The sequence below is a fragment of the Tenacibaculum sp. M341 genome (assembly GCF_004337695.1).
Lineage (GTDB): Bacteria > Bacteroidota > Bacteroidia > Flavobacteriales > Flavobacteriaceae > Polaribacter.
This window is the reverse complement of sequence record NZ_SJXJ01000010.1, coordinates 57,672-115,342: the sequence shown is the minus strand read 5'-3', so window position 1 is coordinate 115,342 and position 57,671 is coordinate 57,672. Positions and strand designations below refer to the sequence as shown.

Annotated in this window: 58 protein-coding genes and 2 pseudogenes (1 of these 60 only partly in view); 40 read left to right on the top strand and 20 right to left on the bottom strand. The window is 29.9% G+C overall.

All coding sequences use genetic code 11. The annotated features are described in order from the left end of the window. Positions 1-3 precede the first annotated feature (3 nt). The 6 genes from EYW44_RS13090 to EYW44_RS13065 form a co-directional block, all read right to left on the bottom strand. The gene (locus tag EYW44_RS13090) at positions 4-2,103 is read right to left on the bottom strand and encodes a hypothetical protein (protein ID WP_132724115.1); all 2,100 of its coding nucleotides are present in this window, start codon (positions 2,101-2,103) and stop codon (positions 4-6) included. Between the two features lie 15 nt (positions 2,104-2,118). Next, the gene (locus tag EYW44_RS13085) at positions 2,119-3,585 is read right to left on the bottom strand and encodes a RagB/SusD family nutrient uptake outer membrane protein (protein ID WP_132724114.1); all 1,467 of its coding nucleotides are present in this window, start codon (positions 3,583-3,585) and stop codon (positions 2,119-2,121) included. An 11-nt stretch (positions 3,586-3,596) separates the two neighbouring features. After that, positions 3,597-6,788, bottom strand: a complete 3,192-nt coding sequence (locus EYW44_RS13080) for a SusC/RagA family TonB-linked outer membrane protein (RefSeq protein WP_132724113.1) — start codon at positions 6,786-6,788, stop codon at positions 3,597-3,599. A 116-nt stretch (positions 6,789-6,904) separates the two neighbouring features. Beyond that, entirely contained in the window at positions 6,905-7,993 is a 1,089-nt protein-coding gene (locus tag EYW44_RS13075; RefSeq protein WP_132724112.1) for an energy transducer TonB, read from the bottom strand. Positions 7,994-8,211: 218 nt separating this feature from the next. After that, on the bottom strand, positions 8,212-8,625 hold the full coding sequence (locus EYW44_RS13070) for a hypothetical protein (RefSeq protein WP_132724111.1): 414 nt from the start codon (positions 8,623-8,625) through the stop codon (positions 8,212-8,214). Then, complete coding sequence (locus EYW44_RS13065; protein WP_132724110.1) at positions 8,612-9,196, bottom strand: RNA polymerase sigma factor; 585 nt, start codon at positions 9,194-9,196, stop codon at positions 8,612-8,614. The genes EYW44_RS13070 and EYW44_RS13065 overlap by 14 nt, the downstream gene beginning before the upstream one ends. Before the next feature lie 139 nt (positions 9,197-9,335). Here EYW44_RS13065 and EYW44_RS13060 point away from each other — a divergent pair, with 139 nt between their 5' ends. The 3 genes from EYW44_RS13060 to EYW44_RS13050 all read left to right on the top strand — a co-directional run bounded on the left by EYW44_RS13060 (position 9,336) and on the right by EYW44_RS13050 (position 13,412). Beyond that, the gene (locus tag EYW44_RS13060; RefSeq protein WP_132724109.1) at positions 9,336-9,686 is read left to right on the top strand and encodes a DUF6249 domain-containing protein; all 351 of its coding nucleotides are present in this window, start codon (positions 9,336-9,338) and stop codon (positions 9,684-9,686) included. A 163-nt stretch (positions 9,687-9,849) separates the two neighbouring features. Further along, positions 9,850-12,456 (top strand): zinc-dependent metalloprotease, encoded by a 2,607-nt coding sequence (locus tag EYW44_RS13055; RefSeq protein WP_132724108.1) that lies wholly within the window; start codon positions 9,850-9,852, stop codon positions 12,454-12,456. Positions 12,457-12,524: 68 nt separating this feature from the next. After that, the gene (locus EYW44_RS13050; RefSeq protein ID WP_132724107.1) at positions 12,525-13,412 is read left to right on the top strand and encodes a TIGR01777 family oxidoreductase; all 888 of its coding nucleotides are present in this window, start codon (positions 12,525-12,527) and stop codon (positions 13,410-13,412) included. A gap of 34 nt (positions 13,413-13,446) precedes the next feature. Here EYW44_RS13050 and EYW44_RS13045 read toward each other — a convergent pair whose 3' ends face one another. Continuing rightward, a complete protein-coding gene (locus EYW44_RS13045) occupies positions 13,447-14,118 on the bottom strand; it encodes a TrmH family RNA methyltransferase (RefSeq protein WP_132724106.1) in 672 nt (223 codons plus the stop codon). A gap of 210 nt (positions 14,119-14,328) precedes the next feature. Between EYW44_RS13045 and EYW44_RS13040 the strand changes: the two genes are divergently transcribed. Together EYW44_RS13040 and rlmF are read left to right on the top strand one after the other, a co-directional pair. After that, positions 14,329-16,815: an IPT/TIG domain-containing protein gene (locus EYW44_RS13040; protein WP_132724105.1), complete on the top strand. Its 2,487-nt coding sequence runs from the start codon at positions 14,329-14,331 to the stop codon at positions 16,813-16,815. A gap of 134 nt (positions 16,816-16,949) precedes the next feature. Next, a complete protein-coding gene (rlmF, locus tag EYW44_RS13035; protein ID WP_132724104.1) occupies positions 16,950-17,810 on the top strand; it encodes a 23S rRNA (adenine(1618)-N(6))-methyltransferase RlmF in 861 nt (286 codons plus the stop codon). A 78-nt stretch (positions 17,811-17,888) separates the two neighbouring features. On the opposite strand, the gene EYW44_RS22235 is transcribed toward rlmF, so the two are convergent. The 9 genes from EYW44_RS22235 to EYW44_RS12995 form a co-directional block, all read right to left on the bottom strand. Next, entirely contained in the window at positions 17,889-18,050 is a 162-nt protein-coding gene (locus tag EYW44_RS22235; RefSeq protein WP_165872221.1) for a hypothetical protein, read from the bottom strand. Between the two features lie 78 nt (positions 18,051-18,128). Then, positions 18,129-19,799 carry an endonuclease/exonuclease/phosphatase family protein gene (locus EYW44_RS13030; RefSeq protein WP_132724103.1) on the bottom strand — a complete coding sequence of 557 codons (1,671 nt, stop codon included), beginning with the start codon at positions 19,797-19,799 and terminating at the stop codon, positions 18,129-18,131. Between the two features lie 136 nt (positions 19,800-19,935). Then, positions 19,936-21,210, bottom strand: coding sequence for a threonine ammonia-lyase IlvA (gene ilvA / locus EYW44_RS13025; protein WP_132724102.1), 1,275 nt, complete (start codon positions 21,208-21,210; stop codon positions 19,936-19,938). 3 nt (positions 21,211-21,213) lie between these two features. Continuing rightward, positions 21,214-22,719, bottom strand: a complete 1,506-nt coding sequence (gene ilvC / locus EYW44_RS13020) for a ketol-acid reductoisomerase (RefSeq protein ID WP_132724101.1) — start codon at positions 22,717-22,719, stop codon at positions 21,214-21,216. 27 nt (positions 22,720-22,746) lie between these two features. Beyond that, the gene (locus EYW44_RS13015) at positions 22,747-23,580 is read right to left on the bottom strand and encodes a class I SAM-dependent methyltransferase (protein WP_132724100.1); all 834 of its coding nucleotides are present in this window, start codon (positions 23,578-23,580) and stop codon (positions 22,747-22,749) included. 151 nt (positions 23,581-23,731) lie between these two features. Beyond that, on the bottom strand, positions 23,732-24,259 hold the full coding sequence (gene ilvN, locus EYW44_RS13010) for an acetolactate synthase small subunit (protein WP_132724099.1): 528 nt from the start codon (positions 24,257-24,259) through the stop codon (positions 23,732-23,734). 2 nt (positions 24,260-24,261) lie between these two features. Beyond that, positions 24,262-25,995, bottom strand: coding sequence for a biosynthetic-type acetolactate synthase large subunit (ilvB, locus tag EYW44_RS13005; RefSeq protein WP_132724098.1), 1,734 nt, complete (start codon positions 25,993-25,995; stop codon positions 24,262-24,264). A gap of 12 nt (positions 25,996-26,007) precedes the next feature. After that, complete coding sequence (ilvD, locus tag EYW44_RS13000) at positions 26,008-27,684, bottom strand: dihydroxy-acid dehydratase (protein WP_132724097.1); 1,677 nt, start codon at positions 27,682-27,684, stop codon at positions 26,008-26,010. Positions 27,685-27,687: 3 nt separating this feature from the next. Continuing rightward, positions 27,688-28,575 (bottom strand): branched-chain amino acid transaminase, encoded by an 888-nt coding sequence (locus EYW44_RS12995; RefSeq protein ID WP_132724096.1) that lies wholly within the window; start codon positions 28,573-28,575, stop codon positions 27,688-27,690. Positions 28,576-29,216: 641 nt separating this feature from the next. On the opposite strand from EYW44_RS12995, the gene EYW44_RS12990 reads away from it, so the two are divergent. The 4 genes from EYW44_RS12990 (at position 29,217) to EYW44_RS12975 (ending at position 32,039) form a co-directional block, all read left to right on the top strand. Next, complete coding sequence (locus tag EYW44_RS12990) at positions 29,217-29,672, top strand: hypothetical protein (protein WP_132724095.1); 456 nt, start codon at positions 29,217-29,219, stop codon at positions 29,670-29,672. A gap of 20 nt (positions 29,673-29,692) precedes the next feature. Continuing rightward, positions 29,693-30,148 (top strand): hypothetical protein, encoded by a 456-nt coding sequence (locus EYW44_RS12985; RefSeq protein ID WP_132724094.1) that lies wholly within the window; start codon positions 29,693-29,695, stop codon positions 30,146-30,148. Between the two features lie 121 nt (positions 30,149-30,269). Further along, positions 30,270-31,352, top strand: a complete 1,083-nt coding sequence (locus EYW44_RS12980) for a C1 family peptidase (protein ID WP_132724093.1) — start codon at positions 30,270-30,272, stop codon at positions 31,350-31,352. A gap of 81 nt (positions 31,353-31,433) precedes the next feature. Next, the gene (locus EYW44_RS12975; protein WP_132724092.1) at positions 31,434-32,039 is read left to right on the top strand and encodes a hypothetical protein; all 606 of its coding nucleotides are present in this window, start codon (positions 31,434-31,436) and stop codon (positions 32,037-32,039) included. A 572-nt stretch (positions 32,040-32,611) separates the two neighbouring features. On the opposite strand, the gene hmpA is transcribed toward EYW44_RS12975, so the two are convergent. Next, positions 32,612-33,808 (bottom strand): NO-inducible flavohemoprotein, encoded by a 1,197-nt coding sequence (hmpA, locus tag EYW44_RS12970; RefSeq protein WP_132724091.1) that lies wholly within the window; start codon positions 33,806-33,808, stop codon positions 32,612-32,614. 170 nt (positions 33,809-33,978) lie between these two features. Here hmpA and EYW44_RS12965 point away from each other — a divergent pair, with 170 nt between their 5' ends. From EYW44_RS12965 to EYW44_RS12915, 11 genes are all read left to right on the top strand, one after another. Further along, positions 33,979-34,575, top strand: coding sequence for a Crp/Fnr family transcriptional regulator (locus tag EYW44_RS12965; RefSeq protein ID WP_132724090.1), 597 nt, complete (start codon positions 33,979-33,981; stop codon positions 34,573-34,575). Positions 34,576-34,580: 5 nt separating this feature from the next. Continuing rightward, complete coding sequence (locus tag EYW44_RS12960; protein ID WP_132724089.1) at positions 34,581-35,102, top strand: hypothetical protein; 522 nt, start codon at positions 34,581-34,583, stop codon at positions 35,100-35,102. Next, complete coding sequence (locus EYW44_RS12955) at positions 35,089-35,544, top strand: hypothetical protein (protein WP_132724088.1); 456 nt, start codon at positions 35,089-35,091, stop codon at positions 35,542-35,544. Before EYW44_RS12960 ends, EYW44_RS12955 begins: the two co-directional genes overlap by 14 nt. A 109-nt stretch (positions 35,545-35,653) precedes the next feature. Continuing rightward, positions 35,654-36,115: a RidA family protein gene (locus tag EYW44_RS12950; protein ID WP_132724087.1), complete on the top strand. Its 462-nt coding sequence runs from the start codon at positions 35,654-35,656 to the stop codon at positions 36,113-36,115. A 24-nt stretch (positions 36,116-36,139) separates the two neighbouring features. Continuing rightward, positions 36,140-36,778 carry a hypothetical protein gene (locus EYW44_RS12945; RefSeq protein WP_132724086.1) on the top strand — a complete coding sequence of 213 codons (639 nt, stop codon included), beginning with the start codon at positions 36,140-36,142 and terminating at the stop codon, positions 36,776-36,778. Between the two features lie 23 nt (positions 36,779-36,801). Then, a complete protein-coding gene (locus tag EYW44_RS12940) occupies positions 36,802-37,557 on the top strand; it encodes a hypothetical protein (protein ID WP_132724085.1) in 756 nt (251 codons plus the stop codon). 20 nt (positions 37,558-37,577) lie between these two features. Next, positions 37,578-37,937 (top strand): Imm51 family immunity protein, encoded by a 360-nt coding sequence (locus EYW44_RS12935; RefSeq protein ID WP_132724084.1) that lies wholly within the window; start codon positions 37,578-37,580, stop codon positions 37,935-37,937. 12 nt (positions 37,938-37,949) lie between these two features. Then, on the top strand, positions 37,950-38,432 hold the full coding sequence (locus EYW44_RS12930; protein WP_132724083.1) for a hypothetical protein: 483 nt from the start codon (positions 37,950-37,952) through the stop codon (positions 38,430-38,432). Beyond that, positions 38,429-39,136 carry a hypothetical protein gene (locus EYW44_RS12925; RefSeq protein ID WP_132724082.1) on the top strand — a complete coding sequence of 236 codons (708 nt, stop codon included), beginning with the start codon at positions 38,429-38,431 and terminating at the stop codon, positions 39,134-39,136. Before EYW44_RS12930 ends, EYW44_RS12925 begins: the two co-directional genes overlap by 4 nt. After that, the gene (locus EYW44_RS12920) at positions 39,126-39,338 is read left to right on the top strand and encodes a hypothetical protein (protein ID WP_132724081.1); all 213 of its coding nucleotides are present in this window, start codon (positions 39,126-39,128) and stop codon (positions 39,336-39,338) included. The genes EYW44_RS12925 and EYW44_RS12920 overlap by 11 nt, the downstream gene beginning before the upstream one ends. 133 nt (positions 39,339-39,471) lie before the next feature. After that, positions 39,472-41,124 (top strand): S8 family serine peptidase, encoded by a 1,653-nt coding sequence (locus EYW44_RS12915; protein WP_132724080.1) that lies wholly within the window; start codon positions 39,472-39,474, stop codon positions 41,122-41,124. Between the two features lie 220 nt (positions 41,125-41,344). Here EYW44_RS12915 and EYW44_RS22895 read toward each other — a convergent pair whose 3' ends face one another. Continuing rightward, positions 41,345-41,470: a hypothetical protein gene (locus EYW44_RS22895; RefSeq protein WP_373681067.1), complete on the bottom strand. Its 126-nt coding sequence runs from the start codon at positions 41,468-41,470 to the stop codon at positions 41,345-41,347. Positions 41,471-41,491: 21 nt separating this feature from the next. On the opposite strand from EYW44_RS22895, the gene EYW44_RS22890 reads away from it, so the two are divergent. Beyond that, positions 41,492-41,602: a hypothetical protein gene (locus tag EYW44_RS22890; protein WP_373681066.1), complete on the top strand. Its 111-nt coding sequence runs from the start codon at positions 41,492-41,494 to the stop codon at positions 41,600-41,602. Between the two features lie 197 nt (positions 41,603-41,799). Continuing rightward, positions 41,800-42,198: a retropepsin-like aspartic protease gene (locus tag EYW44_RS12905; RefSeq protein WP_132724079.1), complete on the top strand. Its 399-nt coding sequence runs from the start codon at positions 41,800-41,802 to the stop codon at positions 42,196-42,198. 95 nt (positions 42,199-42,293) lie between these two features. On the opposite strand, the pseudogene EYW44_RS12900 reads toward EYW44_RS12905, so the two are convergent. Further along, positions 42,294-43,661, bottom strand: a pseudogene (locus EYW44_RS12900) (IS1182 family transposase); the annotation flags it as partial. A 43-nt stretch (positions 43,662-43,704) separates the two neighbouring features. Here EYW44_RS12900 and EYW44_RS12895 point away from each other — a divergent pair. Then, complete coding sequence (locus tag EYW44_RS12895) at positions 43,705-43,893, top strand: hypothetical protein (RefSeq protein ID WP_132724078.1); 189 nt, start codon at positions 43,705-43,707, stop codon at positions 43,891-43,893. Positions 43,894-44,149: 256 nt separating this feature from the next. Next, positions 44,150-44,773: an IS630 family transposase gene (locus EYW44_RS12890; protein ID WP_243643657.1), complete on the top strand. Its 624-nt coding sequence runs from the start codon at positions 44,150-44,152 to the stop codon at positions 44,771-44,773. 7 nt (positions 44,774-44,780) lie between these two features. Here EYW44_RS12890 and EYW44_RS22925 read toward each other — a convergent pair. Next, positions 44,781-44,984, bottom strand: a pseudogene (locus tag EYW44_RS22925) (IS1182 family transposase); the annotation flags it as partial. A gap of 216 nt (positions 44,985-45,200) precedes the next feature. Here EYW44_RS22925 and EYW44_RS12880 point away from each other — a divergent pair. From EYW44_RS12880 to EYW44_RS12805, 16 genes are all read left to right on the top strand, one after another. Then, positions 45,201-45,659 (top strand): hypothetical protein, encoded by a 459-nt coding sequence (locus tag EYW44_RS12880; protein WP_132724077.1) that lies wholly within the window; start codon positions 45,201-45,203, stop codon positions 45,657-45,659. Positions 45,660-45,820: 161 nt separating this feature from the next. Then, positions 45,821-46,168 (top strand): hypothetical protein, encoded by a 348-nt coding sequence (locus tag EYW44_RS12875; RefSeq protein WP_132724076.1) that lies wholly within the window; start codon positions 45,821-45,823, stop codon positions 46,166-46,168. Between the two features lie 93 nt (positions 46,169-46,261). Continuing rightward, complete coding sequence (locus EYW44_RS12870) at positions 46,262-46,723, top strand: hypothetical protein (RefSeq protein WP_132724075.1); 462 nt, start codon at positions 46,262-46,264, stop codon at positions 46,721-46,723. A gap of 158 nt (positions 46,724-46,881) precedes the next feature. Continuing rightward, positions 46,882-47,250, top strand: a complete 369-nt coding sequence (locus EYW44_RS12865) for a hypothetical protein (RefSeq protein WP_132724074.1) — start codon at positions 46,882-46,884, stop codon at positions 47,248-47,250. Positions 47,251-47,398: 148 nt separating this feature from the next. Continuing rightward, complete coding sequence (locus EYW44_RS12860) at positions 47,399-47,959, top strand: hypothetical protein (RefSeq protein WP_132724073.1); 561 nt, start codon at positions 47,399-47,401, stop codon at positions 47,957-47,959. Positions 47,960-48,119: 160 nt separating this feature from the next. Continuing rightward, positions 48,120-48,695, top strand: coding sequence for a hypothetical protein (locus tag EYW44_RS12855; RefSeq protein ID WP_132724072.1), 576 nt, complete (start codon positions 48,120-48,122; stop codon positions 48,693-48,695). A 208-nt stretch (positions 48,696-48,903) separates the two neighbouring features. Next, entirely contained in the window at positions 48,904-49,587 is a 684-nt protein-coding gene (locus tag EYW44_RS12850; RefSeq protein ID WP_132724071.1) for a hypothetical protein, read from the top strand. A 138-nt stretch (positions 49,588-49,725) separates the two neighbouring features. Further along, positions 49,726-50,310: a hypothetical protein gene (locus EYW44_RS12845; protein WP_132724070.1), complete on the top strand. Its 585-nt coding sequence runs from the start codon at positions 49,726-49,728 to the stop codon at positions 50,308-50,310. Positions 50,311-50,359: 49 nt separating this feature from the next. Further along, a complete protein-coding gene (locus tag EYW44_RS12840; RefSeq protein WP_132724069.1) occupies positions 50,360-50,887 on the top strand; it encodes a hypothetical protein in 528 nt (175 codons plus the stop codon). A gap of 173 nt (positions 50,888-51,060) precedes the next feature. After that, positions 51,061-51,675 (top strand): hypothetical protein, encoded by a 615-nt coding sequence (locus EYW44_RS12835; protein ID WP_132724068.1) that lies wholly within the window; start codon positions 51,061-51,063, stop codon positions 51,673-51,675. 162 nt (positions 51,676-51,837) lie between these two features. After that, positions 51,838-52,221 (top strand): hypothetical protein, encoded by a 384-nt coding sequence (locus tag EYW44_RS12830; protein ID WP_132724067.1) that lies wholly within the window; start codon positions 51,838-51,840, stop codon positions 52,219-52,221. Positions 52,222-52,606: 385 nt separating this feature from the next. Then, positions 52,607-53,173, top strand: a complete 567-nt coding sequence (locus tag EYW44_RS12825) for a hypothetical protein (protein WP_132724066.1) — start codon at positions 52,607-52,609, stop codon at positions 53,171-53,173. 133 nt (positions 53,174-53,306) lie between these two features. After that, the gene (locus tag EYW44_RS12820; RefSeq protein WP_132724065.1) at positions 53,307-53,942 is read left to right on the top strand and encodes a hypothetical protein; all 636 of its coding nucleotides are present in this window, start codon (positions 53,307-53,309) and stop codon (positions 53,940-53,942) included. A 337-nt stretch (positions 53,943-54,279) separates the two neighbouring features. Beyond that, positions 54,280-55,920 (top strand): DUF1800 domain-containing protein, encoded by a 1,641-nt coding sequence (locus tag EYW44_RS12815; protein ID WP_132724064.1) that lies wholly within the window; start codon positions 54,280-54,282, stop codon positions 55,918-55,920. Positions 55,921-55,922: 2 nt separating this feature from the next. Next, positions 55,923-57,554, top strand: coding sequence for a DUF1501 domain-containing protein (locus EYW44_RS12810; protein ID WP_132724063.1), 1,632 nt, complete (start codon positions 55,923-55,925; stop codon positions 57,552-57,554). 13 nt (positions 57,555-57,567) lie between these two features. Continuing rightward, positions 57,568-57,671 carry the 5' portion of a hypothetical protein gene (locus EYW44_RS12805; protein WP_132724062.1) on the top strand. 670 nt of this gene lie beyond the right edge of the window, so 104 of the gene's 774 nt are visible here — the first part of the coding sequence; it begins with the start codon at positions 57,568-57,570; its stop codon lies beyond the right edge, outside the window.

Genomic DNA, 57,671 nt, shown 5'->3' with positions numbered 1-57,671 from the left:
TAATTACTGTTTTACCATTTTGTACTGCCAAAACGTACCAGAACCTGCCTCTATATACACATCCATTTGCGTATTACTATTAGACAAAGTCACATTATAAGTTATAGAGCTTGGCACCGTATCACCCGCTCCTAACTCACCAGCATTGTATGTCTTTGGTAATCCTAAATAAGCACCTGCTCCGTTAATAGTTAAAGTACCTGCAGTAGCATCGTATACATAATTTGCGGTTGCTGATCCATCGTGAGGAGCTACAGGAGTACCACAAGTATCACCTCCACCTTGCCAACCTTCAATCCAAGTATCACTTCCTAACATATTTTGAAAAGAACCATCTCCATTAAATACATACTGATCATCATAAAAACATGCTCTATCTGTTACACAAGTTGCATCACAATTCCACCAACTTGTATCTCCAACAGCTGGTCCTACACCTAAAGCTCCAGCTTCATTAGCAATTACCCAAGTACCTTGTAAAGGAGACGTCTCTTGCTCTTTCACAAACTTAAATTGCCAAAAAACTCCTGAACCCGTTCCTGTTTCAATGTACACATCCATTTCTGTATCATTATTTGAAAATGTAACATTGTAAGTTCTAGAACTCGGCACAGTTGATCCTGCTCCTAACTCCCCTTCATTTGTTGCTTTTGGTAAACCTAAATAAGAACCTACTCCATTAATTGTAAGTAAACCAGCTGCTTCGTTATAAACAAAACTTCCTGGTGTAGCTCCATCATGAGGAGCTACAGGAGCTCCACAAGCATCACCTCCACCTTGCCATCCTTCTATCCAAGTATCGCTTCCTAAAACATTTTCAAAAGAACCATCTGATTTAAAAATATAAGTATCGTCATAAAAACATGCTCTTGCTGTTACACAAGTAGCATCGCAATTAAACCAACTGACATCACCAACAGCTGGTCCTACACCTAAAGCTCCTGGCTGATTCGCTAATTTCCAAGTTCCTAAAATACTTTCAGGAATTACAGTTGGCGACTTCCAGAAGTAAATGTTATCAATAAAAACTGTACCCGAAGCCCATGGTGTACCTACAAACTTTAATTGTAAAATTTCTGTAACTGTTAAACCTTGTGCTGTGTAATCTGAAATAGGAATATCAATACTAGTCCAATCTCCCTGAGTTAAATCACTATTTACAGGCTTTTCTGTTGTAACTCCTCCTGAAACATTGATCAATGAAGTTTCTAAAACAGTGACATCTTTTGTCCATACATCTAAATGTAAAAATTCCATACCACTAACATCTTGCGCTGCTCCAAACTGAATTCCTTGATAACTCAAATTGATATATTGAAGCATAGTATCTCCATTTAAATCAAACTCTGTCCAACTACTTCCTTGTCCACCTTGTCCCCAATCAGGAAACGTATCTGTTCCCATCACATTTGTATAAGCACTTCCATATATAGAAATAACGTCTGAGGCATTTCTATTAGGAGGAGTTGGCGCAGATGCAATTGGTTGTAAAATTTCTGTTACTTCAAAAGTTTCCATGTATTCAGCAGTTTGTATAGCTGCTCCTTTTGCCACAACCTTTACATCATACATTCCTGGATTTTGATATTGATATGAAATAGGATCTCCAATATTAGCTGTTGCCACAGGTTGTGTAACCCCTGCTTCACCTGAATAAAATTCATACACAGTAGCAAAATCTGCTGTTGCTACAATGTCTACTTGTTTACTTACAGATGCGTTGTTAGAAATAGTAACCATTAAGTTTTCTGGCGCTTTAAACGATACTACTAACTCTTGAGTAGCTTCAGCTTTATCTCCAGCTATATTATACGCTTCTATAGTTATTGTGTAAGTACCTTCTGCGTACATATGTTGCAAACTCTCACCTACTTTTAAAGAAACTGGATCTGATGTACCGTCTCCTAAAAAAACTTTAAACTCAGTTGCTCCGTCTGCTGTAGGAGTTATGGTTACCAACCCTGTATTGTCTTGTGATATATCATAAGTAGCTGCAATATTAGCAGGTGCAGTAATAGCATCAACAAAAGAAAGATCTCTACTATTATCCTCACACGCAAATATTATGATAGCAACTATTAATAATCTATAAATATATTTCATCTTCTTTGTTTTTTATTAATATCCTGTATTCTGTTCCCATCTATTTCCTGCTAACTCAATTTCAATTCTTGGTAATGGAAATACACTATTTTTAGCTTCATACCCAGGTATTGTTGCTGTATTCGCTGTTCTTACCTGATCAAAGAAACGATGTCCTTCTCCTGCTAATTCTAATCTTCTTTCATTATAAATATCATCTGTTAAAGTTGTGCCTGATGAAGTTATATCTCTACTTGTATCTGATACATTAAATGCTCTTCTTCTAACTCTGTTTACATAATCTCTGGCAATTGCATCGTTTATTCCACCGCGATTGTAAGCTTCAGCAGCCATTAATAGTACATCTGAAAATCGTATTGCTCTGTAATTATTACTATGCGTTAAATGTGGATCTGAAGCATTTCCTTCTGCATATGGAATGTATTTTTTATTGAAATACCCATTATGATCATGCCCAGTTGCAAATGTGATATCTGTTCCTGTTACAAAAGCATTGATATCTAAAAAAGTAGCATCTCTTCTAGTATCACCTGTTTCGTACGCATTCACAATGGCTAAAGTTGGAATATTAAAACTAAATCCATCAGAATAAGGTGCGTAATTCCCTCCTGTAAATCTTGGTCCCATAAAACCTACCGCAATATTTCCTTCAACACATACAAAACAATCAAAACTTGCTCCTTCTTGACCGAAATATTGTACTTCAAAAACTGATTCTGAATTATTCTCATTTAGATTTGAAAAAATAGACTCAAAATTACTTAACAATGTGTACTGACCTGAATTGATAACTTGATCTAATGTTTGAGCTGCCTGTGAAAATTTTTCTTGGTATAAATAAATTTTACCTAATAATGCTAAGGCTGCTCCTTTAGTTGCTCTCCCTTCTTGAGCTTGCATCCATGGCAGTACTGCCGCAACTTCTATTAAATCTTTCTCTAACTGAGTATACACTTGCTCTTTTGTAGATTTATCAATTGTTTGCGATTCTGCTACACTAATTCTTTTATCTAAGTACATTGGTACGTCTCCAAAAAACTTAACCAATTCAAAATAATAGTAAGCTCTTAAAAATTTGGTTTCCGCAAGAACTTGTGGTTTTCTATCAAAATCTGTTTTATTCTGAAATTCCAAAATATAATTAGCTCTACTAATACCTGCATACATCCATTTAAACACATCTCTTACTGCCCCGTTGTCTGGATTGTGAGACATATCATCTATTTGTTGCCAATCTAAAACATCTGTTGGGTTTTCTCCACCACATAAACTATTGTCAGATGCTATTTCTCCTAAAATATTATTTAAATAAGTGGTCGATAATAAATCATATACACCTATTAATGCGCTTTCATAATCGTCTGCTGAATTGAAAAAGTTTTCAGTATTCTCTTGTCCTTTTGGATCTATATCAACAAAATCATCACAACCAAATACGACAAAAACGAATGTTACTAATATTATTTTTATTGCTTTTTTCATGACTTACTTAATTAAAATGATACTTTGATTCCTGTGATAAACATTCTTGCCTGCGGATACTGCCCTAAATCTACCCCAGCTCCAATAGGACTTTGATTAGAGATATCAGGATCATATCCTCTATACTTTGTAAATGTGTATATATTGTTAGCCGCTACATAAATTCTACAAGTACTAATACCTTTAATTTGAGTATCATCTAAAGTATACCCTAATTGTACATTTTGAATTCTGAAAAAAGAACCATCTTCAACATAAAAAGAAGAAAATAGTTGATTATTTGCAGCATTTGTTGAAGCTCTTGGAATTTCATTTGAAGTTCCAGGACCAGTCCATCTACCATTGTAAAGTGATAGTTTATTACTATAAGTTATAAAACGCTCATAACCTCTAACGATTTCGTTACCAAATGAAGCATAAAAAGAAGCTCCAAAATCAAACTTATTTACATTTAAATTAAATCCTCCTCCCATGGTAAAATCAGGAATAGGATCTCCTAAAGATGTAAAATCATTATCGCTACCAAATTCTATATACCCATTACCATCTACATCCACATATTTTAAATCTCCAGGAGCTGCACCTGGTTGATATTCATCTAAATTTCCATCTCCATCTCTATCTACTGCTAAAGCATCTATTTCTGCCTGTGTTTGAAAAACTCCATCAGTTTGCAATCCGTAAAACACACCTAAAGGCAATCCAGTTTGCATCCTTGATGGTTGCTGATTTAAACCAAATAAACCACCAGATATAAATCCTGCTTGATTATTAACTTCTAATACATTGTTATTTATTGTAGTTAGGTTATAATCTAACCTTAAAGAAATATCGTCTGTAAATTCATGGGTATAGTTAATTCCAAATTCAAAACCTGTATTTTCAACTGTACCTGCATTTGCAAAAGGATTTCCACTTCCTCCTGCTGCTGAACCAGTTAAACTTGACGCTTCAATAACTAATAATAAATCTTCTGTACGCTTATCAAAATAATCAAAAGTTACATTTAAATTATTATCAAAGAAACCTACATCTAGCCCTAAATTTGTTTGAAAATTCGTTTCCCATTGTAAATCTGGATTAGATAATACTCCAATAGCATTACCAAATGATAAAATGTCTGCGAAAGGATATGTTGCCTCACCGTTTGTTCCTTGTAAATTACCAATCCACCTAAAAGATCCTATTTTATCATTACCTGTTATACCCCAACTTCCTCTTAATTTTAAATTAGAAAAAAGTAAGCCATTTATAAAATCTTCGTTATGAATAACCCAAGCTCCAGAAAAAGATGGGAAATATCCAACTCTGTTATTAGGACCAAATCGGGTAGATACATCTCTACGAACCATTGCTGACACAATATATTTTTCTCTGTAATCGTATTGTAATCTTCCAAAAAGTGAAGTATATCTATCTTCAACATCAAAATTTTGTGCACTAGCGTTTGGTATATCTCTAATATCATTAACACCATTTGCATCATCATCTATAATAGAAGGTTGCGTATTGAATAAAAAGGCATTATCCCAAGATTCATTTCCTAACAAAAACCCTGAACCAAAATTAGCTTTACTCTGCTCGCTTGTAATAGAAAGCCCTAACATTGTTTGAAAATTATGATCTCCATCATTAAAACTAAAATCATAATTGATGAAATTTTCAAAAATATATGAGAAAAAGTTTTGAGAATTTTCATTTACTCTACTATACACATCTCTATCTCCATCATTATTTCTATCTAAATTAAACAAACCAGAAACTGGATCTAACTGAACTGTATTTACTACCTTATTTTGCCCATAGTAAGCCAGCGGTTGATACTGTCTAAATACCACATCAGAATAGTTATAGTTGAATCGAGAAGTTGCTTTTAAACTTTCTAAAATATCATACTCTAACTCAAGTTTACCTGTAAACCTATTGACTTTAGTTTTGTTGTAAGTGTTGTTGATTACTGCAAACGGATTTACAATTTCATTTCCTTGTTCTGTACCTATGTATGAAAAACCTCTTGAAGGTCCAGTACCATCGGTACCATCAAAAATTGAAGTTAATGGCGATGCATTTGTTGCATAATATAAAATAGAACCTCTACCCCCTTCCGGAATTGTTCTTAAACTATTGTTTGTATATAGTAATAAAGTATTTAATCGTAATTTTTCTGTTAAGTCTAAACCTAAATTACTCTTCACTGTCCATCTTGAAAAATTCGATTTATCAGGTGCTATAATTCCTTTCTGATCTAAAAAAGAACCACTAATATTAAACGTATATTTTTCACCTCCACCGGTAGCTCCAATATAATGATTAATCATTGGAGAAGTTTCAAAAAGTTGTTGCTGCCAATCTGTTTCAGATGTAATATTTTGTAATTGATAAGGAATTGCTCCTCCATCTGCTGATACTGTTTCATTAACTAAAGCTGCATACTCTAAACCTTTTAATAGATCTAATCTTTTAGTAGTTTCTTGTAAAGTTAAAGACGAACTATAAGTAAATCTTGTTTTAGTGTCTTTATTACCAGATTTTGTAGTTATTAAAATAACACCGTTTGCACCTCGTACTCCATAAATAGCAGTACTAGCATCTTTAATAATGTCTATTTTTTCAATATCATTTGGATCAATAATACTTAAATCAGGACCAATTTGTACACCATCTACAATTACCAAAGGAGAATTATCACCGTTAGTAGTAATACCTCTAATTCTAATATTGTAAGCCGACCCAGGTGATCCAGAGTTTGAAGAAACTTGAACCCCAGCAGTTCTTCCTTGTAAAGCTTGCTCTACACGCAAAGGATTGTTCTTTACAATTTCTTTAGGCTCTAAACTCGAGTAAGAACCAGATACTAATTCCCTTCTTTTTTCCCCATAACCAATAATTACAATTTCATTTAAAAAACTTTCTTCAGTATCTATTTCTAACTCTACATCAATTGTTGAACTTCTTACAACAACATCTTTCGTTAAGTAACCAACGTAACTAAATTGAAGTACTTTTCCTATAGCTGCTTTAACAGCATAAGTACCATCAAAATCTGTTTCAGCTACAACGGATGTGCCTTGAAGTAAAATAAACGCACCAGGAACTGGTTCTCTAGTTTCTCGGTCTAAAACCGTACCCGTGACTTCTATTTCTTGGGCATGGGCTATAAATAAAATGAATAACAAATTAAATAGTGTAAGTAGTTTTCTCATATAGAACTATTTATCGATTTATAATTAAATAAGGTTCGGGGAATATTAATTCCATACACAAATGACATCTAATTATTAAAAGATGTCATTTGGTTGTATGATTTTGAATTTTATTTTTAATGTAGCTTGAATTCTATTGGGAAAGAATAAGAAGTATTTACTTCTTTGCCTCCTTTTTTTCCAGGCCTTAATTTTGGTAATTTTTCAATAAACCTTGTTGCTGCTAATTCTAATATCCTAGCATTTTCAGGTCCTTTACTCTTAATATTAACAATATTACCTTTTTTGTCTACTACAAAGTTCACAACAACATCTCCTTCAATGTTTGCTCTTTTAGCCTGCTCTGGGTATGCAAAGTAATTTTGAATATGATTTATTAAATTAGAATTGAAACAGTTTAAAGAACTATCATCTGCTTTTTTACAAGAATTAAACTGTGGAATTTCATCTAAAGAAGAAAAGCTATAAATCAATTCTTTAATATCAGTTTTACCTGTTGATTTTCTGATATTACTAGGCTTAACTCCTGGTATTTTAAAGGTTATAGGCATACCGTATTTCACTTCTACCGCTTTTCCGTTATGCTCACCTGCAGTAAATTTTGGTAATTTCTTGATAATACGCTCAGCTTCCTTACCTAAAATTTCGCCTTTATATGGAGAAACTATTTTAAGTTGGTCCACTTCTCCTTCTTTATTAATTACAAAGTGTGCATATACTTTTCCTTGTATTTTCTTTTGATAGGCGCTTGAAGGGTATTTTAAATTCTTTTTAATATGTGATAAAACCTGCATTTTAAAACACTTCTCTTGACCTGACATTGGTACAGCTTGACATTTTTTAAATAACGGTATTTGATCTACATAATCAAAAGGTAGTACATCTGGCACATTATCTTCGTCAACAATAATATTATTAACTAAGCCTACTTTTTTCTTTATTGAATTTAATTTTTGTGAACGATTTGAAGAAGCAATACCTGTTGCTTTGTCTCTTTTACGAACAACTCTTCTTCTTGAGGTTACTTGAACAGTTATCTTTTGCTTTTTGTTGTCGTCTGCTTTTTCTAAAGAACACTTGGTAATACTATTTAAATCAAATACTGGATCATCAACAGAATTATTACAAGTTTTATTTGACTGAGCAAATACATTAGCTACAACAAATAGCCATAGGAACGATTGAATTTTTAGTTTAGTATTCATGTTGGGGGTTTTGGGGGTTAAGATTAAAAAACTAATATCTTTTGGTAATAAAGAACGTTGATTTAAAACTAGATAAATTCACATACTTACAGAGTATCTAAATTTTAAACCATATGCAATATACTAATTAGCAATCAATTATCCAAACATAAATTTCATTCAACTATAGATAAATACCATTCACGGCTTTTAAGAACAACATTAACTTTGTTGTTATTTTAAAACTTCAATCTTTTTTCAAACCTATTTTTTAAGAATGATATCTGAACAAAAATCAATAATGTAAAAAAGAAACATGCATATAATGTTACATTAGAAACTTCGATATTTTTGAAAGCATTGAAAATTTTAATCTTTGAAAATAAATCCCATTCAATTTTAGGCAAGTTGATTAATTGAGTACTACTCTTTTTATAAACATAAAAAATACTTGCTATTAAAGTTACCACTAACAATAACCATACTTTTTTAGATATTAATGGTTCCGTTTTAAATACTTTGCTGGTTTCTGTTGCTTCAATAGTAGTCATGATATTTTTTGTAAAATCCATAGAAGGAATTTCACTTTCAATATCATTCATATATTTCTTTGCAAAAGAATCTAATTCATCAATGTGTTTATTTTCTCCCATAATGATTAATCAATTCTGGTTCTACATTATTCTTTACTATCGTTAACAAATGCTTCCTTGCTCTGTGTAATTTTACTTTCACATTAGCTTCAGATAAATCTGTAACTTCTATAATTTCTTTTAAACTTAATTCTTCAAAATAAAACAACCAAAGTATAGAACGTTCTACTTCTGGCAATTTTAATAAACAACTATTAATGATAGCTGCTCTTTCTTTTCTTTCTATACCTTCTAAAATATTTTCGGTTGCTTTGATTTTATGAATGGTAATCTCATCAATTGTTTCATTTACATAATACTGTTTTTTCTTTTTTAAAAGGTCTAAACAATTTCTATATGTTATTTTATACAACCATGTAGAAAATTTAGATTCTCCTTTAAAAGAACTCAAACTTTTATATGCCTTAATAAAAGTGTCTTGTGAAACCTCTTCTGCTTCTTCTCTCACTTTTACCATCTTTAACGCCAAATTAAATACCATTACCTTATACTTTTCTACTAAAAAAGCATAAGCGTTAGCATCTCCTTTGAGAATTTTATCAATATAGATTTGATCGTTAGTAATAGTCATTGTTCTTTTGACAGTACACTTTTAAAAAAGGTTACAGAAAAATTAAAAATTATTTTTTTTGAAAAACTTGTAACCTTTTTTAAAAACTACAGGTCATATTGGAAAACGAAATAAAAATAAACATTTAAAAAACATCTATATGGAAGTAGCAATTGTATTCATGTTCTTATTCGCAGTAATATTTGGAATCTTTTATTTATTCTATTCTACAAGAAACAAAGAACGTTTAGCCTTAATTGAAAAAGGAGTTGATGCTAAAATTTTTATGCAAGGAGAAAAGAAAAAGTCAAGTTTAACTGGTAGAATTATTATTTTAAACTTATCATTATTATTAATGGGAATTGGATTAGGTGTATTTGTTGCATTATTATTAACTACCTATTCTGCTTTGGAAGAAGAAGCAATTTTCCCAGCTATGATCTTTTTTATGGGAGGTTTAGGTTTATTCCTTGGATTTAACCTAACTAAGAAATTAGATCAAGAATCATAAAAAATCAATCACTTTTTATAAAAAAAGAGAATAAACCAAAAGTTTGTTCTCTTTTTTTATTTAAAACCAACTTAATCACGTCTATATTTATCATTTCATTAACAGTAATAGGTATAAATTAACAATACTTTTGCTTTAAATTAAAAAACAAACGGATAAAAATATGTATACAAAACGACCAAGGGTATTACTATCTATCTTCTTGGCTCTAATCTTTTTGGGGATAAATGATATAGATGCACAGAGGAAAAAAAGAAAAAAGAAAAAGAAAGGGGCAACTACAGAGATGCCTATGAAGAAAAAAGAAAAACCTAAAAAAACCATTGCTGATTTAACAAAAAAGAGCAACAAAATCGAAGGTTTATTTACTGTTTTTCAAGACTCAATTACTGGAGATGTAAAACTGTTAGTTAAAAAAGATCAATTAGATAAAGATTTTATCTATTTTTCTCAAATTGCTGATGGTGTAACTGAGGCAAATGCTTTTAGAGGGGCTTACAGAGCGTCTAGTATTATTAACATTAAAAAGTATTTTAATAAAATAGAGTTTGTAGCACCAAATACCTCTTTCTATTTTGATCAAAATAATGCTATCGCTAAATCTGCTGAAGCTAACACAAGTGATGCAATTATATCTAGTTCTAAAATTTTAGCTACTGATGATGAAAAAGGAGAATATTTAATTGATGCTAACGGATTATTTTTATCTGAAACATTAACAAGAATTAAATTACCAAACTTCCCTGGAGGTTCTCCATTTTCTTTCAAATTAGGACGTTTTGATAAAAACAAATCTAAAATTAATAGTATTAACAACTATCCTGAAAACACAAATATTAAAACGGAATATGTATATAACAATCCTAGTGTTTTAAATGGAGGTTCTAGAGCTATTAAAGATGGTAGATATGTTTCTATTAAAGTATTTCATACTTTTATGAATATGCCTGAAAAAGGATATGATATCCGCTTGGATGATGCTCGTGTTGGATATTTTGCTACGCAAGTAAATGATATGACTAGTACAGAAACTACTAATTACAGAGATTTAGTACACCGTTGGAGATTAGTTAAAAAAGATCCTTCTGCTGCTATTTCTGAACCTGTTACTCCAATTACTTGGTGGATAGAAAATTCTACTCCTATAGAATGGAGAGAAACTATTAAACAAGGTGTTTTAGCATGGAATGTAGCTTTTGAAAAAGCTGGTTTTAAAAATGCTATGGTTGTAAAAACACAACCAGACGATGCGGATTGGGATGCTGGTGATATTCGTTATAATGTATTACGTTGGACTTCTTCTCCAAATCCTCCTTTTGGTGGTTATGGACCTAGTTTTGTAAATCCTAGAACTGGTGAAATTTTAGGAGCAGATATTATGTTAGAATATGTTCATTTTACGAACAGAGTAAAATTAGAGCGTATTTTAAATTCTGTATCTAATTCTACTTCAGAAAACGAAGCTATGCATGCTTTATCTGATGAACATAACCATGTTTTATGTTCTGCCGGACATGTAATGCATGAGAATACTTTATTTGGACAAGCTGTTTTAGCTGCTTCTGGTGCTTCTGATTTAGAAATGAAGTCTATCAAAAAAGAAGCGATGATTGCTTTAATTATGCATGAAGTTGGACATACTTTAGGTTTAAATCATAATATGAAAGCTAGTCAATTATTTTCTCCTGCTCAATTAGCAGATCCAGAATTTATAGAAGGGAAATGTTTAACTGGTTCTGTTATGGACTATGCAGCTATCAACTTAACTTTAGATAGAAGTAAACAAGGACAATATTACGATACTGCTGTTGGACCTTATGATCTTTGGGCAATTCAATTTGGATATACTCCTTTTAAAAATGAAGCTGAAAGAGATGCTTTATTGGCTTTATCTACAAAACCTGAGTTAATTTTTGGTAATGACGCTGATGATATGCGTGCTGCTGGTAAAGCAATTGACCCTAGAGTAATGACTGGTGATTTATCTAATGATCAAATTACATATTCTGTAGATCGAATTAAGTTAGCTAATAACATGATTCGTAAAATAAAAGACAATCTTTCTAAACCAGGAAAAACATATCAAGAATTAAGAAATGCATACTACACTTTAAGTGGGCAATCTGCCAGAGCTGGAGATGTTATTTCTAGATTTATTGGTGGTGTGTATGTTGAGAGAGTTGTACACGGACAAGAAGGTGCTACACAACCTTATACTCCGGTTAGTTATGCCGATCAAAAAAGAGCTATGAATGCATTAAAAACGTATATTTTTGCTCCAAATGCTTTTAAAGCTCCTGCTGATCTTTATAACTTTTTAGCAAATCAACGTAGAGGTTATAATTTCTTTGCTGGACCAGAAGATCCAAAAATTCATGCGCAAGTTTTATCATATCAGAAAAGAGTGTTAAATCATATTTTACACATGAATACATTACAAAGAATTTCTGATTCTGAATTATACGGAAACAAGTATAAATTATCTGAGTTTATGACAGATTTAAACAATGCTATCTTTAAAAACGATATTTATGGTTCTGTAAATTCTTTCCGTCAAAACTTACAAACTGAATACACAAAAATGCTAATCAACATAGTATTAAGTGGAAATAAAGGTAGAGGTTATACAAATGCTGCTAAAGCAATGGCTTTGTATAATTTAAAAAGAATTAAAAGTTTAGTAGCAAATAACACTGGAGATATTGCTACCAAAGCTCATAAAAACCAAATAAAAACGTTAATCACAAATTCTTTAAAAGAAGTTAAATAAACGTTTTTAACTACAAATAATTATAAAAATCCGAAGCTAAATAATTTCGGATTTTTTATTTTTACAGTATGGCTAAAATATTAATCACCGGAGGAACTGGTTTGATCGGAAAATTGCTTCAAAACAAGCTACAACAAAATAATCATGAATGTATTATTTTAACTAGAAACCCGAGAGAAGCGTTTCATTTTAAATGGAATATTAAAGAACAATTTATTGATGAAAAAGCTTTTGATGGTGTTGATTATATCATTCATTTAGCCGGTGCTGGTATTGCTGAAAAGAAATGGTCTGCTAAAAGACGAAAAGAATTAATGGATAGTAGAGTTGAATCTGCTAATTTGTTGTTTTCGTATGTAAAAAAATTAAATGTTCCTTTAAAAGGATTCATTTCTTCATCTGGTATTAGTTATTACGGAGCTATTACTTCTGAAACTATTTTTAAAGAAGAGGATGCATCTGGTAATGATTTCATTTCAGAGATTTGTATCAACTGGGAAAAAGCAGCTCTACAATTTCAACAAATAAATACTCCTGTTACCATTTTAAGAACGGGTGTAGTTTTAAGTAAAAATGGTGGTGCTTTAAAAAAGATGAACACTCCCCTATTTTTATCTGCTTTAGGTAAAGGAAAACAATATTTACCATGGATTCACATTGAAGATCTATGCAATTTATATGTAAAAGCTGTTGACGACAGTTCTTTCTCAGGAATTTTTAATGCTGTTGCTCCACAACATCAAACGAATGCTTCTTTCACCAAAGAATTAGGTAAAGTATTAAAGAAACCTGTCACACCTTTTAACGTACCTAGTTTTATTTTAAAAACAATTTTGGGCGAAATGAGTGTTATTGTTTTAGAAGGAAGTAGAATTTCAGCAACGAAAGTTTCTAACCATTATCAATTTGAATACACTGATTTAAATGATGCTTTAAAGGCTGTCTATCGCAACTAGTAACTTAGGATAATTATTTAACAGTTATAGCCTACTATTTCTGATTGTTAAAAAAGTTTGCCTTGTGTTTATCAAGGTTTTTAATCGTTGTCTGTATCCATGAATTATAAATCACACGTTTTTCTTCATCGGTTAGTTTCCAATTGATATCTGAACTTCTTAAACGAGTAGTTACATCTTGTAAAATAATTGCAGCTGCTACTGAAATATTCAAACTTTCAGTAAAACCTACCATTGGAATTTTTAAATATCCATCTGCATTTTCCATCATAAAATCTGAAACACCTTCTTTTTCTAATCCAAAAACAAAAGCAGACTTTTTACTGATATCAAAATCTGATAAATAACATGATTCATTATGTGGTGTGGTGGCAATAATTTGATATCCTTCCTTTTTTAAGGCTTTATAACACTCTTCTGTATTGTTATTTTCTGATTTAAAACGATTAAAATTTAACCACTTTTGGCTTCCTCTTGCTATTTTTCTTGATACTTTTCTTAAATAATCATCTTCAATAGTATACACATCTTGAACACCAAATACATCGCAACTTCTAATTACAGCACTACTATTATGTGGTTGAAAAACATTTTCTAAAACCACAGTAAAATGACGCGTCCTTTCTGCTAATACATCATTAAATTTCTCTTTTCTTTCGTCAGTTACAAACGCCTCTAAATACTTTAATAAATCTTCGTTAACCATAACGCAAACTTAGACATTTTTTAGAATTCTATATCAATATGAATAACTAGAAATACAGTATTGAATAACTTTTTTCAATTATTACTTGATGAATTAAAATAATGCTTTCTTTCCATTTTTAACCACTCTCATGGGTATTTTGAAAAAAAGTAATGCAACTGTGAATAATTTTATCTCGTAAAACATCTGTAAAATTTAAAGGGACTAATTATGAATGCTAATTACTATTATCAAACAATTACAGCTGTATGTTGCTTAATTGCATGTACAATACAACTAAATGCTCAAAAAGTTACCTCAATGAGTCCTACTTCTGGTTCATTGTATACAAATACTGTAAAATTTAAAGGTTCAGGTTTTTCGCCAAGCAATAAACCCACTATTCTCTTTGGAAAAGTAGGCGTACCTTCTAATAATATAACTGTTGATTCTAATTTAATCACTGTAAAAACACCAAAAGTAAGCAAACCTCAAAGTGTAGATGTTACATTTTTATTTGGTTCAAAAAAACAAAAACTTAATACTAAATTTACTTTTAAACTACCTACAATAACATCGGTTAGTCCGGACAGCACAGCCTTAATCGGAAATAAGAAAATTACCATAAAAGGGAAATACTTATCAGGTGCAACCACTGTAAAATTCGGAAGTGCTAGTAGCCCAGCTTCACCATTAAATGACAGTATTATTACTGTAAAAAACCCAACACAAAAATCAGGAACTGTTAATGTGCGAGTAAAGGTTCAAGGCAAACTTTCTAAAAAAAATGAAGCTTCATTTACATATTGTTTACCTGAAATAAAAAAGATTAGCCCAGATTCATCATCAGTAAAAGGAAATAAATTAATTACCATTAAAGGAAAATATTTGTCAGGTGTTCAAGCTATAAACTTTGGAACCAAAGGAGGTACAAATATTAATGTGCAATCAGATAATGTATTAACCGTTAAAAATCCTACAGTTTCAAAAGGACAGACAATAAACGTTACAGCTATTTCACAATCACAAAGTTCTAAAACAAACGTTAATTCAACATTTAAATATCTCAGTAACAAATCTGACAGTATTTATACTCTTTCATTAAAGAATGCTACCAAACTAAGTAGTAATTACAAAATATATGTTTTAGGCTACAGCACAAACTCTAAAAAAATGCTTAAGGTAAACCCTACTACCCTAAAAGCTAGCTTTGAAGATATTAAAAAAAGTTCTGGTTATATAGAATCTTATGAGTTAGGAACAGAAATTACTTCCATAGAACTAAGTAATACAAACCCTATTGTTGGAGCTAGAATTTATTTTTTTGTAGCAAATACATCTAAAACCTATAAGGATAACTCGAACAAAACATTGAATAAAAACTTAGGTTTTTCATATAGTAACTCAGGTGCAAGTGTCTCTCAAGTTGCCAATCCACCTCAACAAGCATTTCCACATTTTAGTTATATTGAAGCAACTTTTAAAAAAGATAAAGCTTTATATATAGATGTTTCTTCTGTTGATGGTTTTTTCTTTCCTTTATCGATTATTGCACAAGATAAAAATGGCACAGAGTTAGACAGAATTGGTCAGCCTGCAAACATAACAAGCAAACAAATTACTGCTAGTTACAAACCTTTTATTGAAAACAGTAATGCAATTGATGCTTACAAAGATTTGTATCAAAATTTAGATAGTGATATAACAGCTTTAATTAACCCTGGGTTATACCTTCAAAAAAACATTAGTGAATTAGAAACTGTTTTTAATGATGCCCTAAATACGATATTTACAAGTACTACTTTGAATATGAACATTTGGCAAAATGGCACCAATTCTTTTCAGAAAAACTATACTGTTACACCTGTTCAAAACCAACCTTTTCCTAATACCAACAATACACACGATGCTTTAAAATTTACAAGTAGTGGTTCTAAAACACTTTATGTTTTTAATCCCGTTGATTTTGCTATTGTTTCATACAAAAATCCGACTACTAACACAAGGCAAGCAATTACAGGTTCTATAAAAAATAAAGTATTAACTTTTACAAATACACTACCAACAAACACCAAATTAGTAGAAGGAATGTATGTTAGTAGTAATGGCTGTGCTATTGACGGTAAAACACAAATAACTAAAGTGAATACAAATAGTAAAGGTATTGTTTCAGTTAATGTAAATACCAAAACTAAATGTAGTTCACCAACACTTCCTTATAAGTTTGCCAAAGCTCCAACTCAGTATTATTATTCACCTGGTCAAATGACTTTTGCTGGAATTGGTTTATTTGCTGATGGTACATTTCGTTACAATAGCAAAAACTATCAAACTGTTGTTAATGGAATTGAAAATCAAATAAGCACTGCTTTAAACAGAGGAATTGCTTTGGTTGAATATGAAGACACTACATCTGAAGGACATACAACCAAAAATTGGGCTGATGAAAGTAAATGGTATCCAAATAATCAACCTCAAAATGTATTCTCTTATTTTATGCATACTGCTAAAGTTAACGGACAACACATTTTCTCTTTACCTAAAAACAAAGTAACATCAGCTAAAGGTGATTATATGGCAAAAGCTTATGGGTTTGCTTATGATGAAAATCCTGTTGGTAAAAATATTGGAAAACAACCACAGGTACCTTCAGAATTTTCAGGTTCATATCCGAAAGGAACTAAAAAATTAAAATTGATACTGGGCCCTTGGAAATAAAGTTATCAATCGTAAAAAAGCATTCAGTTTGCAGTAATATAATAACCTGTACCTTTTTTGTTTATTTATAAAACTGCACACTGTTTACTTACAATTGATAATTAATTAGAATTTACCGTATTTTTGGACTCTATATGCATCCAAACAATATACATCGTAATTCAAATTATAATTTTAAAGAATTAATAAAGGCAAACCCTAAATTGAAGGAATTTGTTTTTATGAATTCTTACAACAATGAAACTATTGACTTTCATAACGCTGATGCTGTTATAGCTTTAAATAAAGCTGTTTTAATTCATTTTTATAATGTGAAAAATTGGGAATTACCTAGTGGATATTTATGTCCGCCTGTTCCTAGTAGAGTTGATTATATTCACCATATCGCAGATTTGATTCCTTCAGATAAAACACTTATTAAAGGATTGGATGTTGGCGTTGGTGCAAATGCTATTTACACTATTTTAGGAACACAGGTATATGGATGGGAGATGACTGGGTGTGACATTAATGCTGAGAGCATTCAAATAGCTCAAAAAAACATCGACTTTACAACCAACCTAGCTGAAAAGGTTACTTTAAAACATCAAACCAATAACGCTCTTATTTTTGAAGGAATTATTACTGAAAATGATTTCTTTGATGTTACTATTTGTAATCCTCCATTTCATAGTTCAGAAGAAGAAGCTACAAAAGGTACTTTAAAAAAATTAAGCAATCTCAATAAGAAAACATTTTCTTTAAACTTTGGAGGTCAATCAAATGAACTTTGGTGCAATGGTGGTGAAGCATTATTTATTAAAAGAATGATCAAACAAAGTTCACTCTTTAAAAACCAAGTTGGTGTTTTTAGTTCATTAGTTTCCAAAAAGGAAAATCTACCAAAAATAGAAAAGCAATTAAAAAAACTCAAAGCCTCTTTTAAAGTTATACCAATGGAACATGGCAATAAGAAAACTAGAATTATTGCTTGGTCCTTTATAAATACATTATAAAAAAACCGATGAATAGTAACAGCTACTATCCATCGGTTTTTATTATTCTTTTGAAGATTTTAAAAATCGAACTTTAGTTTAAAAGAAAAAACAATAGTTGTTGATACATCTATCAGTAAGATCGCCAGTAGCAAGAAAACAATCGTAATTGCTATAGCACCTTGGACGACCACCTCCTTTAATTGTTTTTTGTGCCTCTTTTTCTAAAGTTGTTCCTAAACTTGAAATGTTTTTTAACATGATTTTTAATTTATTATGGTTAACTCCATCAAGATAACAAATTAAAAATAAACCATTTAGAAACAACAAATTCTTCGTTTATTCAACAATCATCTTTTGACGGTATTTAACACCTTCTTCTGATACAAGCTCCAACATATAAATACCATTAGAAATTCCTAAAATTGAAACCTCAGTATTAGTACTATTATGTATTTCTTCTGTCTTTTCAATAGCTCCTAACATATTTACAATCGTTAACTTTCCTGTAAAACGTTCTCTAAAATTAATATGAATATAATCTTTCGCAGGATTAGGCCAAGCTTTGGTTATTAACTTTGTGTTTGACGTATCATCTGATGTATTTATGCGATTCACAGATCTGTTAGAAACAGTATTCGTTTTAGTTGAAAGACTCAAAGCATCTATGTATCCATCATTAGATCTTCCGCTATTTCTTTGACTTAATAAAGACACTCTTACTTTTCTTGTTCCAACAGGAGCTAATCTTTCATCTTTAATTGCCTCCCAAGTATTTTGATTGCTTTTCCAACCTGAATCAAAAGTTGCAAGAACCACATTATTACTATTTCTAAATTCAACTTTAATTCTTCCTTCATCTCTTCCTGAATACGATCTGATAAATCCATTCAATAAAAAAGATTGAGTACCAGCATCAATCGTAGCTGAGTAATTTGTTACGTCAACATCTTGATACATTTCTCCAGTACTTGTATTTCCTAAGTAAAAAAGATAGTTTCCTTCTTTAGCAGAAGGATACCCTCCTTGTCCTCCTCTTACTCGTTTGCTATTTCCAGCAACCTGAATCCAGTTATTTAAATTACTTTCCTCTGCACTTGATTGCTTTAATAAATTACTTCCATAATCTACTCCTCCATTATCACCTCCTCCTGAGTTTCCTTCAGGTAAATTGTAAGTTGCCATAACTGCTCTATGATCACTTGTAAATCCGTTTAATGTAAATTCTGCTTCATCATTTCTAGGACCAAACCTAACCGCATTCGTAACATTTACATTATTTCCTCTATGATACACAAAATCAATTCTATCATAAACTTCATTTGAAGATCTAACAGGAGTCCATGTATCTCCTGGATTAGTTATTTCATTTGGGTATACAGCTCTCCAAGAATCTTTCATTCCAATATTAGTAACTCTTGTACTTGCTGGCCAAGCAACTTTTATAGCATGCAATCTAACATTAGCAGCACGCGATGTCCAATCTAAATGACTTGGTTCATTAAAATCACCCAATACAAAAACAGGTGCATTTGAAGGAGCCCAATTCTGAATATTATTAATCAATCTTGTAACTTCAGCACCTCTTGTTCTATTAGCTGAATTAATTGCTTGCGATTCTGTTCTTATATTTCTATCTCTAATTTGATAAGGTTCATAAGGATATGAAGTTAAATGCACATTAAACACGTAAACTTCTAAACCATCAGGCAATGTAATTTCTACACCTGACGAATTCGTATCTGTAATAGGATATCTTGAAATTACAGCGGCACTACTACTCATAGCATAATGATAAAAGCCTAGTGAATTAGCAACACTTCTAGAAGCTCCATAAGATTCTTGTAATCCAATTACATCAGCCCCTGAAGCTCTAATAACATTTAATACAGAACTATTACTAGTTGTATACAACTTATTAAAACTCATTACTTTTAATGAGTTTTGAGCATTTAGAAAATTAAATAGAGATAGTACAATGACTATACTTAATAGGTAGTTTTTTTTCATTTTGAAAAATATTTGGTTGGTTATATAACAGATAGTCTGTTATTTGGATCACCAAACATATTTTTTCAAAATTTAGAAATCAATAAGTAAAAATTAAGCTACTATTAATTAATCATAACATTTTTTTAAAAAGAAATTAAACTAAAAATTCAAATAAATTAGGCTTATCATTTAAATACTCTCCAAAGAAATTCCTCTCTTTCATTCTAGTAATTAACGGTATTAAATCTTGCTTTTTTTCCAACTCTATTCCAACAACCGCTGGTCCGTTTTCTCTATTGGTCTTTTTAGAATATTCAAAAAAAGTGATGTCATCATTTTTTCCTAATACATCCATTACAAACTCTTTTAAAGCACCCGATCGTTGCGGAAAACGTACAATAAAATAATGTTTTAAACCACCATGTAATAACGCACGCTCTTTAATTTCTGCGGTTCTGGTAATATCATTGTTACTACCACTTACTACACAAACTACGTTTTTTCCTTTTATTTCTTCCTTATAAGCATCTAAAACACTAATTGTTAAAGCCCCTGCAGGCTCTACCACTATTGCTTCTTTATTATACATATCTAAAATTGTCTGACAAACTTTTCCTTCAGATACGGTGGTCATTTCATCTAAGTTCTCTGCACATATTTTATAGGTTAAACTGCCTACTTGTTGCACAGCGGCACCATCAATAAACTTATCTATGTGATCTAACTTAATATTAGTATTATGAGCTATTGCTTTTTTCATTGAAGGAGCTCCCACTGGTTCAACTCCTATAATCTTTGTGCGGGGTGATAGTTGTTTAAAAACACTCGACAAGCCAGAAGCTAATCCACCACCACCCACAGGCACAAAAACATAGTCTAACTGATCAGTAGACTGTTCAATAATCTCTAAACCTACTGTAGCCTGACCTTCAATTATTTTTTCATCATCAAACGGATGTACAAACGTTTTTTCGCTTTTTAATTCTTCTTTTTTAGCGGCATTAAATGCATCATCAAATGTATCTCCAATCAACTGGATATCAACAAAATTACCACCAAACATTTTTACTTGTTCAATTTTCTGTTTTGGTGTTGGAGCAGGCATAAAAATAGTTCCGTGAATTTGTTTTTTGCGGCACGCCAATGCTACACCTTGTGCATGATTTCCTGCACTCGCACAAACAATTCCGTTTACCAATTCTTCTTTAGTTAACGAATCTATTTTATTATAAGCTCCTCTAATTTTATATGATCGAACTTGTTGTAAATCTTCTCTTTTTAAGTGAATTTTTGCCTGAAACTTAGAAGATAAATTAAAATTCTCTTGTAAAGGCGTTACCGAGGTTATGTTTTTAAGAACCTCGGCAGCCTTTTTTATTGCTGATATTTTTGGAAAATATGTATTTTCTATTGTTGATTTCGACTTCATGTATTATGCTAAAACAGGTGCTGCTTCCTTGACTTCTTCTTTCAATGATTTCATTGAAACCATTGCCTCTCTTAAAGCTTCTCCAACACTTTCTATTGGATGATTTCTTATAGCTTTATTCACCTTTATTAATTCTAAATTATCTACTGATGTATCACTTTTAAATGACTCACCAATAATGTCTGTTTTTACAGACTTCATAAAATCAGTTAACAATGGTTTTGCTGCATGATCAAATAAATAACATCCGTATTCAGCTGTATCAGAAATAATTCTATTCATTTCAAATAGTTTCTTTCTAGCTACTGTATTTGCTATTAAAGGTAATTCGTGTAACGACTCGTAATATGCTGACTCTTCAATAATACCAGAAGCTACCATTGTTTCAAAAGCCAACTCTACTCCTGCTTTTACAAAAGCCACCATTAAAACACCTTTATCAAAATATTCTTGTTCTGTGATTTCTGAAGAAGTCTCCGTAGCTTTCTCAAAATTGGTTTCTCCTGTAGCTGCTCTCCAGGTTAATAAATTTACGTCATCTTTAGCCCAGTCTTCCATCATTGTTTTAGAAAAATGACCTGACATGATATCGTCCATATGCTTGTTAAACAAAGGCTGTAACAAATCTTTTAACTCTTCTGATAAATGATATGCTTTTATTTTTGCTGAATTTGATAAACGATCCATCATGTTTGTAATTCCTCCATGCTTTAAAGCTTCTGTGATAGTTTCCCATCCATATTGAACCAATTTACACGCATAATCAGGAGCGATTCCTTCTGCTACCATTTTATCAAAAGATAATATAGAAGCAGTTTGTAAAACACCACATAAAATAGTTTGCTCTCCCATTAAATCTGATTTAACTTCAGCTACAAAAGACGATTCTAAAACACCTGCTTTGTGTCCTCCTGTTGCAAATGCATATGCTTTAGCTTCTGCTAAACCTTTAGATTGAGGATCATTTTCTGGATGCACTGCTATTAATGTTGGTACTCCAAAACCTCTTTTATATTCTTCTCTTACTTCACTCCCAGGACATTTAGGCGCTACCATAATTACAGTTAAATCTTTACGCACTTGCATTCCTTCTTCTACAATATTAAATCCGTGAGAGTAAGATAACGTTGCACCTTCTTTCATTAAAGGCATTACGGCATTTACCACATTAGTATGTTGTTTATCTGGAGTTAAATTACATACTAAATCTGCGGAAGGAATCAATTCTTCATAAGTACCCACCTCAAAATTATGTTCAGTGGCATTTTTATACGATTGACGTTTTTCTTTAATAGCTCCTTCACGTAATGCGTACGAAATATCTAACCCAGAATCACGCATGTTTAAACCTTGATTTAAACCTTGAGCTCCACAACCAACAATAACTACTTTTTTACCTTCTAATGCTGCAATTCCTTCTGAAAACTCACTAGTTTTCATAAATCTACACTTTGCTAATTGTGCTAACTGTTCTCTTAAAGACAGTTGATTGAAATAATTTGTTGCCATAACCGTATTTGTTTTAAGCCTTGCTTTTTATTGTGTTTTTTGTAACAGATAATAGTTTTCATTTAAAATATCTGTTACTTTTAAATCTATTTTATTATTTAATTCTTCCGAATACATAAAGTAATCTCTATGCTCTTGTATTTTGTATGATGATTTTTCGGTATAAAAACTATTGTTTAATGTTAAATAGTTTTCTGCCGAAGTTGCTACTATTTTTTTATTAAAAAAGTGTATCAATCTTTTGAATGCTCTTGTATTTCTTATAGAATGATTGAAAGAAACCGAGCCTATATAATCTCCTTTACACTGAATTTTATCGAAAAAACTGAATATTTTTTCCGATTCATTCTTGTTCAAAAAGAATAGTACGCCTTCAATTAAAACAAATAAGGATTTCCCTTTTATTAATACTTCCAATTTACCGAATAACTTTTTCTCATAATTTTTACTAAAATTAGCTTTTATAAAATGTATATTCCTTTTAGGCAATATTCCTTTCTCCATCCAGTCAGAAATCTTTTGCTTTTTTAGTGCTATTATTTCTGATGTATCTATCTCAATATGCGCTAAGGATTCATTCAATAAAAAAGGATACATACTAAAACCTGCTCCAAAGTTTATAACAAGATCTATTTTATTATTCTTTGATAATTCTTTAATTTTTTCTAGAAAAAATCTATTACGTACACAATGCGTTTTTACTTCCTCTTCAGAAACTTCTTTTAAATAAGCATCTACCCACATTTTTGTGTTGGCATTGCTCCATAGTTTAGAGAAAGAATCATTACTTAATGGCTCATTCATTGCTCTAAACATAGAAGTCATAAAAGCAGTATCATGTATGTTAATAGTGTTTTTCATACTACAGCTGCGCTAACATTTTTGACAGTTGATTGAAATAATTTTTCATGATGTTATTTTAATTTCTTTATAAAATATTTTATTTAAGTTATTAGTAGTCTGAAATTGAATATTGTACTTCTAAATTCTCACTACTATGTACTAATAATCACTATTGTTTAATTGATTCTAATAATTCTGATACTGGCATTTCTTCTTTTGTCACCGCAATACGACCTGAACGAACAAATTGCATAATTCCGTGTTTATCTAAAATGTGATACAATTCTTCTACTTCTTCTTTTGAACCTGACTTTTCTAATACAAAAAAGTCTTTATTTATATTGATAACTCTCGATTTACTTTGATTAATGATCATTTGAATTTCATCATTTTCAATTAATAAATCAGAACTTAATTTAAACAAGCAAGACTCTTGATACACAGTTTCTTCTTCTAAATGGAAGAAAGCCTTTATTACTTCAACCTGTTTTTCTATTTGTCCAATAATCTTTTTTACATCATCTTCAGTTAACTTTACTAAAAGCGTAAATCTTGATACACTTTTAATTTCTGACTTAGATACGTTAACACTTTCAATGTTTAAATGTCTTCTTTGAAATATTGCAGAAATTCTATTTAACAATCCTACATTATTTTCTGTATATATTGATATTGTATATGTTTGTTTTGCCTTCATAACTACTCTAATCTTATATCTGAAACTGATGATCCTGTTGGTATCATTGGAAATACATTATCTTCTTTCTCTACACATACTTCTAAGAAATATGCTTCATCTGACTCCATCATTTCTTTAACAGATACTGCCAAATCTTCTCTATTTGTTACTCTATTTGCTTTTATGTGATATCCTTTAGCAATGGTTATAAAGTCAGGATTTACCATTTCTGTAGATGCATATCTTTTATCAAAAAATAACTGCTGCCATTGGCGAACCATTCCTAAGTATTCATTATTCAATACCACAATTTTTACTGCTGCTTTTGTTTGTAAAATGGTTCCTAACTCTTGAATAGTCATTTGATAACCTCCATCTCCAATTACAGCAACCACCTCACGTTCTGGTGTTCCCATTTTAGCTCCTATAGCTGCTGGTAATGCAAATCCCATAGTACCTAAACCTCCTGAAGTTATGTTACTTTTAGTTTGATTGAACTCGGCATAACGACAAGCAAACATTTGATGCTGTCCTACATCTGAAACAATAATTGCATCACCTTTTGAAGCGTAATTAATTTCTTTCATTACTTCTCCCATAGTAATTCCATCTTTTTCAGGATATAAAGCATCTTTAATAACTTTATCAAACTCTACTTTATCATGATCTCTAAATTCTTGTAACCATTCTTGATGATTATTTTCTTGAATGTATGGTAAAATAGCTTGCAAACTTTCTTTAGCGTTTCCTAAAACAGCTACATCTGTTTGTACATTTTTATCTATTTCTGCTGGATCAATTTCAAAATGAATAACTTTTGCTTGCTTTGCATAAGTATTTAAACTCCCTGTAACTCTATCATCAAAACGCATCCCTACTGCAATTAAAACATCACACTGATTGGTTAATACATTAGGGCCGTAATTACCATGCATACCTACCATTCCTACATTTAACTCGTGAGAGGTTGGTAATGCGGACAATCCTAAAATAGTCCAAGCAGAAGGTAAACCTGCTTTTTCTATAAATGCTTTAAATTCATTTTCTGCTTCTCCTAAAATAACTCCCTGACCAAAAACAACCATTGGTTTTTTAGCTTGATTAATCAAACTTGCAGCCTCTTTAACTTTATCAAAATTCAGCGTTGGTACAGGTTTATAACTACGAACAGATGTACATTCTTTGTATGAAAACTCAAAAGCCTCAAACTGCGCATTCTTAGTAATATCAATTAATACAGGTCCTGGTCTACCAAAACGAGCTATATAAAATGCTTTGGCAAATACCTCTGGAATTTCAGAAGCTTTCGTTATTTGATAATTCCACTTTGTTACTGGTGTAGAAATACCTACAATATCGGTTTCTTGAAAAGCATCTGTTCCTAATAAATGTTCTGCAACCTGACCTGTAATACAAACCATTGGTGTAGAATCTATTTGAGCATCCGCAATACCTGTAATTAAATTTGTAGCTCCTGGTCCAGAAGTAGCCATTGCTACTCCTACTTTTCCTGTAGCTCTCGCATACCCTTGTGCAGCATGTGTTGCACCTTGCTCGTGACGAGTTAATACATGATGTAATTTATCTTGATATTTATACAATTCATCATACACTGGCATAATTGCTCCACCCGGATATCCGTATAACAAATCAACTCCTTCTGCTAATAAACAATGTATTACAGCTTCCGCTCCAGTCATTGTTATACTTACTTTTGTTTTTTTCTCTTGTTGTTCTTTTATTTTAGTTTTCATCTGACGCGTTTTTTAAAATTCATCTGTTACACATCCGTTAGAAGCAGATGCTACCGTTCTTGCATATTTATATAACACACCTCTTTGTACTTTTAAAGGTGGTGCCACCCATTCTTCCTTTCTTCGTTTTAATTCTTCCTCAGACACTTCTAAATTTATAGTGTTTGTTTGTGCGTTAATAGAAATTATATCTCCATCTTTCACCAACGCAATTGCTCCTCCTTCTTGTGCTTCTGGAGTAATATGTCCTACAACAAATCCGTGAGTTCCTCCTGAGAAACGACCATCTGTAATTAACGCCACATCTTGCCCTAAACCTGCTCCCATAATAGCAGCTGTAGGCTTTAACATTTCTGGCATTCCTGGTCCTCCTTTTGGTCCTTCGTAACGAATTACCACAACATCTCCTTTTTGTACTTTACCATCTCTTATACCATCATTTACTTCAAACTCACCTTCAAAAACTTTGGCTTTTCCTTTAAAAAACAATCCTTCTTTTCCTGTTATTTTTGCTACAGAACCATCTTTTGCTAAGTTTCCATATAACATTCTTAGGTGTCCTGTTTCTTTGATAGGATTATTTATTGATTTTATAACTTCTTGTCCTGATGTTAAACTCGGAACATCGGCTAGATTTTCGGCTAATGTTTTACCCGTAACTGTTAAACAATCACCGTGTAATAATTTTTTCTCTAATAAATATTTTAAAACTGCTGGTGTACCTCCTACTCTATGCACATCTTCCATTAAATACTTACCACTTGGTTTCAAATCTGCTAAGAATGGAGTTTCATCAGAAATCATTTGAAAATCTTTTAATGTAAAATCTACATTGGCAGCTTTTGCAATAGCTAAAAAGTGTAACACTGCATTGGTAGAACCTCCCATAATTGTAACTAAGCGAATTGCATTTTCTAATGATTTTCTTGTTACAATATCAGATGGTTTGATATCTTTTTCCAATAAAACACGTAAAGCTTCTCCTGCTTTTACCGATTCTTCTTCTTTATTATTACTTATAGCAGGATTTGAAGAATTGTATGGTAAACTCATTCCTAGAGCTTCTATTGCAGAAGCCATAGTATTAGCGGTATACATTCCTCCACAAGCACCTGCACCTGGAATTGCTTTTTCTATTACATTTTGATAGTGCTCTTGTGTTACGGTTCCGGCTACTTTACCTCCCCAAGCTTCAAAAGCAGAAACAATATCTAATTTTTGACCTTCATGACACCCAGAAGCGATAGTTCCTCCGTACACTAATACTGAAGGACGATTTAATCGTAACATAGCCATTAAAGCTCCTGGCATATTCTTATCGCAACCTACCACAGTTACCAAACCGTCGTACGACATTGCTTGTACTACAGTTTCCATAGAATCTGCAATTACATCTCTAGAAGGCAATGAGTAACGCATACCTGGAGTTCCCATAGAAATTCCATCAGAAACACCAATAGTATTAAAAATCAACCCGACTAAATCTACATTTTGAGTTCCTTTTTTAACTAGTTTAGCCAAATCATTTAAATGCATATTACATGGGTTTCCTTCGTACCCAGTACTTGCTATTCCTATAAATGGCTTTTTTAAATCTTCTCTAGATAATCCAAGAGCATGCAACATTGCTTGTGCTGCCGGTTGCGTTTCATCTTGTGTTACTCGTTTACTAAATTTATTTAATTCCATGTTTTATACTGCTTTCGCTTTTTTTCTTACGTCTAAAACTTCGTCTTTGTATAATTTCATTAATTTATATCCTTGAGAGTTTTCCCATTCAAGAGGAAAATGATACTCGTCTAGTGATTGTAATCCCACCACTTCTGCTGCTGTCCCTGTAAAAAAGCAAGAATCTGCTTGTTTTAATTCTTCTAAAGTGAAATGCTTTTCTTCTACAGAAATTCCTTCTTCTTTACACAGCTCTAAAACCGTAGCTCTTGTAATTCCAGCCATAATATGTCCTCTTGGTGGCGTGTAAAGTTTCCCATCTTTTTCCATAAAAACATTAGCACCAGAACATTCTGCTACATTCCCATTCATATCTAACAATAATGCTTCATCGTAACCCGCTGCTTTTGCTTCGTTTGTTGATAAAATAGAATTGACATAATGACCAGTAACTTTAGTTTCAACAAAACAAGAGTTTGGGTTTGGGCGTTGAAACTTTGATGTTTTTACACGTAATAGCTTATCTCCCATGTATTTTCCCCACTCCCAACATTGAATCATTAAGTTTGTTTCTGTAGAAGTTAACAAACTCATATTAGCTCCTGTAGTAATCAACGGACGGATGTAAGCATCTTTTAATTCATTACGTTTTAATAACTCATACGTAATTTCTGTCAACTCATCTTCAGTATAGTTAAACTGAATATTCATGACCTCTGCTCCGTGCTTTAATCTTTTGTAATGCTCAAAAGATTTAAATATTTTAGCTCCATTTTCGGTATTGTAAGCTCTTATACCTTCAAAAACTCCGTTTCCATAATGTAAACTTTGACTATACACATTTGCTGTGGCATCTTTTGCTTTGATAAATTTTCCGTTGTAAAAAACTATACTTTGATCGTTGAAATACATGCTAATTACTTTTTATGATTCTAAATTAATTTTATTGTTTTTTTATTCTTTTTACTAAATGCTTTTATAATGATTTTCAGGAGATTAAACATTTTTATAACTTTTTGAAAATCAACATTTTAAATGTTTTTATTTTACCATATTCATTAAAATAAAAAAGCCTGTATCAATTTGTTGATACAGGCTTTATTTAAGGTAATTACCATGTGTATCAACTCGGTGGTGAGCTAATAATGACAATAATAATTACGATAATAATGTTTATGATGTTATTCATCTTTTAAATTTTTGCTACTAAAAAAGGCTTCCTAAAATTTAGGAAGCCTTCTTATATATTTTTGAATTTATAAAACCACTTCCTTATCCTTGTGAAATAATCACAATGACAATAATTGAAATGATATTTAAAATTTGTGTTCTCATGTACTGTTGCAAATATTGTTAATTATTTTTGAGTTATCCTAATTATTTTTAATAAAAAAACTGAACCTACAGATAAAAATGAACAATTTCATGATTATATTGATGATTTTCATTTTTTGATTTAGTTAGTATTCTACTAATTTAAAGTCTGATATTTTTAATTAAATTTACAATGAAATAAACATAAAATTGCATGCTAAAACCCTAAATCTTACTTTATGAACATCAAACAAATTATCACATTTACCTTCTTTTTCATTGGTTTTTCTATTTCTTTCGCTCAATCTAATTCTTTGGACAAAGACATTTCAGTAATAAACACATTGATGAAAGAAAATGGTTTAAATGATAAACTCTATACGCAATTGAGTATAAAAAATGATCAGCTGATTTTTGAAAATATTGGGAAAGAATACAAACTTAAAAATACTGATAAGAGAGTTTTAACGATTGATAAAATTCAACTAAAAAAAATTAAATTGAAATCCTCTAAACGTCCTAATAAAACTTTTACATCTAAAATAGAGTTTAAAACCAAAGGAAAAGCTATCTATAGCAAAACTTTGAGAGGTAATTACTCTAAGTGTTTTCTTTTTTTAAATGTTAAAGACAAAAGTGTTGCTGAGAATATAAAAAACATGATTTCTGAATTAATTGAAAAACTTCAAGAATAAAAGTATAACAATCATAAAAAATGGCACATCATGCTATCATATACGGACGTATTAACGGAGCTACTTGGAAAACTGAAGATTTCTATAAATTGCATCAATTAAATTTATCTGTAATCAATAGTTTACCTGAAAACGACACTGATTTTCCGTACATAAACAAAAGTATGTTTTCAATTCCTGATGATCAAGGTACTTTTAGAAATCAAGTCATAACTTTTGGAGCTAGTTATAAATCTCTTGAATATGAATGGCATTTATGGATTGAAAAATTTGAAAGTATTTTAAAAAAATTATTTTGGTTCGATGTAATTATTCATGCCGAATTTGAAATGATGGGAACTTATAATTATCAATGGTCTGTTGATAATGATCAGCTAAATAATTGGTATAAAAAATCTCCCGATCCCATCTCTGAATGGAACTTTGAAAGTAATGGTCCTAGATCTTTTTTAAATGAATTGAATTCTAATCATTAATAAAAGCTGAATTAGCTGAGGGTGATTAATCAAGTTTTGTGAAAGGAAAATGTATGAGATGAATACTAAGCAGAATAATACTGTAACAAGTAAATAATTTACGAGTCTCTAAAACAAAAACATGAGACTATTTTACTTCATTATCATTTTTCTATTATTAAGCTTTCAGTCATTTTCTCAAGAGAAAAAAGAGTTTAAAATTATTCAATTAGTAAAAACATCTCCTTTAAAAGACCAACAATCATCTGGTACTTGTTGGAGTTTTGCTACCACTTCTTTTATTGAAACTGAAGCTATTCGATTAGGAAAAGAAACAGTTTCTTTATCGCCTATATTTTATGTAACACCTGCTTACATGGGAAAAGCAGAGAAATTTATTGAGAAAAAAGGGAAAAGTTGGTTTGATGCTGGCGACTTAACTTTTAGTGTTTTAAATGGGTACAAACAATTTGGAGCGGTGCCAGAAGAAGTTTACAACGGAATTATAGAAAAAGCTTGGCAACACGATCATGTTGAAATGGATAATTTATTAAAAGCAATGGTTACCTCTGTTGGAACTTCTGGATATGGCTATATAAAACCTTACAGTTGGAAAAAATCTGTAAAAGCTGTTTTAGATGCATATATAGGAGCTGCACCAAATGCTTTCTCTTACAAAGGTAAACTCTACTCTCCTACTTCATTTGCTAGAGAATTTGTAGGTATCAATCCAAATGATTATGTAGAGATTACTAGTTACTCTCATCATAATTTCTACAAAAAAATTGTGCTAGATATTCCTGCCAACTGGAATTCTAACAAATATTTAAACGTTCCGATTCAAGATTTTGAAAAAATAATTGATGCTGCTTTAGCTTCTAATTTTAGTTTGGCTTGGGATGGTGATGCTTCTGAACCTAATTTTAATTTTGAAGCAGGAATAGCAACTCTTACTACTGATGAAGAAAAACAAGAAATTACTCAAAAATTAAGACAAATTACCTTTGAAAATGAAACTACTACTGACGATCATAATATGCATATTATTGGTACTGCGAAAGACTCAAAAGGAAACAAATATTATGTTTTAAAAAATTCAGAAGGAAATAACAAACAAGGAGGTTACATGTACATGTCTAAAAAAGCTCTTTTATTAAAAACTATTTCTGTATTAGTGCATAAAGATGCTATTCCTGTGGATATTAGAAAAAAATCAAATTTATAATTGAGTGCGTTTTTAAATAGAAACGACACATTATTTCTAACAAAATTATGAGTAGTTTTGTATAAAAATACTTAAAAGCTAATGGAAATAATAAGAGATACTGAAAACTTCTATTTGAAAAAGCTGAGAATACCTGAACAAATATTTGATCAGTTTGAAACGATTTTAGTTATTCATGATGAAGGTGATACACTTCCAAAAATAAATTTAAATAAAAACGATAAAGTAATTTGTGGTAATTATGCTTATGAAGATTACAATAAGCTAATGCCATTTAATGATTGGAAAAGGTCTGGAATTTCAAAAGAATTAAAACCAAACATCATCAAAAAAATTGATCTAATTTCTCACGATCAAAGAAAAGTATATTATGATATTCTGGAATTAAATGTAGAAAGTATATATGATTTTAATATTAGCTTTATTTCCAATAGAAATATAGATTGGTTTAATCTAAACTTCTTGATACAGAATTACTATTCAAGAAACTTAAGTTATTATTTAACTATTCTAAAAAATACAAGATTAATTATTCAGCAAGGTCATAATGAACAATATCGTCAAGACATAAAACTATATACTTATAGAAAAAACGATCCTATTTTAAGTTTTGATGCTCCTGTTACTAATGAATATTTTGAACATTATTTCAACTATATTTTACATAGGAGATCTTTTCATTATTAAAATTGAATATTTTATCAAATGCAAGAAAAGATTGATCATAGTATTATAATTTATGAATCTAAGATCTGGAAAATCCTTAGAATGATATTTTATTTACTCTTATATACATACTTATGTGTTTTTTATCTAATAAAGAAGAGAGTTCGCTTATATACATATACTTAACAATTATTACTTTAGTATTTATATATCATTTTTACCAAGCAATTAAAAAAATTAGAAAACCTTAAAAAAAATAATAGTAATATCTATTGATGGTATCAGCACACGTCAATCAGGTTTTATTGAATGGAAACATATTAAAAGTGAAACTGTAAGTGCAGAATCTCGTTCTCCATATGGTATGGAATATTTTTTTGAATTTAAAACTAAAGATGATAAATCAATACAAATTCCTGCTTTTGGATTGACTAAAAACATCTTTCAAATCAGAAAAATTGTAAAAAAACATAAAGACTATTATCAAAAATATGTTGTTCCCAAATACTAAAATTTCATATACCAAAACAACGATTTAAAAAATCAAATCGTTGTTTTGGTGTTACCTTACTTTAATACATCTTTTTGTAAACTCAATTCATTAATTCTTCAGCTGGTCCAAAAAACTCATAATTGATATTTTCATTTTTAACATTGAATTCTTCTAACTCTTTTAAAACACACGACATAAACGGAGTTGGTCCACAGAAATAAAAATCACTATTGTTAGAAATCTGTAAATCTTTTAGTATTTGTGAATTAAAAAAACCTTTGTAATCATAATTTTCACCAATTACATCCGTAACCAAAGGAGCACTAAACACTTTTACAAATTGCGATGCATCATTAAATTGATTATTTAACTCAATATCAAAAACTTGATGTTCACTATTTAAAACACATTGAATAAAAGTGATGTTCGTAGGTTTCTTTGGTAATCCTTTTAACATACTAAGCAAAGGTGTAATACCAATACCTCCACTAATTAAAACAATTGGTTTTTCTGTATTTTTCAATACAAAGTTTCCTGAAGGCATTCCTACTTTTAAAATGGAATTTACATTCATTTTAGCGTGCATATAATTAGAAACAATTCCGTTCGGATTTCCTATTTCCTTTTTAATACTTAATCTTAAATAATCTTTCGTGTTTGTATCAGATAAACTATAATTTCTAGTGTGTTTATGTTCAGATTCAGGAATATCAACCATAACAGCAACATATTGCCCAGGAATAAAATGTGGCACGGGTGTACCATCTTTTCTCTTCAAATAAAAAGACGTTATATTACTATTTTCCTTTACTTTTTTAGCTACCACAAAATCTTCCATTCCTCTAAAACCTCCACTACTCTTTTCTTTGGTTTCATATAACTCTTCTTCTCTGTCAGTTAATAAAACCGCTAAATCATTGTAAGCTTCTTCCCATGCTTCCATTATTTCAGGGGTCGCAGCATCTCCTAGAACTTTTTTAATTGCCAACAATAAATTTTCACCAACTATAGGATACGCTTCTTTGGGTATAGATAAACTTACATGTTTCTGGGCTATGTTTTCTAATTCTCCCTTCATCATCTCTAACTTTTCTATGTAAACTGCATATTTAAATACAGCATTGGCTAAAGCTTTTTGTTGTGTACCTTTTTGCTGATTTACCATATTAAAAACATCTTTTAATTCTGGATGCTTTTCAAACAATAACTGATAAAAAACTTTGGTAATTGCCTCTCCATGTAATTTTAAAACAGGTGCGGTCGCTTTTACTATTTCTATTGTTTTTTTACTTGCCATAATAAACTATTATTTCTTTTTGGGTTTAGAAAAATTTGAAACTATTAACAATCAAAAACACTAATAAATGTATTTTTACAATCAATGTATTAGTTTATAAATGTTACTATGTTTCTCTTATGGTGTAAAAGTAGTTTCATGGCATCCTTAAACTTTATGATTCAAATCATATGATAGAAAAAAGCGTTTTAGAAAAATATGATGTAGAAATATTACATTACGAAAAAGGAGATATTATTTTTAAAAAAGGAAACTATCCTAAATACTATTTTCAAATAATTGAAGGTGGTGTAAAAATGAATAGTTTTAATGATAAAGGAAATGAATTTGTTCAGGGTATTTTTGGTAAAAACAAAAGTTTTGGAGAGCCTCCATTATTAATCGACACTAAATATCCTGCAAATGCGGTTGCTATCAATTCACTAAAAGTATATCGGTTACCTAAAGATAAATTTGAAGAACTATTGCTTAACAATAGTCATGTCCATTTTCAGTTTACTAAGTTAATGGCGAATAGAATTTATTTTAAGGCTACAATGGCCAATGGTATTTCATCAAATTCAGCAGAAGAAGCTATTTTAACATTTTTTGAGTATCTTAAAAACGATGTTCATAGTGATAATTCTCCTGAGGGTTTAAAAATAGAATTTACTCGAAAAAATATTGCTGGCATGTTAGGTTTAAGTATTGAAGCTACTATTAGAACCATCAAAAAAATGGAAAAACAGCAAAAAATTAAAATTATCAATAAAAAAATATACTATTAAAAACTGTGACAAAAGAAGAAATACAACAACATTTAGGCGCTGATTATGTTGTTAATCAAATAATAGAAGATGAAAATGAATTATTTGCTTTTTATGTTAGCAAAAAATTTCATGATACAAATGGTAATGATAATTACGCTCTTATAGGTGTAGGTCCTTTTTACTTCAACAAAAAGACGAATGAGAAAAAATTACTCGGAGCCTTCGAATTCCATGAAGAATATTTTGATCGTAAACTGATACAAGACAATATTCTATTTGAGGATGTAAAACCAGATTTAAATGAGGTTATTGAAAACATAAAACAACGAAAACACATCAACGATGATGAATTTGAAATCATCATGACTTCATTGAATATTGATATGTATAGTATTACTATTTCTTCTGATGACTTTATTCATGAAACTATTGAATCTCCCAACTCAGAAGATATTGAAAAGTTTTGCCTTGTATTTGAAAAAGCGCAAATGAAATTCAAACGAGAAACAGCTCATAAAATAATTTTTAAAAATGAAGAAATCTGATAAATCAATTCATAATGTTACCATTGCTGCTATTAAAAGAAGCACCATGAAACCTTACGATTTTAAATGGACTCAGTTCTACGAATCAAATTCAGACTTCTATTACAAAGGTTTAATCAATTTTTTAAAAGACGAATTAATCATTTGCTCAACAATAATTAGCAGTGATAATTATAGTATTGTAACTACTCAAAGATTACTTACTTGTGAAAAAGGAATTGAACAAATAGCTAATTTAACAAACGCAAAAAACAAAAGTTTTGGCAACTTTAAAGGATATGAAAATGAATTGATAACCTTTGGAATGGTTGAACTACCTGAAGGAAATACTTTTAAATATTTTATTGAAACAGGAAAAGCTTCTATGATTATGATTCATGGTGTAAAAACATTAATTAGAATTCAAAAATATACTATTAAAAATACAGAAAAACTGAACTAGAGTTTGGACTCGTCAGTATATGAAAGACCAAGAAAATTAACTTTTTCTACATCATTTTTATATACTTTTTAAGTATCTTTATAAACAAACTTACTAACTAAAAATTATTATGAATCCGAAAGAAAATTTAGCCAAACTAGGTTTAGATTTACCAAATATTTCTACTCCTGGAGGAAATTATGTTTCTGTAAATATTAGAGAAAATATCGCTTATGTTGCTATTCAATTCCCCATACTAAATGAAAACTTTTTATATCAAGGTCGCTTAGGCGATGAAATTTCTACAGAACAAGGATATAAAGCCATGGAATTATGTGCTTTAAATGTATTGGCTCAAATTGATCAAAAAGTTGGATTTGATCATACGATCGGACTTAATCACATAGATGCTTATTTTCAATCGGGAAATAACTGGGATGAATCTCCTAACGTAGTTAATGGTGCTTCCGATTTGTTTGTGAGAGTACTTGGAGAAAAAGGACAACATTCTCGCGCTATTTTTGGTGTAGAAAAACTACCTAGAAATTTTAGTGTTGGTATTACTACTTCATTTACCATTAAAACGAAATAGTTTTTACGAAGTTATAAAAGAATCATGCTAAGTACAGATGCTACATATCTAAAAGCTAAGAAAATTAAAGATGGTACAGCTGAATTACAAATAGAATTTAAAGAACTTTATAAATTCCTTAAAAAAGAATATGCTGCCACTCTTTTAAATGCAGACGTATATTTTGAACCTGTTTTTAAATCACTAGCTCCTTCTTTAAGATTACTAATTGATAATTCAATTCAAGAAACAACACTTCCTGTTTACTTCTTAGATAGAAATGATATAAAAGAACAGTTTTTATCTATTTGTAATAAATACAACTCTAATCTTACCGCAAATATTACAAACAAGGATCTTAGAATAGAATATTATGAATTTGATGAAATTTTCTTTCATGAAGCACTAAAAAACATTTCTTATTTTGATGTTTTAGAGACAATAAACAACAATTCAATTGTGAAAATGATTCCTTTTTTTAATCAATTCTTTTTCTTTTTTGAAAATCAGAATAATTTAAATAATGAACTAAAAAATAATTCTAAAAACATCTTCAAAAGTAAAATAATTGAACTATTAAAAAGAAAAGGTTACAATGGAAAACGTCTTTCAGAAGTTTTTATTTTTTTTGACTTAATTGATTCAATTGAAAAAGCTGGAGGTGTTTACAATTATTTAAGATAAAATTGATATGGAAAAATTTAATTATGGGAAGGAGTACTGAAATTTATATGTTTGATAAACACAAATCTTCTAACTATTTATATAGTGTCTTAACTTCTCAAAAACCTGCTAAAACTTTTAATGAATTTATACAACAACGAAAAGAAGCGTTTGGTGAATCCTACAACACCACTTTTGAAGAAACTATTTCTACAGTTAAAGAAAATATAAACCTTATTAGTCCTGATAGTTTAGATAAAATTATCCTTTATTTAAATGAAAATCAAGACCTCTTAAACAACAATGAGGTTTCTAACACCGACGAAACATTAATTAAACTTGGAATAATACCTCTTTATAAAATTCATACATCAACTGCTTGTTATAGTTATATGTTTCAATTCGGAAACTTTGAAGATTTTTTTCCTTTTACTAATAGTTACGAAAATGGATACAATTTGCAATCATCCGACTTTTTGTTATTCAATGATTATATGATTTTATTAATGCATAAAATTATAACAAACAAACTTGATGATAATGATATTAAACTAACTTCACTGGAAGTAAACACCATTGAAAAAATAACAGAACAATACAAGGGTAATCAAACAATGCAGAACGCTATTAGTAAAGAATTACATTGGTTATCTCATTGTATAAAAGAAGAAAATGAAAATTACAAAGTAGAAAAAAACACTATTTATACGGCACCTCAATTTCTTTATCAATCTTTAGAAATGAGAAAAAAAATACAATTACAAAAAGATAGTAGGATTGTAATTATCGATGCTATTTAAACAAAATAAAAACAAAAATTATGAAAGATTATGTATCAATTAGAAAACACGAAACGTCATTATCTGTTTGTTTCTACATAGAAAAAGACAAGCCTTTTAAAATAGGCGAAAAAATGAAGCAGTATAATGAAGAAGCTTACATGAATGGATATAATTGGGAAGCTTTTTTCAATTATTATTTAGCTAAAAATTATTCAGAAATTACAATCAACATGAATACTGATCCAGAAGCAGGAATGTATGTGGCTTACTATGATTTAACTTCTGAAAATGAACAAAGAGCCGAAAATTTTGTAACAATTATTGAAAATTTAATTGAGAATGAAGATACACTTTATGAAATAGTGAAAAATGAAGGAAATGAAATAGAATGGGATTAAATCAATATTTGAATGCAAAAAATTAAAGTGGAATTAGATATTCTAGAATTCGTAAAAACTGGAAAATTTGGTTTTCTTAAATTAGGTGAATCTAAAGAAGAAATAATTAATCAAGGATTTCCTCCTGAAGATTGGCTGCATAAACAAACGATAGCTTCTTCTGCTATTTGGAGGTATGGTAATATTGAGCTACATTTTGATGATAGTAATCATTTAAGTGGAATTTTCACTGACTATATTACCAATATTTATGGTGGTGAAAGCATTTCAATTATAAATTGGTGGATTTTACCAAACGGAAAAGCAAGCCCAAATTTGCTAGATACAATACAAGAGCTTAACAACTTAAATATAGACTTTTCAAAAACTACATTTGAAGTTGGATGTGTAGAGATTAAATTATCTAACGGTGTTTATTTTATGTTTGATTGCTTGGACGATGAACTAAGTAACCATCAAAATAAATGGACAATGACAGTTATAGGAAAAAAATGAATGAAAAATATAAAAACTGGAGAAAAGAAATAGCAAGTTTTTTTAAACTTGAGAAAAAAACAAAAGAATCTGATAAAATTTATGCTCCTTCTGGAAACTATTACTTAACTATTTCCTCTTACCATACAGGAGAAAATACTTGGCAATACACTCGTGGAATTATTAAAGACAGTAAAAACAATAAAGTTATAGCCGATATTAAACGAAACTATTCTCATTTTTGGTATTCGTGGGTTCAACACGCTAATGGTAATGAATATCTGTTGTGTGGAGAAGACTATCAAGGACAAACAATTGTAAATGTAACTAAAGGAACTACTAAAAATTATTTTCCTGAAGCTGGATTTGATGGTTATGGATTTTGTTGGCTGAATGCAATAGCTTCCAATAAAGGAAACATTATTGCTGTTGAAGGTTGTTATTGGGCTTGTCCGTATGACATTGTATTTTTTGATTTTTCGAACCCTGACGAACTCCCTTACAAAGAACTTATGCGAATTGAAGATGTGGGTGACATTGAAGGTTGGGATAACAATGATGTATTTACACTAGACAAAGAAATTGAAATTCGTAAATCTGATGGAAAAGAATATGATGCATTAACAGATGAGGAACAAGAAATTTTAGATAAAGACTCCACTCTGATCGATTACAAAAAAGTTATTGTAAAAATTAGTTCTGAAGAAATACTAAATGAAAATTAAAATAGAGCGAGATAAAGCGAAAGATCAAATTGTTGAAAGGCAATACTTTTTTCTTACGGAATCTGATAAATTAAAAATTCTGGAAAGAATATTCCCTGTATTGGAAGATACAGAATATGTAAGAGATTTAATAGCAGACGGTGAATTGCCGAATCTTGATGAAAAGATCATTCAGCTTATTGAATCGAAAGAATATTTATAATATCCTTTTAATACATTTTACCTGAACAGCTCCCTCCTACTTAACCAAGCTATTTGGTATCTTATAACTTTAACTATATTTAAAGCCAAAAAACCATTAAAAAATGGTTAAAAACAATCAATCAAAATAAAAAATGAATCTTAAAAAAGCTATTTTAACTACTCTTGTTATTTCTATAACAAACTTCTCTTACAGTCAAGAAAACTATAAAAACCCTATTAAAAAAAACGTTGAATTATCAGATCAACAATTGCAAAACTGGCACCATAAAGATTATCAACAAGACACACTTCCTGGAGTTAGCTTAGAAAAACTATACAAATCTGGTTTATTAAATTCTTATAAAAAAACGCAAGAAATTATAGTAGCTGTTATTGATACTAAAATAGATATTGATCACATTGATTTAAAAGGACAACTTTGGGTAAATGAAGATGAAATTGCCAATAATGGTAAAGATGATGATAACAATGGATATATTGATGATATGGTTGGTTGGGATTTTTTAGGCAACACCAAGGGTGAATACATCAAATATCAAAGTGCAGAAGTAGTAAGAATTATTCAAAAATTTCGAGATAAATTTGAAGCTAAAAAGGAAACAGAAATTGATAGTAAAGAATTACCCAATTATAAATTGTATGTAAAAGCTAAGAAAGCTTTAGAAGAAGACATTACTGGTTTAAAAAATCCTATCTCTTTTTTTAATGAATGGTTAAACTCTTATGCTACAGCTTCAGCAAAAATTAAAGAAATAACTAAAAAAGAAGATATTAATATTGACGTTTTAAATTCGGTATTGAACTCAAATAAAGATTCAATTACTATAAAACACGCTAACTTTTTAAAAACTGCTATCCAAAATAACCAAACCGAAGCAACATATAAACATTATTCGAAATGGTATACGGATATGTTAGCTACAACTTACAACGTTGATTATAAAGAACGTACTATAACTGGTGATAATCCTGATGATATTACTGATGTAAATTATGGCTATAATACTGTTTCTGGTGAAGTTCCTTTTAATCATTCTATTGTAGTTTCTGGAGTTATTGGTGCTAATAGAGATAATAACTTAGGTGCTATGGGATTTTCTAAAAACATTAAAGTGATGCCTATAGTAATGGTAGCTTCTGGTGATGAGCATGATAAAGATATTGCTTTGGCTGTTAGATATGCTGTAGATAATGGGGCTCGAGTGATTAATATGAGTTGGGGTAAAAAATTCTCATTACATCAAAATTGGGTATTGGATGCTATTAAATATGCTGAAAGTAAAAATGTATTAATTGTTCATGGTGCAGGAAATGATGCTACTAATAGCGATAAACTGAAATATTATCCAAATGATTATCACAGTGATTTAGACGCTGAATTGGTTAGTAATTTTATTACTGTTGGTGCTAGCGGATATAAATTAGATGAAAACATTATTGCTAGTTTTTCTAATTATGGTAAAAAATCTGTTGATGTTTTTGCTCCAGGACTAAAGGTTTACACTACTAAAGAGTATAGTAAATTTGGTTTTTCAAGAGGAACTTCTTTAGCTGCTCCAATGGTTTCTGGTTTAGCTGGATTATTACTGACTCATTTTCCTGAACTTTCTGCCAAAGATTTAAAAAAGATCATTATAGAATCTGGTAATACTTTTGATATTTCTGTAAATGTTATGGATAATGGTGATAAAAAATCAATCTCTTTTAAAGAATTGAGTAAATCTGGTAAAATAATTAATGCTTATAATGCTTTTTTAATGGCTGCTAAACAAAGTAAAAATTAATAGCATTTAACTGGTTTTATAAAGTAAAATTTAATTGTACCCTTTTATTTAAAAGTGGTACAATTTTTTTTGTACACTTTTTTATTGGTTTTTTTTTCGAGTGTACAATGCTGTACACTTTTATTTTATTTTTTTTAAAAAGTGTACACGCTTGTACACTTCAAAATCGAGTTGAAAAAAAAATGTACAGAATATTTCATTTAAAAACGTTTTTTAGCTGCTAAATAGAATGATAAATTTTCCTTTTAGGCTTTACTTTTTCTCCATATAGTATTGCTAATAACATTAATAATTCTGTTAAAAAAGCCAACATTAATAAAAAAGTAACACCACATATACTACTCATCTTTTAGAAAACGAAACTGATTTGAGATATATACAAGTATTATTAGGACACAACTCTACAAAAACTACTGAAATATATACACATGTTGCCACTAAAAACTTCGATAATATTAAAAACTCTTTAGATTTATAACATATATGAGTATTTTTGGTGTATATATAATGGGAATAAACACAATTGTGTTTAGCCATACGTTGTAAGTAATTAAAAATGATTAAAAATATAATTTCCTTTTTTTTATAGTAATTCTGTTTGGTTGTTTTAACAAAAATGAACCTTCGTCTGATTATAAACAGAATTTAATTAAGGCTGGATTTATTCAAGTTAAAATGGAGAAAGAAATTACTGGACATCTGGTTTTAATGACAAATATAAACGGTATTAAAAGTAGACTTATTCTAGATACAGGAGCAACAAATACCGCTATAGACATAAAAAAACAACAAGAGTTAAAATTAAACTCGGAGTTATCAAATGAAGTAGCAACTGGTGCTGGAAAAACAGATATACCTTTTGAAAAAGCTCAGGATGTTAAGTTAGAAATAAACGGTTTAACATTTAATAAAAAAGAACTTTACATAATGAATCTTGATTATGTAAACTCTGCATTAAGTGATTATGGAATAGATAAAATAGATGGAATTTTAGGCGCTGACATATTAACTGAATTTAACGCTATAATTGACTATACTAATTTAACTATTTATATGAAAAAAAGTGTTGATTAAAAACTACTTACAACAATAGTAGCCGTTGCACAACTCTATAATTTCACAGAAAACAACTTTAAATAAGCCTTTTTAAGAGGCTTATTTTTTAGTAATTATAAGACTACTTTTAATTTTGAGTACATTAAAAAGTAAGATATAAAGTCTACGAACATCCTTTTTATTAAAAACAGACTATTTATAGTCTTTACCTTACTTTTTACCGTCTTTTTTATGAATTTTAGATATTTTTTCAAATTATAGGCCATTGCCGATACATGCATCACCTTATTTGCTTGTTTAATTCCTAAAGTATTTATTTTACGAAGCCCCATAAACTGGGTTAATGTACCAAAAACGGGTTCTACTGTACTTTGCCGTTTCCCTTTCATGTAACGTCCTTGTTTACTATGTATTCGTTTGCTATTACGTTCATATTCTTCTCGGTAATAGGTAACACTAAACTTTTTCTCTTTTACTGTTTTTCCTAACCATTGGTTCTTTATAGGACAGGTTTTGCATAGTTTACTTGACCCTCGATATTCCTTCTTCTTTGTGTGTGTTCTATAATCTAAAAATACTTTTTTGAATGGAATCTTTTTTCCTTGAGGACATTGATAATAATCTCCTTTTTTATCATAAATAAAACCTTCTGGTCCCCCTTTGTAAGTTCCATGAGGTGGTATAAAACTGGTGATGCCTTTTTTTTCTAAGTAAGCATATATCTCACCACTACTATATCCTGTATCAGCCAAACAGTTTTCTAATAAAAAACCAGATCGCCATAATCGTTTATGCAAACGGTTTATAATATCTTCTAAACATTGACTATCTTTTTTATCAGCATGATAAGCTTGTATATCAGTAATCACATGATTTGAAATATCTACACTAAGTTGACTACTATAATTTAACTTTCGTGCCTTACCTGGTTTTACACTAATTCGTGCATCTGGATCTGTAGGACTGTAATGTGTTTTGTTACTCGTATAGCGACTTCCTTTATTATTAGCTCCAGGACGATGATTTTGGTTTTTCTTCCATTTCTTATTGCGTGATACAATACTATCTAACTCCTGTTTATTAGCACTTAGTGTCCTTTGTTCTCTCGTTGTTTTATCTTGCTTTGCTTTTCTAAAAACTTCTTTATCTCGGTTACTTATATGACGAATAGAAGCTAAATGAGATGCTAAATCTTCACTAGCCACTTTTAACTCCAAACTATCCATACTTGCATTCGCTTTTATTGGTGCTGAATCAATGGCTTGAGTATGTCCACTTACCATACCCTTTTCTATACACATACCTAATACCTGAGTAAAAACACTTTCAAAAACAGACTCTGGAAACAATTGACGAGTACGACTAAAAGTAGAGTGCCAAGGAAGTTTTTCATCGATGTCATAATCTAAAAAACATAACAAATCTAAACGCATACTACAGTGTGAGATCAGTTTACGATCACTTATAATGTTTTCTAAATAATACCAATTCTGAAATTATTTGCTTTTTCACTATCTTTCGCTCATGGGCAAAGTTTTGAATACACCAATAGAAGAATCTCTTAAATGCTTAAAGAATCACAAAAGTCAAATAGACAACTATAAATCGTCTAAGCGTTTAGATTGTCTAATACTTTTAAAAACTAATAATTACGATCGTTTGGAAGATTTATCTGATGCTTTAGGTATAAGCGTTACTACAGTACGTAGATGACTAAACAAATACCGATCATTAGGTTTATCTGAATATTTAAAGAAAGAAAGTCGTCAATGTTCTTCATCAATTATTACTTCTGAGATTCATGAAGGTCTAAAAAATCGTCTAGAAGATCCTGATAATTCATTCAATGGATTTTGGGACGCTCAACAATGGGTAAAACAGACTTATGGAGTTGAAATAAAATATAAAACATTGTGGTGTTACATCACCAATAAACTCCATGGTCGTATTAAAGTTCCTAGAAAAAGTAATGTCAAAAAAAACAAAGAAGCAGCAGCTGACTTTTTTAAAACTGCCTAGTACTCTATCCGAGATTAGAAATAATCTAAATAAAGATGAATTTGATAGTATTAATTTATTCTTTCAAGATGAATCAAGATATGGTTTAAAGACTTTTATTGGTTATTGTTTAGCAGCTGTAGGTATACGACCTATAGTAAATTATCAACATAAATTCACTAATACTTATTTATGGGGTAGCTACTCTCCAATCAATGGAGATAGTTTCGTATGGGAAATCAATGGTGTAGATTCTAATATATTTGAAGCTTATTTAAATGAGTTTTCAAAACAAAACCCTAGAGAATACAAAATTGTCGTTATAGATAATGCTGGGTTTCATGCTACCAAGAATATAGAAATACCTGAAAATATTTATCTACTTAGAATACCTCCATATACTCCTGAATTAAATCCTTGCGAGCAAGTGTGGCAATACATTAAGCAACGTTTTAAAAATCAAACCTTTGAAAACATAGATCAACTTAAAAAATGGCTACACAATATGGTTACTGACATGGATAAAGACTTAATCAAATCTATAGTAAGTAATCATAGGTATTTGGAAATATTTGAAAAAATCATATTATCGTAGAAATGGTATAACCTATTAAACTAAGCTTAAAAAAAACAATAGGATCTATACTTTTTTGCCCGCTTTTACCATAGTAACATGACGTTGCTTTATATAAAAAATCTAATTGAAGTATCTCTTTTAATTGTCTGTAAAAATTTGATGATGGGACATGATCGCTTAAACGAAAACTATTAAATAACTTCTCTTGGTATACTTTAACTCCTTGCATATATAAAAATAAAAAACTAATGGAACCTCTTTTCTAAGCAAACCTTATTTTTTTGGTAACTTGTGCAACAGACACACAGTGTATAAGAAATAGCGGTTTAAGTTTAAACTCAAACCGTTTTGTCATTTAAATAAAGTATATTGTAAGTTGAAAAGCAGTTGCAAAAAAACGCTACTACTCATACACAAAACCGTTGTAACCAATTTAAGAAAACTAATGAAAAAGAATGGAAATCTAATTTTAATTGCAATTCTAATAATCGGAATTTTAAGTTTCTATGGTTTTAAAAATTACGCTAAAAAAGTAAAAGACGAACATTGTCTGATTACTCAAATTTCATCTAAAATATTTGACTTTAATACGTTTGACTTAAAAGTAGAGTCCACTCTAAATTTATCGGATTTTAAAGTTGTAAACCAAAATAGCGGAAAGACAATCTTTGCGGAAGGAAAAAACCGAAAAGGAATTAAAAATGAATATGGTCATTGCACTTTTGAATTGTATTGGAAAGGAAAGCAGGTTTATGAATTTGGACACTTTAAAATGAATAATTGGAATACGAATAAATATGAATTGAATATTGGATTGGAAAATAACGAACTCGAACCAAGTTTAGAAATTTATGGACCTGACAGTAAAAAAGCGGATTTATATTTTAAAAAAATAACCGAATAAAAAACTGGTTATAATAATGTATAACCGCAATTACGGCGGATTCGACTACGTCCGAATCCACTCGGAATTGCTAACGTCTGTGCTTAGTCGAAAAACATTAACTTTAATCCCGTAACTGACGATTATACGAGACCGTTGGGCAACATTCAAACTACCAATAAATGAAATTAATAATTGTAATATTTTGTTTTGCTTTTAGCTGTTGTGGACAAAATAAAATCACAAACAAAGTTAAATTTAAACTTATCTTTGACAAGAACAAACCAATTAGAGGTGCAACTATTTTAATTAAAAATTCTAAACCACCTATTGGAACAGAATCTGATATGAATGGTAATGCAGTATTGGATTTAGAAAATATAAGAAACATGATTGTTATAAGTTTTTTAGGGTCTTATATTGAATTTCCACTTGAAGAACCTGTAGATTCAGTTTTTCTAGATTTATCAAAAAAAAAGGTGTTTTGTTACTATCAAAAGAAAAGAACGAAAAAATACAATTTAAATTAAAAACGATTGCCCAACACCACCTAAACTGCATTAAAACGTAGCTTAGCCGAAACCGTTAGGCAATATTAAAATAACCGTTAATTAATGAAGAAAATGAATAAAAAGAAAACATCGGTGATTAATAAAATATTCATCGCTATTTGTTTGATTTTTTTCATAATTTCTTTGACTCAAAACACATATTTTGTTGGAGAAGAAAAAATTGATTCAGTTGGTTCAAATGGCTTGATTGCACTACTTTTCGGTTGGATGTTTATGTTTGACTTAAAAGTTATTCCTTGGTTAGCTAATCCGTTAATTTTAATCTCTTTAATATGTATACTTAAAAATAGAATAAAAAGAGCAAAAATTTTCGGACTCATAGCATTATTATGTGGACTATCTTTTTTGCTATTTGATAATATAATAGTTAATGAAGGTGGAACAGAAAAACCTATAACTGGATATGATATTGGTTATTTCTTATGGATAATGAGTTTGTCAACTAATTTTTTGGGAATAATGATTTCAGATTATTTGAATCCTAATAATTGTAATGAAAATAACATTGTCTAACAAAACCTAAAAAACATTGCTTACGGATTTTCCCCTTGGGAAAATACCGCTGATCACCAAATGTTTAAGTATATTTACCAAGTAAACGCTAAAACCAACGCAACGATTCCTTAGCTGAGACCGTTGTAAGTCATTTAAACATTCTCGAAAATTCAATTATGAATAAAGAAAATAAAAAGAATTTAAGATTTAGTATTCCAATGAGAACGATATTTGATTTTCAAGGAGAGGGAATGTATGAAGAAACTCTGGAAGACCACTTTAGATTAATAATTTGTGATGAATTATTAAGGAAAAATATAAAGTTTGACTTTAATTATCACACTTTTGAAGTAAAAGACGGATTTGGAACTGAACTTCAATACGAAGGAACGGATATTGACTTGAGAAATGTTATACAGAATCTTATCCAAAATAAATTTAGACTAGGTTTAGTTGTACAAAAATTTGAAAACGGATATTGGACTGAAAAATATAATGACTCTCAAAGAATGAAATACAAAGAGTTTGATATTATTAATGAATAAAAAACAAACTTACAACAATCAATAACCGTAATTACGGCGGATTCGACTACGTCCGAATCCACTCGGAATTGCTAATGCTAATGAACAAAAGAAAAAAATAACTAATTTAACCCGCAACTAACCATAGCCGAACCGTTGTACACAATTTATGAAAAACCTACTACTGATAATTCTAATTTCTTTTTTTGCAACTGAATTAAGTGCGCAAAATATCCTTGATGTTGGATTGACTGAAAAATCTTTAATTGTTTATGAAAAACCAGCTAAACCGAAACTTCCGTTTTCTATACTCTATGAAAAGGATTTTTTTTATAGAAAAAGTAAATCTGACTCATTAAATGTGAGAGAATTAATATCCAAAATTGATACTCTTGAAATTGATTACAGCAAATGGACTAAAAGCGAACTTAAAAAACGAATAATAGTTTCTAAAGGCAAGAGAATTGACATAAAAAAAGAAATGCACAAAATGTCAGACAAACCAAAAGCTGAACAAAAGAAATTAAAAAAGGAAATAAAAGGTCTTAACAACAACAAAAGCGAATGGAGAAATTACCCTCTTTCAATTTCAAGACCGATTATGTCAAACGATGGAAAAATGGCCTTGATAACAATTATTAGAGGGAATTCTGGAGGAAGTACTGAATTATATAAAATGGAAAACGGTGAATGGAAATACTTTGAAAATTTAGAAAGATGGGCTTATTAAAAATAAATAACTGTTTACAACAATATATAACCAAAACTACGGCGGATTCTACTACGTCCGAATCTACTCGGAATTGCTAAGGCTAGTGAATAAAAGAAAAAATAACTAATTTAACCCGAAACGGACGGTTATACGAAGCCGTTGGTAGTAATTACAAAAAATGAAAATTATCAAGAAAATATTTATTTGGCTAATCGTTGTAAATATTTTGACTTACTTAGTTTTATCTGAATCTTCAACAAATAATATTGTGAATGATCAGTATTTAAAATTCACAAAAAAAAGACTTGATAATAAATGGACTAAAGACACTACTGAAATTGTAATATTAACTTCTTGCGGAGACGAATTTTTTAGGAATAAAAAGAAAACTCGAAAAATAATAGAGGAATCAAATTCAAGGAATCAAAACTATGATTATCCTTTTTCTTCATATTCTTTCTGGAAAACTGATTACAATACTACAGAGCCCTTTTTGGAAATTAATAAACATACTGACTCCTTGCAAAGTAAGTCTTGTATAATTTATAAATTATGTACAGAAAAAACAGTTCCCTTATTAATGAAAAGAATAAATTTTCAATATTTTCATTCGAGTACTAAAGATACTGATTATCATATTATGTCACACAATTCAAAAATAGAATTAAAAACAATAACTTATTTCTGGTTAATGGGATTTTGGATTGAAATGAAAACAGACAATCAGAACCCTTTACACTATGGTATAGATTAAAACTACTATAAACAATGGTTATAATTAATACGGGGTTGGTGTTTAATCCAAAGTTTAGTGTATTTTTATAATGTCGTCAAATCATTTTGATTTGACTTTTGAATTAGAAAAAATAAAAGCAAACAAAATGCTTCGTCTTAGTGCTTAATCGGAAAGCCTCTGCTTCCCTATTCCAGCACTAATGACAGCCGAAGCCGATAGCTAACATATGAAAAACATATTTACATTAATAATCATTTTTCTTTCAACCATAAGTTTTGGACAAAATATTGAAAAAGAAAAATTATGGAGAACTAAAGGAGTTTACGACTCTTTAGGAAATTTTATTGAACGTGCAAAAATTCAAAGTTTTCTCTTTAGTTCAAAATCAAACCAGTTTTACAGATTAAGAACACAAGACAAAGTAAATATGGAAACTGGAGAAACTAAAGTTTTCGTTTACAGAGATACTTTAAATCTAAGTCAATCAGATACTAAATCTTATAAATTGAGTGACAAAGAAACTCTTATTTTACATTCTAATGATTCTTTGACAATACAATTTAATGGATATACATTGCCTTATGTAAAATTAGATTTAAAATCGAACAAGGTTGATTTAGAAAAACTTAAATCTGAACTGCAAAAAGAACCATTAATTGAGTCTGTTGAGGGAATCAAAGAATATCAATTTACATATCAAGAAAATGAACTAGTCATAGTAAAGCCTTTAGAAAGAGATTCAGAATGGGAATCTGAATATAAAATAATAGACTTTAACGGTTTTATAATAATACAAGGAATTGTATCAGCACCAAAGTTGATAACAAAGCTGAAAAAAGGAAAAATAAGCTTTATGGAAATTGACTATCGATTTAAAAATAAAAATGGTGAATTAAATAAAATACGTTAGCTAACACAGTATAAAATTAATTGCTAGTTATAGTATACTTACGAAAGTCTTCACGGACTTTCTATCTGTGATTTATTTGCTAGATTTAGTGCTTAAACCACACTAATCTTATACCAAATGTTAGTAACAATTCAAAAAATGAAAATAGAAATACTTGAAAAAGCCAATGAATGGATCAACAATCAAGAGTTTGATGAAGAAATGGTTATTTTGAAAGAAGGAATGATAGAACATAACTATTGTTATTCATTAAATTGGTGTAAAAAATCAGAAATAAATTTGAATTCAGAAAACAGAACCAGATGGGTCGGAATTGGAGCTATATTAATATCTAAAAAAGGAAATGATATTGAATTCAAAGGTTCGGCACCTACTATAGATTGGGTGAAAAAATTTGAATTAAAATTAAGGAACTTGGAAGAATATTGGTACGTAGAAATTCCGTTTAAGAATAAATGGATAGACAAGTTTGTTGAAGTTTTTGACTCAAACATAAACGAAATTGAAAGCAAAGTATTAGAAAATAAAATTACTCTAGAAGAAAGAATAGAGACTGATAATTTTTTAGGAGAAACTTATAAAGATTTAGGCTTTTTATATGAAGGTAGTGATAAAGAGTATGTACACAATCCTAGCTTCATAAATGTTGTAAAAAAATTGAATAAATTTGGAATCGCCTGTAAAATAGAAATAAAAACTAAAAAAGCCACTAACACCATATAAACAACACTAAATCAACCGATTACAAAAATAACTGTAAAACATTAATAAAATGAATCGTATCCTTCCTATTTTAGGAATAATAATACTGATTAATTGTAAATCATCTAAAATTGATCTAGAATCGAAATTAAGAAGGAAAAATGATTCTATTAATCTTTTTGCATTTATTGGGGAGAAAATATCTTTAACAGAATTTGATCCAAATGAAAATAATGCTAGAATAGAAATTGATTCTATCACAGGAGACACAATTGAACATATTACTTTTTCAATGGACTTAGGCTTTAAAGCTAAGTACAAGGTATTAAAAAATATTTTCAACAACTTGAATAAAGATACTATAGAATTTATAACATACGACCATTATGGAAGACCTAAGTTTGAAGATCATAAAAATATTATTTTATACATTTCTAAAGATAAGAATGAGAAAGAATACTATCATCAAAAATATCAATTTGATCCATTAATAATTGACGAAGATGGAACCTGGGAAGGATTAGATGGAGAGAGTCTCGAAGAGCTATTTAACAAAAAGAAAAATGGCGTTTTTAAGGCTAGAGGGTTGTTTAATTAATATAATATTTCACAACAATATCTAACCGTAATTACGGCGGTTTCAACTTCGTCCGAATCCACTTGAAATTGCTAAAACTAATGATTAAAAGAAAATATGTAACTTCAATCCTGTAACAAAAGTTATACGAAGCCATTGCAACCAATTAAACAGCATAGCTTAAATTCAAATTAATGGGAATTTTTAATTTTTTAAAAAAGGAGGGTAAATCTAAAAACACAAATACGAACAATGGTGTTTTAGGACCTACTTTTTTGGACGGGTGTACTATTCAAATTGATAATCCGAAAGACTTACATTCACATGAATGGAGAAGAAAACTAAAAACTAGTTCAGGGCAAACAAAATTTAAGATTAAATATTATGGGCAACTTCACAAAAACTATACAAATTTAATTGTTGGAACTGATTTCGCCCCTTCTCTTGTCTTTGCTGTTGACATTGAATCTGGAGAGGAGTTATTATTATTTGATGGTTGTAAACACGGATATAATGCTCTGTTTTGTGATAGATTTACTGACAAACAAATTAAAAACAGACCTACAACAAAATATTACTCTGACAAAAAAGGAAATGAACTTTTTGAAATCGAAATATCTACATACAATGGAATAGATTATGAAGATGAATTCAGGGATGAAGTTGATGAAAATGGATTAATTGAATTAGTTGATGGGAGTAAAATAGAATTTGATAAAGTAAAAAGAAATGGATATGATACTTTACAAATTTGGGCGACAAATAATGATGGAAAAACAATTAATTTTATATCTGAAGAACTTGCATAAAAATTGGTTCGTAATTACTGTGGATTCGACTACGTGAGAATCTACTTTGAATTCCTAAAGCTAGTACAAAAAACTCGAAAATAATCACTAATTTTACCGAAAATGATGGTTATCCGAGACCGTTAGTCACAAGTCAAAATAAATGTTATAACTCTCAGAATAATGAAAAAGAATGGCAAATTGAAAATAACAACTTCAATCCTAATTTTTATTTCAATATTTACATTACAAGGTTTTATATCTGGCTTTTTAAGTATAAATCAAAATAAATACGGAATTGAGTATAATAACGAAAGAAAAAAAATAGGACTAATTGAAATACCTGAAACTTTCGAACTGACTGAAAAACCAATTAATACATTTTTAGATTATTTTAATGCTAGTGGAATTTATTCTCTAGAATATACGACTAAGGCAAACTTAACGTCTGGACTAATAAAAAAAAGAATAGATGTGGATGAAAATGGAATAGGAATAATCAGAGAGTATAGTTTTTATAAAAAAGGGAATGATACTATTATAAAAATTCACAATTACTATAAATAAAAACTAGTTTATAACAAAATATAACTAAAATGACTGCAGATTTAACTATATCCGAATCCATTCGGAATTACTAAAGCTTGTGTTAAACCGAAAATAATCGCTAATTTACCCCGTAATTGACGGTTAGGAAACCGTTGCTACTAATTTAAAAAAGCAATGCTAAAAAAGAAAAATCTGATTTTAATTTCTATTCTGTTAATTGGAGTGTTATGTTTTTATAGTTTTAAGTTCTACGCTAAAGAAGTAAAAAACAAACATTGCCTTACAACACAAATTTCTTCCAAACTATTTGACTTCAACACTTTTGAACTAAAAATTGATTCAACTTTAAATTTATCGAATTTTGAAATTGTGAATCAAAATAGTGGAAAGAAAAAATTTACAAATGGAAAAAGCCAAAAAGGAATTAAAAATGAACTCTAAATCAAAGATGTTGATTGAAGCAACAGGAATTGTTGGTGTAATTCTTCTGACTTTTAATTATAATAAAATGCATTATTTTTCTCATATAAGACCAGAATTAGATATTTCTGTAATCTTATATGGAATTGGTTTGATAACTCTTTGCTTATATTTTCTTATAAGAAAATGGCGAAAAGTTATATCTAAAATAATAATTGGATTATTTGGAATTTCTTTAGCTTTAAACTTATATATATTTGCTGAATATTATAAAATCTCTCAAAAACAAAACCGATTTGAAGAATATTCTGAATTAAAAACTTGCGCGGAAATGGAAAAAAGATTTGCTACTGACCTAAAAAATCAGGAAATCAAATATTTTCAGTTTGGATTTGGATATGATATTAAATTAGAGAAAACACTAAAAGACAAATATCATATTGAAAGTTTTGGAATGGGATGCTCTCTTATTTCGAAATTTATATGTTACAACAAACTGGTAAATGAATACCTTAAAGAAAAACATAGTGATAAAATAATTGATTTCTAAAAAAACGAAAACGTTTGGTTACAAATGTATTATTAATTGTTTACGGATTCAATCCTTCGGACTAAATCTCACTAAACCAAAAGTTAAATCCTTTTAATTAACTCTATAAAAAAACACAAAATCTGGTCTTTTAATGATTAAAAAAACTTTTCTCATATTGCTATTTTCTATCTCAACACAAAACATTCTATCACAAGTTTCTAATCGAGTATCTGAGCTATCAAAAAAATTAGAAACTATTCATTGTGCAGAAAGTAGTATTATTGGTGTTGCAGGAAAACCAAGTATAATCTATTCTAACTACAGAAAAATTGATTCAATAGCAACAAATAAAGAGCTGTTTCATTTTGCGAAAAATGGAAGTAACTCTCTTAGGTTTTACTCTTTAAAGTCACTTGTTAATCGTAAAGACATTGAAAAAGTTATTTGGCTTTATCAATTTTATTCAAAATATCCAATGAAAGTTGTTTATCAAAGTGGTTGTGAAGTTCAAACTATTAGTTTGACAGGAGTAATCAAACAAGAACTTAGATTGATTCAGAAAATCATTGGAGAAAATCGACTAGATATTATTGATAAACAAATTACATACTACAAAAAAGAATTATTGGAAGAGAACATAACAAAAAGGAAAAAACTATATTATAATGGATTTATTAAAGATTTGTATAAGGAAAAAGAAAGTTTAAAAACACTTGCTAAATGGAGTCAAAAAGAATTGTCTACAATTATAGATAAACTCGAAAGTATTGATAAAACAGAAAGATAAATCATTACAACAAGTTATAATCTATTAGCTTTCCTCAGTAACAAAAAATGTTTAAAGTTCTTTGCTAATAAAATTTAATATTTACTCTTAGTAAAACTCAAGTTCCCCCTCTATTCTACTCCTTTAAAAATTCATTCTATATTCCATCTAGTTTTACAAAAATTAAAACATGAAAACTAATTTATTTCATTGTAAAAAAATGAATTTTCCACGGTCTTTTTTAAAAACTAATCAATATAATCTTTTTTGATTCTAAACACAATAATAATCTCAACATAAAACAATATTTGAGATCATTTTTTGTTATATTACCACTAACTAAATTTAATACTAATTTATGGCATCACTTAATCCCCTCGGTGGTAGCTTAGATTTGAGAAAAGCTAAACACCTACTCAGACGTGCCACCTTTAACTATACTAAAGACCAATTAGATGTATTTACGGGTATGTCAGCAACTCAAGCTGTTGATAGTCTAATCATAGATTCTCCATACACACTTACAGAGCCCTACGATCCACTTCCAGAAGGAAGTCCGGATGAGTTTTGGACTTCCTCTCCTACATTACCAGAAGATTTTGAAGGACAAAATAGAAAACGAGCTATAATTTCAGGATGGTGGTGGTACAACGCCATGAATCAAGTAAGTTTAAAACATAAACTTTCCTTTTTCTTTTACACTTGTTTTACCGTCTCAAAAGATGGTGGTTCTGGTGCGGCAACATATTTTTATGATTATTTGAGATTATTAGATTTTTATGCCTTAGGAAATATAAAAACCCTAGCAAAAAAAATCACCTTAGATAGTTCTATGCTCTATTATTTAGATAATCATAGGAATAACAGATATAATCCAAATGAGAATTATGCTAGAGAATACTTTGAACTTTTCACTGTATTAAGAGGAGAACAAATTGGTCCGGACAATTACACAAACTATACAGAAGAAGATATACAAGAAGCAGCAAAAGTGTTTTCTGGAATTAAAATTGAAAAAAGTCGAACTATTATTGATCCTGATACAGGAATTCCAATGGGATATGTAGACTTTGAACAACATAATCCTGACGATAAAACATTTAGTGGTGCTTTTAACAACCAAGTAATTACTGGTAGAGAAACACCTGCTGGAATAGTAGAAGAATTAGATGATTTTGTTGAAATGGTTTTTTCTCAACAAGAAACAGCTAAAGCCTACTGTAGAAAATTATACCGCTATTTTGTAAAAAGTAAATGGGACAATGAAGTTGAAACAGATATTATTACACCATTAGCGAACTTATTAATTGCTAGTGATTTTGAAATAGTTCCTGTAGTTAGAACACTGCTTTCTAGTCAACATTTTTATGATGCTGATGACACTGTAGCTACAGATGAAACCATAGGAAGTATTATTAAAAGTCCACTACAACTAGTCTCTGAAATATGTTCAATTTTTAATGCAACCATTCCTGATCCTGTTAATGATCCTTTAGATTATTATAATGCTTTTTTCAAAGAGTTCATTCACGATGATTATTTTGTTTCAGCTGGTATGGATCTTTTCAGTCCTTTTGATGTTGCTGGTTATCATGCTTATTTTCAAGAACCCGATTTTGATCGATATTGGTTTTCTTCGAATACAATTATAGGACGATACAGTCTAATTGAAAGTTTAATTCAAGGAGTAAATACAATTGGTTCTGGCGATACTTACGCTACAATAAATACAGTTCAATTTGTAAGAAACAATATTACAGGTGCAGAAGATCCTAATTCATTGATCTCTGAAATGGCTGATTTGCTATACCCAGAAGCTATTGATACTGATAGAATAAACTATTTTAAACAGTTTTTAGTAGATGATGGTTTTCCTGATTATTATTGGAATGGTGTATGGATTCAATATTTGAATGACAATGATGATTTTACTGTAAAAACACGTATAGATGCTTTAGTTACTGCCATGATTAATGCAGCTGAATTTCAATTAATGTAATTATGAAAAGAAGAAAATTTATAAAACTTTCGGCAACAGCTTCAGCAATTAGTTTAACTCCAATACAACTGCAAGCAGCATTAAAAACATTTATGCCATACATGGAGTGTCCAGATATTTCTAATAGAAAACTGGTACTCGTAAATTTATCTGGAGGAAATGACGGTTTAAATACTATTGTTCCTTTAAATCAGTATGATATTTATAGTAATTTAAGACCTAAAATAAAAGTTCCTGTTACAGGAAGCAACCAATATATCACCTTAGATAGAACACTCGTAAATAATCAGCAAATAGGTTTACACCCAGCACTTACAGGTATTAAAAGCTTGTATGATAAAGGTTGGTTACGAATCATGCAATCTGTAGGATACCCATCACAAAACAAAAGTCATTTTAGATCTAATGATTTATATTTAACTGGAAACGATGGAAATAGTGTTTTAAACGGATCCAGTACAGGTTGGATGGGACGCTTTATGGAGCGTTATTATTCAAGTTTAGTTACACAGAATTTTCCTATTGCCATAGAAATTGGTGCCGTGAACAGATCTCTAGGTTTTCACTCTCAAGAAGCGCACAATTTATCTATAAATCTTTCAAGACAAGATCCAAATAATTTTTATTCTATTGTTAATGGATTATTAGGTGAAGCTCCTTTAAATTTTCCGGATTCTGACTACGGAGACCAACTGCGATTTTTAACAGGCATAGATTCATCAACCGATACCTATTCTCAAACTATTTCTGCTGCCTTTGATAAAGGTACAAACGCTGCTACTTATCCTGATAATGATTTATCTAATCAATTAAAAACAGTGGCTAGATTGATAAGTGGCGATTTAAAAACCAAAATATACATGGTGCATATTCATGGTTTTGATACTCACGATTCGCAAGTTCAAGGAGGTGGAGAAGTTATTGGTTCGCATTACAATCTACTTTCAGAGTTATCTGGTGCCATGGAAGCTTTTATGAATGATTTAAATGGTCAGAATTTAGCAGATGATGTGGTAGGACTTACTTTTTCTGAGTTTGGAAGAAAAGCCGCAGAAAATGGAAATTTAGGTACAGATCATGGTGAAATAGCTCCTATGTTTATTTTTGGTAAACCTGTAAAAGGAGGAGTATCTGGTACCAATCCAGATTTATCAGAAGCTACAAGCAATAACAATTATCAACTTACAACGGTTCAATATGATTACAGACAAACATTTGCTACATTACTTCAAAACTTTTTAGGTGCAAATGATGCCATTATAGATGAAACCTTTTTTAACCATACCTTAAATGATAGTTTCGTCAATTTAAAAGTAGGCGATATTTTAAAATCTGAGTTTGATATTTCTCTAGGATGTATTCCTAATCAAAATGATAACTTTCAAGAAAACAAAAAATGGTTGCTGTATCCAAATCCTTTTAAAAATTCAATTAACCTATCTAGTATTGAATATTTAGAAACTGTATCGTATAAAATTTATAATGGCTCTGGAGTTTTATTAATGAGTAGAACAGATCTTTTAGTAAACGGTAAAGCAACCGTAGATTTATTTGATCTTAGTAGTGGTGTTTATTATTTTGAAATATTGCTATCTAATGGTAGTAGCGAGGTTCATAAAGCAATTAAAATGTAATTGATGAATGATTATGAAAGCAACAAAAATAATATTAAAGTCAATCATTCTTTTACTTTTAATCTCTTCTTGTGGTGAACCTTATATTGAGTTTCCTATTAAATCTGAAGGAATAGA

Coding starts and splice junctions, on each gene's coding strand:
- EYW44_RS12830 (WP_132724067.1), top strand. CDS start 51,838: ATGAAAAAGAATGGCAAATTGAAAATAACAACTTCAATCCTAATTTTT.
- EYW44_RS12870 (WP_132724075.1), top strand. CDS start 46,262: ATGAATAAAAAGAAAACATCGGTGATTAATAAAATATTCATCGCTATT.
- EYW44_RS12875 (WP_132724076.1), top strand. CDS start 45,821: ATGAAATTAATAATTGTAATATTTTGTTTTGCTTTTAGCTGTTGTGGA.
- EYW44_RS12920 (WP_132724081.1), top strand. CDS start 39,126: ATGAAAATTAAAATAGAGCGAGATAAAGCGAAAGATCAAATTGTTGAA.
- EYW44_RS22895 (WP_373681067.1), bottom strand. CDS start 41,470: ATGAGTAGTATATGTGGTGTTACTTTTTTATTAATGTTGGCTTTTTTA.
- EYW44_RS13055 (WP_132724108.1), top strand. CDS start 9,850: ATGTATACAAAACGACCAAGGGTATTACTATCTATCTTCTTGGCTCTA.
- EYW44_RS13060 (WP_132724109.1), top strand. CDS start 9,336: ATGGAAGTAGCAATTGTATTCATGTTCTTATTCGCAGTAATATTTGGA.
- EYW44_RS12925 (WP_132724082.1), top strand. CDS start 38,429: ATGAATGAAAAATATAAAAACTGGAGAAAAGAAATAGCAAGTTTTTTT.
- EYW44_RS12835 (WP_132724068.1), top strand. CDS start 51,061: ATGGGAATTTTTAATTTTTTAAAAAAGGAGGGTAAATCTAAAAACACA.
- ilvN (WP_132724099.1), bottom strand. CDS start 24,259: ATGAAGGCAAAACAAACATATACAATATCAATATATACAGAAAATAAT.
- EYW44_RS13075 (WP_132724112.1), bottom strand. CDS start 7,993: ATGAATACTAAACTAAAAATTCAATCGTTCCTATGGCTATTTGTTGTA.
- EYW44_RS12965 (WP_132724090.1), top strand. CDS start 33,979: ATGATAGAAAAAAGCGTTTTAGAAAAATATGATGTAGAAATATTACAT.
- EYW44_RS12990 (WP_132724095.1), top strand. CDS start 29,217: ATGAACATCAAACAAATTATCACATTTACCTTCTTTTTCATTGGTTTT.
- EYW44_RS12980 (WP_132724093.1), top strand. CDS start 30,270: ATGAGACTATTTTACTTCATTATCATTTTTCTATTATTAAGCTTTCAG.
- EYW44_RS12860 (WP_132724073.1), top strand. CDS start 47,399: ATGAAAAACCTACTACTGATAATTCTAATTTCTTTTTTTGCAACTGAA.
- EYW44_RS12880 (WP_132724077.1), top strand. CDS start 45,201: ATGAAAAAGAATGGAAATCTAATTTTAATTGCAATTCTAATAATCGGA.
- EYW44_RS12930 (WP_132724083.1), top strand. CDS start 37,950: ATGCAAAAAATTAAAGTGGAATTAGATATTCTAGAATTCGTAAAAACT.
- ilvA (WP_132724102.1), bottom strand. CDS start 21,210: ATGAAGTCGAAATCAACAATAGAAAATACATATTTTCCAAAAATATCA.
- EYW44_RS12855 (WP_132724072.1), top strand. CDS start 48,120: ATGAAAATTATCAAGAAAATATTTATTTGGCTAATCGTTGTAAATATT.
- EYW44_RS12950 (WP_132724087.1), top strand. CDS start 35,654: ATGAATCCGAAAGAAAATTTAGCCAAACTAGGTTTAGATTTACCAAAT.
- EYW44_RS12890 (WP_243643657.1), top strand. CDS start 44,150: ATGTCAAAAAAAACAAAGAAGCAGCAGCTGACTTTTTTAAAACTGCCT.
- EYW44_RS12975 (WP_132724092.1), top strand. CDS start 31,434: ATGGAAATAATAAGAGATACTGAAAACTTCTATTTGAAAAAGCTGAGA.
- EYW44_RS12840 (WP_132724069.1), top strand. CDS start 50,360: ATGAATCGTATCCTTCCTATTTTAGGAATAATAATACTGATTAATTGT.
- EYW44_RS13080 (WP_132724113.1), bottom strand. CDS start 6,788: ATGAGAAAACTACTTACACTATTTAATTTGTTATTCATTTTATTTATA.
- EYW44_RS13015 (WP_132724100.1), bottom strand. CDS start 23,580: ATGAAAAACACTATTAACATACATGATACTGCTTTTATGACTTCTATG.
- EYW44_RS13070 (WP_132724111.1), bottom strand. CDS start 8,625: ATGGGAGAAAATAAACACATTGATGAATTAGATTCTTTTGCAAAGAAA.
- EYW44_RS12945 (WP_132724086.1), top strand. CDS start 36,140: ATGCTAAGTACAGATGCTACATATCTAAAAGCTAAGAAAATTAAAGAT.
- rlmF (WP_132724104.1), top strand. CDS start 16,950: ATGCATCCAAACAATATACATCGTAATTCAAATTATAATTTTAAAGAA.
- EYW44_RS12905 (WP_132724079.1), top strand. CDS start 41,800: ATGGAGAAAGAAATTACTGGACATCTGGTTTTAATGACAAATATAAAC.
- EYW44_RS12865 (WP_132724074.1), top strand. CDS start 46,882: ATGAATAAAGAAAATAAAAAGAATTTAAGATTTAGTATTCCAATGAGA.
- EYW44_RS12895 (WP_132724078.1), top strand. CDS start 43,705: ATGGGCAAAGTTTTGAATACACCAATAGAAGAATCTCTTAAATGCTTA.
- EYW44_RS12825 (WP_132724066.1), top strand. CDS start 52,607: ATGGAAAAAGCCAAAAAGGAATTAAAAATGAACTCTAAATCAAAGATG.
- EYW44_RS12985 (WP_132724094.1), top strand. CDS start 29,693: ATGGCACATCATGCTATCATATACGGACGTATTAACGGAGCTACTTGG.
- EYW44_RS12820 (WP_132724065.1), top strand. CDS start 53,307: ATGATTAAAAAAACTTTTCTCATATTGCTATTTTCTATCTCAACACAA.
- EYW44_RS12935 (WP_132724084.1), top strand. CDS start 37,578: ATGAAAGATTATGTATCAATTAGAAAACACGAAACGTCATTATCTGTT.
- EYW44_RS12845 (WP_132724070.1), top strand. CDS start 49,726: ATGAAAATAGAAATACTTGAAAAAGCCAATGAATGGATCAACAATCAA.
- EYW44_RS12810 (WP_132724063.1), top strand. CDS start 55,923: ATGAAAAGAAGAAAATTTATAAAACTTTCGGCAACAGCTTCAGCAATT.
- EYW44_RS13045 (WP_132724106.1), bottom strand. CDS start 14,118: ATGGTTAACGAAGATTTATTAAAGTATTTAGAGGCGTTTGTAACTGAC.
- EYW44_RS13065 (WP_132724110.1), bottom strand. CDS start 9,196: ATGACTATTACTAACGATCAAATCTATATTGATAAAATTCTCAAAGGA.
- ilvB (WP_132724098.1), bottom strand. CDS start 25,995: ATGAAAACTAAAATAAAAGAACAACAAGAGAAAAAAACAAAAGTAAGT.
- EYW44_RS13090 (WP_132724115.1), bottom strand. CDS start 2,103: ATGAAATATATTTATAGATTATTAATAGTTGCTATCATAATATTTGCG.
- EYW44_RS13030 (WP_132724103.1), bottom strand. CDS start 19,799: ATGAAAAAAAACTACCTATTAAGTATAGTCATTGTACTATCTCTATTT.
- EYW44_RS12940 (WP_132724085.1), top strand. CDS start 36,802: ATGGGAAGGAGTACTGAAATTTATATGTTTGATAAACACAAATCTTCT.
- EYW44_RS13050 (WP_132724107.1), top strand. CDS start 12,525: ATGGCTAAAATATTAATCACCGGAGGAACTGGTTTGATCGGAAAATTG.
- EYW44_RS13085 (WP_132724114.1), bottom strand. CDS start 3,585: ATGAAAAAAGCAATAAAAATAATATTAGTAACATTCGTTTTTGTCGTA.
- EYW44_RS13040 (WP_132724105.1), top strand. CDS start 14,329: ATGAATGCTAATTACTATTATCAAACAATTACAGCTGTATGTTGCTTA.
- ilvC (WP_132724101.1), bottom strand. CDS start 22,719: ATGGCAACAAATTATTTCAATCAACTGTCTTTAAGAGAACAGTTAGCA.
- EYW44_RS12915 (WP_132724080.1), top strand. CDS start 39,472: ATGAATCTTAAAAAAGCTATTTTAACTACTCTTGTTATTTCTATAACA.
- EYW44_RS12955 (WP_132724088.1), top strand. CDS start 35,089: ATGAAGAAATCTGATAAATCAATTCATAATGTTACCATTGCTGCTATT.
- ilvD (WP_132724097.1), bottom strand. CDS start 27,684: ATGGAATTAAATAAATTTAGTAAACGAGTAACACAAGATGAAACGCAA.
- EYW44_RS12850 (WP_132724071.1), top strand. CDS start 48,904: ATGAAAAACATATTTACATTAATAATCATTTTTCTTTCAACCATAAGT.
- EYW44_RS12995 (WP_132724096.1), bottom strand. CDS start 28,575: ATGTATTTCAACGATCAAAGTATAGTTTTTTACAACGGAAAATTTATC.
- EYW44_RS12815 (WP_132724064.1), top strand. CDS start 54,280: ATGGCATCACTTAATCCCCTCGGTGGTAGCTTAGATTTGAGAAAAGCT.
- hmpA (WP_132724091.1), bottom strand. CDS start 33,808: ATGGCAAGTAAAAAAACAATAGAAATAGTAAAAGCGACCGCACCTGTT.
- EYW44_RS22235 (WP_165872221.1), bottom strand. CDS start 18,050: ATGTTAAAAAACATTTCAAGTTTAGGAACAACTTTAGAAAAAGAGGCA.